Origin of the sequence: Luteipulveratus flavus (genome assembly GCF_029439465.1) — a bacterium.
Lineage (GTDB): Bacteria > Actinomycetota > Actinomycetes > Actinomycetales > Dermatophilaceae > Luteipulveratus > Luteipulveratus flavus.
Genome location: NZ_JAROAV010000001.1, coordinates 1 through 53,933, shown reverse-complemented (window position 1 = coordinate 53,933; position 53,933 = coordinate 1). Strand labels below are relative to the sequence as shown.

The 53,933-nt window shown below is 72.2% G+C and carries 57 protein-coding genes (1 of these 57 running past the window's edge); 34 read left to right on the top strand and 23 right to left on the bottom strand.

Annotation, left to right across the window (positions count from 1 at the left end):
• On the top strand, window positions 1-813 hold the 3' portion of the coding sequence (locus tag P4R38_RS00285; protein WP_277190433.1) for a sensor histidine kinase. The gene continues 315 nt to the left of window position 1, outside the view; 813 of the gene's 1,128 nt are visible here — the last part of the coding sequence; its start codon lies beyond the left edge, outside the window; it ends in the stop codon at window positions 811-813.
• Here P4R38_RS00285 and P4R38_RS00280 read toward each other — a convergent pair.
• Window positions 785-1,801, bottom strand: a complete 1,017-nt coding sequence (locus P4R38_RS00280) for an NAD-dependent epimerase/dehydratase family protein (protein ID WP_277190432.1) — start codon at window positions 1,799-1,801, stop codon at window positions 785-787. The genes P4R38_RS00285 and P4R38_RS00280 overlap by 29 nt on opposite strands.
• Before the next feature lie 132 nt (window positions 1,802-1,933).
• The gene (locus tag P4R38_RS00275) at window positions 1,934-3,112 is read right to left on the bottom strand and encodes a sterol desaturase family protein (RefSeq protein WP_277190430.1); all 1,179 of its coding nucleotides are present in this window, start codon (window positions 3,110-3,112) and stop codon (window positions 1,934-1,936) included.
• 160 nt (window positions 3,113-3,272) lie between these two features.
• On the opposite strand from P4R38_RS00275, the gene P4R38_RS00270 reads away from it, so the two are divergent.
• Window positions 3,273-3,854: a dihydrofolate reductase family protein gene (locus tag P4R38_RS00270; protein WP_277190429.1), complete on the top strand. Its 582-nt coding sequence runs from the start codon at window positions 3,273-3,275 to the stop codon at window positions 3,852-3,854.
• Window positions 3,855-3,997: 143 nt separating this feature from the next.
• Window positions 3,998-4,942, top strand: a complete 945-nt coding sequence (locus tag P4R38_RS00265) for a quinone oxidoreductase family protein (RefSeq protein WP_277190428.1) — start codon at window positions 3,998-4,000, stop codon at window positions 4,940-4,942.
• Window positions 4,943-5,063: 121 nt separating this feature from the next.
• Here P4R38_RS00265 and P4R38_RS00260 read toward each other — a convergent pair whose 3' ends face one another.
• Window positions 5,064-5,897 (bottom strand): SCO6745 family protein, encoded by an 834-nt coding sequence (locus P4R38_RS00260; protein ID WP_277190427.1) that lies wholly within the window; start codon window positions 5,895-5,897, stop codon window positions 5,064-5,066.
• 182 nt (window positions 5,898-6,079) lie between these two features.
• Between P4R38_RS00260 and P4R38_RS00255 the strand changes: the two genes are divergently transcribed.
• The gene (locus tag P4R38_RS00255) at window positions 6,080-7,558 is read left to right on the top strand and encodes an MFS transporter (protein ID WP_277190426.1); all 1,479 of its coding nucleotides are present in this window, start codon (window positions 6,080-6,082) and stop codon (window positions 7,556-7,558) included.
• Window positions 7,559-7,601: 43 nt separating this feature from the next.
• On the opposite strand, the gene P4R38_RS00250 is transcribed toward P4R38_RS00255, so the two are convergent.
• From P4R38_RS00250 to P4R38_RS00240, 3 genes are all read right to left on the bottom strand, one after another.
• Window positions 7,602-8,231, bottom strand: coding sequence for an RICIN domain-containing protein (locus P4R38_RS00250; protein ID WP_275237251.1), 630 nt, complete (start codon window positions 8,229-8,231; stop codon window positions 7,602-7,604).
• Between the two features lie 82 nt (window positions 8,232-8,313).
• Window positions 8,314-8,805 carry a DUF1203 domain-containing protein gene (locus P4R38_RS00245; RefSeq protein ID WP_277190425.1) on the bottom strand — a complete coding sequence of 164 codons (492 nt, stop codon included), beginning with the start codon at window positions 8,803-8,805 and terminating at the stop codon, window positions 8,314-8,316.
• Between the two features lie 72 nt (window positions 8,806-8,877).
• Window positions 8,878-9,795 (bottom strand): SDR family NAD(P)-dependent oxidoreductase, encoded by a 918-nt coding sequence (locus P4R38_RS00240; RefSeq protein WP_277190424.1) that lies wholly within the window; start codon window positions 9,793-9,795, stop codon window positions 8,878-8,880.
• 101 nt (window positions 9,796-9,896) lie between these two features.
• On the opposite strand from P4R38_RS00240, the gene P4R38_RS00235 reads away from it, so the two are divergent.
• The 4 genes from P4R38_RS00235 to P4R38_RS00220 all read left to right on the top strand — a co-directional run bounded on the left by P4R38_RS00235 (window position 9,897) and on the right by P4R38_RS00220 (window position 12,551).
• Window positions 9,897-10,742: a helix-turn-helix domain-containing protein gene (locus P4R38_RS00235; RefSeq protein WP_275237254.1), complete on the top strand. Its 846-nt coding sequence runs from the start codon at window positions 9,897-9,899 to the stop codon at window positions 10,740-10,742.
• Window positions 10,743-10,830: 88 nt separating this feature from the next.
• Window positions 10,831-11,568: a phosphotransferase family protein gene (locus P4R38_RS00230; RefSeq protein ID WP_275237255.1), complete on the top strand. Its 738-nt coding sequence runs from the start codon at window positions 10,831-10,833 to the stop codon at window positions 11,566-11,568.
• A gap of 85 nt (window positions 11,569-11,653) precedes the next feature.
• The gene (locus tag P4R38_RS00225; RefSeq protein WP_275237256.1) at window positions 11,654-12,235 is read left to right on the top strand and encodes a nitroreductase family protein; all 582 of its coding nucleotides are present in this window, start codon (window positions 11,654-11,656) and stop codon (window positions 12,233-12,235) included.
• Window positions 12,236-12,305: 70 nt separating this feature from the next.
• Window positions 12,306-12,551, top strand: a complete 246-nt coding sequence (locus P4R38_RS00220; protein ID WP_277190420.1) for a hypothetical protein — start codon at window positions 12,306-12,308, stop codon at window positions 12,549-12,551.
• Window positions 12,552-12,590: 39 nt separating this feature from the next.
• Here P4R38_RS00220 and P4R38_RS00215 read toward each other — a convergent pair whose 3' ends face one another.
• Window positions 12,591-12,836 carry a hypothetical protein gene (locus P4R38_RS00215; RefSeq protein ID WP_275237258.1) on the bottom strand — a complete coding sequence of 82 codons (246 nt, stop codon included), beginning with the start codon at window positions 12,834-12,836 and terminating at the stop codon, window positions 12,591-12,593.
• A gap of 110 nt (window positions 12,837-12,946) precedes the next feature.
• Between P4R38_RS00215 and kynU the strand changes: the two genes are divergently transcribed.
• From kynU to P4R38_RS00200, 3 genes are read left to right on the top strand one after another with little or no spacing between them, the layout of a single operon-like run.
• Window positions 12,947-14,191 (top strand): kynureninase, encoded by a 1,245-nt coding sequence (kynU, locus tag P4R38_RS00210; protein ID WP_277190418.1) that lies wholly within the window; start codon window positions 12,947-12,949, stop codon window positions 14,189-14,191.
• 55 nt (window positions 14,192-14,246) lie between these two features.
• Window positions 14,247-14,480, top strand: coding sequence for a type II toxin-antitoxin system Phd/YefM family antitoxin (locus P4R38_RS00205; RefSeq protein WP_277190416.1), 234 nt, complete (start codon window positions 14,247-14,249; stop codon window positions 14,478-14,480).
• Entirely contained in the window at window positions 14,477-14,638 is a 162-nt protein-coding gene (locus P4R38_RS00200; RefSeq protein WP_275237261.1) for a PIN domain-containing protein, read from the top strand. Before P4R38_RS00205 ends, P4R38_RS00200 begins: the two co-directional genes overlap by 4 nt.
• 28 nt (window positions 14,639-14,666) lie before the next feature.
• On the opposite strand, the gene P4R38_RS00195 is transcribed toward P4R38_RS00200, so the two are convergent.
• Window positions 14,667-15,398, bottom strand: coding sequence for a 3-keto-5-aminohexanoate cleavage protein (locus tag P4R38_RS00195; protein WP_277190413.1), 732 nt, complete (start codon window positions 15,396-15,398; stop codon window positions 14,667-14,669).
• A gap of 4 nt (window positions 15,399-15,402) precedes the next feature.
• Entirely contained in the window at window positions 15,403-16,128 is a 726-nt protein-coding gene (locus tag P4R38_RS00190) for a TetR/AcrR family transcriptional regulator (protein WP_275237263.1), read from the bottom strand.
• 61 nt (window positions 16,129-16,189) lie between these two features.
• Here P4R38_RS00190 and P4R38_RS00185 point away from each other — a divergent pair, with 61 nt between their 5' ends.
• Window positions 16,190-17,068 carry an NmrA family NAD(P)-binding protein gene (locus P4R38_RS00185; protein ID WP_275237264.1) on the top strand — a complete coding sequence of 293 codons (879 nt, stop codon included), beginning with the start codon at window positions 16,190-16,192 and terminating at the stop codon, window positions 17,066-17,068.
• Window positions 17,069-17,075: 7 nt separating this feature from the next.
• Here P4R38_RS00185 and P4R38_RS00180 read toward each other — a convergent pair whose 3' ends face one another.
• Complete coding sequence (locus tag P4R38_RS00180) at window positions 17,076-17,738, bottom strand: HAD family hydrolase (RefSeq protein ID WP_275237265.1); 663 nt, start codon at window positions 17,736-17,738, stop codon at window positions 17,076-17,078.
• Window positions 17,739-17,823: 85 nt separating this feature from the next.
• On the bottom strand, window positions 17,824-18,375 hold the full coding sequence (locus P4R38_RS00175; protein ID WP_275237266.1) for an RNA 2'-phosphotransferase: 552 nt from the start codon (window positions 18,373-18,375) through the stop codon (window positions 17,824-17,826).
• Between the two features lie 230 nt (window positions 18,376-18,605).
• Here P4R38_RS00175 and P4R38_RS00170 point away from each other — a divergent pair, with 230 nt between their 5' ends.
• The gene (locus P4R38_RS00170; protein ID WP_277190410.1) at window positions 18,606-19,712 is read left to right on the top strand and encodes an epoxide hydrolase family protein; all 1,107 of its coding nucleotides are present in this window, start codon (window positions 18,606-18,608) and stop codon (window positions 19,710-19,712) included.
• Between the two features lie 42 nt (window positions 19,713-19,754).
• Here the strand turns inward: P4R38_RS00170 and P4R38_RS00165 are convergent, their stop codons facing one another.
• On the bottom strand, window positions 19,755-21,326 hold the full coding sequence (locus P4R38_RS00165; RefSeq protein ID WP_275237268.1) for an MFS transporter: 1,572 nt from the start codon (window positions 21,324-21,326) through the stop codon (window positions 19,755-19,757).
• 124 nt (window positions 21,327-21,450) lie between these two features.
• Window positions 21,451-23,022: a Na+/H+ antiporter gene (locus P4R38_RS00160; RefSeq protein ID WP_277190408.1), complete on the bottom strand. Its 1,572-nt coding sequence runs from the start codon at window positions 23,020-23,022 to the stop codon at window positions 21,451-21,453.
• A 278-nt stretch (window positions 23,023-23,300) separates the two neighbouring features.
• On the opposite strand from P4R38_RS00160, the gene P4R38_RS00155 reads away from it, so the two are divergent.
• From P4R38_RS00155 to P4R38_RS00145, 3 genes are read left to right on the top strand one after another with little or no spacing between them, the layout of a single operon-like run.
• Window positions 23,301-24,692 (top strand): ABC transporter substrate-binding protein, encoded by a 1,392-nt coding sequence (locus P4R38_RS00155; protein WP_277190407.1) that lies wholly within the window; start codon window positions 23,301-23,303, stop codon window positions 24,690-24,692.
• Window positions 24,689-25,624 carry a carbohydrate ABC transporter permease gene (locus P4R38_RS00150; RefSeq protein WP_277190405.1) on the top strand — a complete coding sequence of 312 codons (936 nt, stop codon included), beginning with the start codon at window positions 24,689-24,691 and terminating at the stop codon, window positions 25,622-25,624. The genes P4R38_RS00155 and P4R38_RS00150 overlap by 4 nt, the downstream gene beginning before the upstream one ends.
• A complete protein-coding gene (locus tag P4R38_RS00145; RefSeq protein ID WP_277190404.1) occupies window positions 25,624-26,430 on the top strand; it encodes a carbohydrate ABC transporter permease in 807 nt (268 codons plus the stop codon). The genes P4R38_RS00150 and P4R38_RS00145 overlap by 1 nt, the downstream gene beginning before the upstream one ends.
• Before the next feature lie 96 nt (window positions 26,431-26,526).
• Here P4R38_RS00145 and P4R38_RS00140 read toward each other — a convergent pair whose 3' ends face one another.
• Complete coding sequence (locus tag P4R38_RS00140) at window positions 26,527-28,452, bottom strand: ABC transporter ATP-binding protein (protein ID WP_277190401.1); 1,926 nt, start codon at window positions 28,450-28,452, stop codon at window positions 26,527-26,529.
• Window positions 28,449-30,329, bottom strand: coding sequence for an ABC transporter transmembrane domain-containing protein (locus P4R38_RS00135; RefSeq protein WP_275237275.1), 1,881 nt, complete (start codon window positions 30,327-30,329; stop codon window positions 28,449-28,451). The genes P4R38_RS00140 and P4R38_RS00135 overlap by 4 nt, the downstream gene beginning before the upstream one ends.
• Window positions 30,330-30,734: 405 nt before the next feature.
• Between P4R38_RS00135 and P4R38_RS00130 the strand changes: the two genes are divergently transcribed.
• The 3 genes from P4R38_RS00130 to qcrB are packed head-to-tail and all read left to right on the top strand — an operon-like array spanning window position 30,735 to window position 33,851.
• A complete protein-coding gene (locus P4R38_RS00130) occupies window positions 30,735-31,193 on the top strand; it encodes a pyridoxamine 5'-phosphate oxidase family protein (protein WP_275237276.1) in 459 nt (152 codons plus the stop codon).
• A gap of 4 nt (window positions 31,194-31,197) precedes the next feature.
• Window positions 31,198-32,055 (top strand): alpha/beta fold hydrolase, encoded by an 858-nt coding sequence (locus P4R38_RS00125; RefSeq protein ID WP_277190399.1) that lies wholly within the window; start codon window positions 31,198-31,200, stop codon window positions 32,053-32,055.
• An 11-nt stretch (window positions 32,056-32,066) separates the two neighbouring features.
• A complete protein-coding gene (qcrB, locus tag P4R38_RS00120) occupies window positions 32,067-33,851 on the top strand; it encodes a cytochrome bc1 complex cytochrome b subunit (protein WP_277190398.1) in 1,785 nt (594 codons plus the stop codon).
• A 16-nt stretch (window positions 33,852-33,867) separates the two neighbouring features.
• Here qcrB and P4R38_RS00115 read toward each other — a convergent pair whose 3' ends face one another.
• Window positions 33,868-34,332: an ArsI/CadI family heavy metal resistance metalloenzyme gene (locus P4R38_RS00115; RefSeq protein ID WP_277190397.1), complete on the bottom strand. Its 465-nt coding sequence runs from the start codon at window positions 34,330-34,332 to the stop codon at window positions 33,868-33,870.
• Window positions 34,333-34,414: 82 nt separating this feature from the next.
• Here P4R38_RS00115 and P4R38_RS00110 point away from each other — a divergent pair, with 82 nt between their 5' ends.
• From P4R38_RS00110 to P4R38_RS00100, 3 genes are read left to right on the top strand one after another with little or no spacing between them, the layout of a single operon-like run.
• Window positions 34,415-34,774, top strand: coding sequence for an ArsR/SmtB family transcription factor (locus P4R38_RS00110; protein ID WP_277190396.1), 360 nt, complete (start codon window positions 34,415-34,417; stop codon window positions 34,772-34,774).
• Window positions 34,771-35,484 (top strand): aquaporin, encoded by a 714-nt coding sequence (locus tag P4R38_RS00105; RefSeq protein WP_277190394.1) that lies wholly within the window; start codon window positions 34,771-34,773, stop codon window positions 35,482-35,484. Before P4R38_RS00110 ends, P4R38_RS00105 begins: the two co-directional genes overlap by 4 nt.
• Window positions 35,481-35,897 (top strand): arsenate reductase ArsC, encoded by a 417-nt coding sequence (locus tag P4R38_RS00100; RefSeq protein WP_277190393.1) that lies wholly within the window; start codon window positions 35,481-35,483, stop codon window positions 35,895-35,897. Before P4R38_RS00105 ends, P4R38_RS00100 begins: the two co-directional genes overlap by 4 nt.
• Window positions 35,898-35,910: 13 nt before the next feature.
• Here the strand turns inward: P4R38_RS00100 and P4R38_RS00095 are convergent, their stop codons facing one another.
• Window positions 35,911-36,348, bottom strand: coding sequence for a VOC family protein (locus tag P4R38_RS00095; protein ID WP_277190391.1), 438 nt, complete (start codon window positions 36,346-36,348; stop codon window positions 35,911-35,913).
• A gap of 177 nt (window positions 36,349-36,525) precedes the next feature.
• On the opposite strand from P4R38_RS00095, the gene P4R38_RS00090 reads away from it, so the two are divergent.
• The 5 genes from P4R38_RS00090 to P4R38_RS00070 all read left to right on the top strand — a co-directional run bounded on the left by P4R38_RS00090 (window position 36,526) and on the right by P4R38_RS00070 (window position 39,977).
• Window positions 36,526-37,449 carry an aldo/keto reductase gene (locus tag P4R38_RS00090; protein ID WP_277190390.1) on the top strand — a complete coding sequence of 308 codons (924 nt, stop codon included), beginning with the start codon at window positions 36,526-36,528 and terminating at the stop codon, window positions 37,447-37,449.
• A 49-nt stretch (window positions 37,450-37,498) separates the two neighbouring features.
• Window positions 37,499-37,903, top strand: coding sequence for a hypothetical protein (locus P4R38_RS00085; protein ID WP_277190389.1), 405 nt, complete (start codon window positions 37,499-37,501; stop codon window positions 37,901-37,903).
• Window positions 37,904-37,932: 29 nt separating this feature from the next.
• Entirely contained in the window at window positions 37,933-38,727 is a 795-nt protein-coding gene (locus tag P4R38_RS00080; protein WP_277190388.1) for an LLM class flavin-dependent oxidoreductase, read from the top strand.
• A 44-nt stretch (window positions 38,728-38,771) separates the two neighbouring features.
• Window positions 38,772-39,344 carry a YciI family protein gene (locus P4R38_RS00075; protein WP_277190387.1) on the top strand — a complete coding sequence of 191 codons (573 nt, stop codon included), beginning with the start codon at window positions 38,772-38,774 and terminating at the stop codon, window positions 39,342-39,344.
• Window positions 39,345-39,497: 153 nt separating this feature from the next.
• Window positions 39,498-39,977 carry a hypothetical protein gene (locus P4R38_RS00070; protein ID WP_277190386.1) on the top strand — a complete coding sequence of 160 codons (480 nt, stop codon included), beginning with the start codon at window positions 39,498-39,500 and terminating at the stop codon, window positions 39,975-39,977.
• Window positions 39,978-40,034: 57 nt separating this feature from the next.
• Here the strand turns inward: P4R38_RS00070 and P4R38_RS00065 are convergent, their stop codons facing one another.
• The 4 genes from P4R38_RS00065 to P4R38_RS00050 all read right to left on the bottom strand — a co-directional run bounded on the left by P4R38_RS00065 (window position 40,035) and on the right by P4R38_RS00050 (window position 43,945).
• Window positions 40,035-40,823: a sulfite exporter TauE/SafE family protein gene (locus tag P4R38_RS00065; protein WP_277190385.1), complete on the bottom strand. Its 789-nt coding sequence runs from the start codon at window positions 40,821-40,823 to the stop codon at window positions 40,035-40,037.
• Window positions 40,824-40,832: 9 nt separating this feature from the next.
• Complete coding sequence (locus P4R38_RS00060) at window positions 40,833-41,006, bottom strand: hypothetical protein (RefSeq protein ID WP_275237289.1); 174 nt, start codon at window positions 41,004-41,006, stop codon at window positions 40,833-40,835.
• Between the two features lie 38 nt (window positions 41,007-41,044).
• Window positions 41,045-42,433, bottom strand: coding sequence for an MBL fold metallo-hydrolase (locus P4R38_RS00055; RefSeq protein ID WP_277190384.1), 1,389 nt, complete (start codon window positions 42,431-42,433; stop codon window positions 41,045-41,047).
• Between the two features lie 177 nt (window positions 42,434-42,610).
• Window positions 42,611-43,945 (bottom strand): hypothetical protein, encoded by a 1,335-nt coding sequence (locus P4R38_RS00050; RefSeq protein ID WP_277190383.1) that lies wholly within the window; start codon window positions 43,943-43,945, stop codon window positions 42,611-42,613.
• A 123-nt stretch (window positions 43,946-44,068) separates the two neighbouring features.
• On the opposite strand from P4R38_RS00050, the gene P4R38_RS00045 reads away from it, so the two are divergent.
• From P4R38_RS00045 to P4R38_RS00030, 4 genes are read left to right on the top strand one after another with little or no spacing between them, the layout of a single operon-like run.
• Entirely contained in the window at window positions 44,069-44,950 is an 882-nt protein-coding gene (locus tag P4R38_RS00045) for a helix-turn-helix domain-containing protein (protein WP_277190382.1), read from the top strand.
• Window positions 44,951-44,985: 35 nt separating this feature from the next.
• Window positions 44,986-45,579: a dihydrofolate reductase family protein gene (locus tag P4R38_RS00040; protein ID WP_277190381.1), complete on the top strand. Its 594-nt coding sequence runs from the start codon at window positions 44,986-44,988 to the stop codon at window positions 45,577-45,579.
• The gene (locus P4R38_RS00035; protein WP_277190379.1) at window positions 45,576-46,493 is read left to right on the top strand and encodes an NAD-dependent epimerase/dehydratase family protein; all 918 of its coding nucleotides are present in this window, start codon (window positions 45,576-45,578) and stop codon (window positions 46,491-46,493) included. Before P4R38_RS00040 ends, P4R38_RS00035 begins: the two co-directional genes overlap by 4 nt.
• Window positions 46,494-46,514: 21 nt before the next feature.
• The gene (locus P4R38_RS00030; RefSeq protein WP_277190378.1) at window positions 46,515-47,714 is read left to right on the top strand and encodes a thiolase family protein; all 1,200 of its coding nucleotides are present in this window, start codon (window positions 46,515-46,517) and stop codon (window positions 47,712-47,714) included.
• 93 nt (window positions 47,715-47,807) lie between these two features.
• Here the strand turns inward: P4R38_RS00030 and P4R38_RS00025 are convergent, their stop codons facing one another.
• Together P4R38_RS00025 and P4R38_RS00020 are read right to left on the bottom strand one after the other, a co-directional pair.
• Entirely contained in the window at window positions 47,808-48,014 is a 207-nt protein-coding gene (locus P4R38_RS00025) for a hypothetical protein (protein WP_277190377.1), read from the bottom strand.
• Between the two features lie 228 nt (window positions 48,015-48,242).
• Window positions 48,243-48,461: an NAD(P)-binding domain-containing protein gene (locus tag P4R38_RS00020; RefSeq protein WP_277190375.1), complete on the bottom strand. Its 219-nt coding sequence runs from the start codon at window positions 48,459-48,461 to the stop codon at window positions 48,243-48,245.
• A 228-nt stretch (window positions 48,462-48,689) separates the two neighbouring features.
• Here P4R38_RS00020 and P4R38_RS00015 point away from each other — a divergent pair, with 228 nt between their 5' ends.
• Genes P4R38_RS00015 through P4R38_RS00005 form a run of 3 tightly spaced genes read left to right on the top strand, consistent with a single transcriptional unit; the run spans window position 48,690 to window position 53,796 of the window.
• Entirely contained in the window at window positions 48,690-49,658 is a 969-nt protein-coding gene (locus P4R38_RS00015; protein WP_277190374.1) for an ABC transporter ATP-binding protein, read from the top strand.
• On the top strand, window positions 49,655-51,022 hold the full coding sequence (locus tag P4R38_RS00010) for an ABC transporter permease (RefSeq protein WP_277190373.1): 1,368 nt from the start codon (window positions 49,655-49,657) through the stop codon (window positions 51,020-51,022). Before P4R38_RS00015 ends, P4R38_RS00010 begins: the two co-directional genes overlap by 4 nt.
• Before the next feature lie 2 nt (window positions 51,023-51,024).
• Complete coding sequence (locus tag P4R38_RS00005) at window positions 51,025-53,796, top strand: alkaline phosphatase family protein (RefSeq protein WP_277190371.1); 2,772 nt, start codon at window positions 51,025-51,027, stop codon at window positions 53,794-53,796.
• Window positions 53,797-53,933 lie beyond the last annotated feature (137 nt).

Sequence of the window (53,933 nt, the reverse complement as noted above, 5' to 3'; positions counted from 1 at the left end):
ATCGGCGAGGGCCGGGTGCCCGAGCGCGACGCGCGGTCGGTGAGCGGTGAGCTGCGCGACCTGCGGGACGACCTGCACCGTACGGCGCGCACGCTGGCCGAGACCCGCGAGCGCGAGCAGGCCCTGGAACGCTCCCGACGGGACCTGGTCACCTGGATCTCCCACGACCTGCGGACGCCGCTCGCGGGTCTGCGGGCCATGGCCGAGTCCCTGGAGGACGGGGTGGCCGCCGACCCGGACCGCTACCACCGCCAGATGCGGGTCGAGGTCGACCGGCTGACCGAGATGGTCGACGACCTGTTCCACCTGAGCCGGCTGCACGCGGGCAGCGGGGTGGGCCGTCGCGAACGGGTGAACCTCGCCGACCTCGTCTCGGACGCACTGGCCGGGCTGGAGCCCGTGGCCGGTCTGCAGGGGGTACGGCTGGTCGGGTCCTCGCACGCGATGGCCGAGGTCGAGGGCGACAGCGCCCAGCTCAACCGCGCCCTGACCAACCTGGTCTACAACGCGATCCGGCACACCCGGACGGACGGCACCGTCTCCCTGATGGTGAGCGCCGGACCGCAGGCCGACCGGGTCCTCGTCACCGTCTCCGACGAGTGCGGCGGGATCCCCGAGGGCGAGGTCCCCCGCCTGTTCGAGGTGGGCTACCGCGGCCAGCAGGCCCGCTCGCCGCACCCGGGACTCGGGTCGGGCGCCGGGCTCGGACTGGCGATCACCCAGGAGATCGTCACCGCGCACGACGGGTCGGTGGACGTGGCGAACACCGGTCCGGGCTGCACGTTCAGCGTGCAGCTCCCGCTGGCGCGCTGAGGTCCGCGGCCAGCTCGGCCGTCCCTACGGCGAAGTCCTCGACCGGCGCCCAGCCGAGCTCGCGGCGCAGGCGGCCGGAGTCGGCGGTGATGTGCCGGACGTCGCCCAGGCGGTAGCGGCCCGTGACCACCGGCGACGGGCCTCCCATCGCGCGAGCGAGGCCCTCCGCCAGGTCTCCGACCGACCGCACCTCCCCCGAGCCGACGTTGAACGCCCGCACCCCTCGCTCCCGTCGCGCGGCCGCGACGACGACGGCCGAGGCGACGTCGCGTACGTGGACGAAGTCGCGCCGCTGACGACCGTCCTCGTACACCTGGGGCGGCTCGCCGTTCCTCAGCGAGGAGGCGAAGATCGCCGCGACGCCGGCGTACGGGGTGTCACGCGGCAGGCCCGGGCCGTACACGTTGTGGAAGCGCAGCGCCGCGACGCTGCCGTCGGTCTCTCGGGCCCAGCTCGCCGCGTAGAGCTCCTGGGCGACCTTGGAGGTGGCGTAGGCGTTGCGCGGGTCGAACGGGGTGTCCTCGTTGACCAGGGCCGGTGTCAGTGTTGTGCCGCAGTGCACGCAGCGGGGCTCGAAATCGCCTGCGGCCAAGTCGTTCTCGGCTCTCGGACGGCCGGCGACGATCCCGTGCTCGGTGCACCGACCGCGGCCCTCGCCGTACACGACCATCGAGCCGGCCAGCACCAGCCGGCGTACACCGCGGCGAGCCATGGCGGCCAGCACGGTGGCGGTGCCGACGTCGTTGTGAGAGGCGTACGCGGGCAGGTCGGCGACATCGACGCCGAGTCCCACCTTGGCGGCTAGGTGGATCACGACATCGACCCCGTCCAGCGCCTGCTCGACCGCCTCACCGTTGCGCACGTCCTGGCCGCGGCGCAGGTCGAGGACGCCGACCTCGTGGCCGGCCGCCTCGGCGGCGGCCACGACATGACGGCCGATGAACCCGTCGCCGCCGGTGATCAGCAGGGTCGGCTGGTGCTCACTCATGGCAGCACGCTAGGCGCCTCGCACCCGTTCTCCCAGAGCCGGAGCCCGTCGTTCCGCGACTCGTCACATCCGGGTCCCGAGCCGGCGCTTCGTCGGCCCACCCTGCGCTGTGGCGGTCGGCGAGCGTCCCGCCTACGCCGCTGCGGGGGCGCTGACCGGCCCGCGGGCGCGGGCCTGGCGCTGGTCGTCGGCCCAGCCGGGGCCGCGCAGCAGGTAGGACCACCGCTCTCGCCAGCTCTGGCCGTCGGCCACGTCCCGCAGCAGGTGGAGCCACGCGTGCCCGGCGATCTTCACCGGGTTGAACGTGTCGATGTTCGTGGTCAGTCCGTAGACGGGTCGGGCGTCCTCGGGCTCGAAGGTGCCGAAGAGCCGGTCCCAGACGATCAGGATGCTGCCGTGGTTGCGGTCGAGGTACTCGCTGTTGGTGCCGTGGTGGACGCGGTGATGGGACGGCGTGTTGAGCACACGTTCCAGCGGGCCGATCGACCGGACGGCCTCGGTGTGGATCCAGAACTGGTAGATCAGGTTGATCGCGCGGGCGTTCATGATGTGCGCCGGACGCACGCCGAGCAGGGCGAGCAGGCTGTACGGGACGTACAGGGTCATCGTGTCGCCCCATGGCTGCCGCAGCGCCGTCGAGAGGTTGTAGCGCTCGCTGGAGTGGTGCACCTCGTGCATCGCCCACATCCAGCGCACCTCGTGGTCGAGGCGATGGTTCCAGTAGTAGATGAAGTCCCAGCCGAGGACGGCCAAAGTGGCCGTGACGGCACTGTCCCCGAGGTCCAGCGCGGTGAGGTCGAAGAACTTCTCACCCGTCGTCCGCGCGCCCCACTCAGTCGCGACCACCAGCGCCGTGGACGCGACGGCGACGGCAGCCACGCCGCGGGTGATGCGCAGCAGGACCGGCTTGCCCTCGTACGCAACGGAACTCGCCACACCCTGCTGCGGCTCGCGGGTCTGCCGCAGCTCGCGCGGGTCCCAGTCGGTCACCACGCCGGCACGACCGAAGTCGTCGCTGCGCAGCTTGCGGACCACGTCGAGCGCCGTCGTTGCGGCCGTCGCGCCGATGGCGACCGTCATCGCGATCTTGGCCGCTTTGCCGCGCTTCGCGATCGGCCCGAGCAGAGCCTTCGACACGTACGGCGCCACCAGGCTCCCCACACCCATGGAGAGGCTGGCCATCGTGTCCTTGAGCTCGTAGTCGCCGGCGCGGGTCCCGGGAGCGACCGGATGCCTGCGCTGCCAGGCGTACTCGGCGGCCATCGCGGCGATGAACCCTGGGATGGCCAGCACGGTCAGGTCCGGCTTCATGCAGTCCTCGATCGACGACGTGGCGGAGACGACCACCACCGAGATGTGGGCGCTCCGGAGACTAGCGTGCACGGTGTCGCAGAGGGGGCGGGTCGTTCGTGGTCAGGATGAGGAGCGGCCGCCCGGTCGCCCCGACGGGACCACGGACGAGGAGCACGCCATGACCGCCATGTACACCTTCGACATCTTCTCCAGCCTCGACGGCTACGGGTCCTACCGCGAGCCGGGTGACTGGGGCGGCTACTGGGGCAAGCAGGGTCCCGAGCTGCTCGCCCACCGTCTCGCCTCGTTCGAGCCACAGCAGCGGATGGTGTTCGGCGCGAACACGTACCGCGAGTTCGTCCAGCTGCTCGCCACCAGCGAGGAGCAGCCCGAGGTACTCGACCCGTGGGTGACCCGGATGCGCCACATGCCCGCGACCGTCGTCTCCTCCAGCCTGCAGGAACCCCTCGACTGGCCCGACGCGACCGTCGCGAGCGGCGACGCCGTCGACATCGTCGGTCGGCTCAAGGAGGAGTCCGACGTGCCGCTGCGCTCGCACGGCAGCCTGTCGCTCAACCGGGCGCTGATGGCCGCCGGGCTGGTCGACCGCGTCCGGGTGACGATCTTCCCCGTCCTCACCGGGCAGACCGGTACCGAGCCGGTCTTCGGGGACATGCCCGACCTCGACCTGGAGCTGCTCGAGCAGCACACACTCGACGGCAGCACCCAGGAGCTCGTCTACCGGCCGACCCTGCACTGAGCCCCAGCGCAACCGGCCGACTCGACCGGGGCGCTGACCCTCGTGGTCGGCGCGCCGGGGATGCTGCCGGAGTGGGACACGGCGGACCCGGCGCCCGTGGACCGGTCGTCGGCTGATGCCGGTCGCTTCGTACCCTGCTCGGCATGCGCGCGGTGGGGATCGAGCGGTACGGGTCGGCGGACGAGCTGCGGATGTTGACAGTTCCCGAGCCGATTCCGCGTGGCGAGCAGGAGCTCATCGACGTCACGATGGCGGGCATCAACTTCGCCGACGTGTCGCGTCGCCGCGGCACCTACGACGTGACGACGGATCTTCCTGTCGTGCTCGGCGCCGAGGTCGTCGGGACATCCCGCACTGACGGAAGACGCGTCGCAGCGCTGACCGGTGGGTTCGGCGGATACGCCCAGGTGGCAGCAGCCGACACCGCGCTGACGTTCGATGTGCCGGACGGCGTGAGCGACGAGGCCGCCGCTGCCACGCTCCTCCAGGGCCTCACGGCGCTGTTCGTCACCCGCGTGGTCGGCGAGCTGCGTGCGGGGCAGACGGTGGCGATCCATGCAGCGGCGGGCGGTGTCGGCTCGCTCGCGGTCCAGCTCGCCGTGGGTTCGGACGCTCGGCGCGTCGTGGGGGTGGCCTCGACCTCGGCGAAACGCGAGCTGGCACGTCAGCTGGGTGCGCACGCCACCGTTGACGCGGATCCGCACGAGCTCTCCGATCGGCTGATCGACGCGAACGACGGCGCGGGGTACGACCTGATCGTGGAGATGGTCGGTGGCCGCACGTTCGAGGAGTCGGTGCGAGCGTTGGCGCCCGCGGGGCGGCTCGTCTCGTTCGGGCGGGCGAGCGGCGAGGCTCCGGCGCTCGAGGAAGCCGACGGGCGGGTGGTCGACTTCTCCCTGCTCGACATGCTGCGCTCCGACCCCCGCCGGTTGCAGGCTCCGGCGGCCGAGCTCTTCGCGGCGGTGGCCGAGGGGGAGCTGACACCGACGATCGGCGGCATCTACGACGCGTCCGCCGCCGCCGACGCCCATCGCGCGATCGAGGAGCGACGGACGACCGGGAAGCTGCTGCTGCGCATTCCGCGCTGAGTCCCGTTGCGCCACAACGACCGTGCACCAGGAGGCGACTGCTTTCTCGGTGATGACGTGTCGGTCCGAACAGCTCCGGGCGAGGCAGACCGGACGCGAGTCGCGCCCGTTCGTTTCTTCCTCATGCTGCGGCGTTCAGCACGGCCGCGAGAGGTTCGAGGTCGGCAATCAGCTGCTCGACCTCGTCCGCCGACAGGACGTCGTACGCGGGCGCGGCGAGCTCGTCGGTCAGCGCCTCGACCCGCGCCTTGGTCTCACGGCCGGCGTCGCTCAGCCAACCGGTCTCGTCGATCAGGCCGCGAGCGCGCATCCCGTCGATCACCGCGCCGAGCTGAGCCTGCGGCAGGTGGCTCACCCGGCCGAACTTCTCCGCGGGCATCCCTTCCGACAGGGCGAGCAGCACATGGCACTCCGTCCCGCCGATGCCGCACGCCATCAGCGCGGCCACGTGCCCGTCCCCGCGGTGCTCGCGCAGCAGGGTGGCAGCGTGCCAGAGCCGGTTGAGCGGCTCGGTGGGGACGGGGAGAGGCAGGAGGGCGGCGTACATCGGGCGTCCCTCGGAGCGGGCGCCGCGCCCGGCCCGGAGCGCGAGCTCGGCGGCCCGGGCGATCTCCGGGGTGGACGCGCGGTCGCCGAGGACCCGTCGTAGGGCGGCGACGCTGCCGCGCTCGCGGGCGGTGATCGCCTGCTCGGGCGTGACTCTCTCCCAGACGCTCGGGATGTGGCGGGCGACCTCGCCGGGCGCGAAGTTGTAGAACATCGCGTGCACCGCCTCAGCCGGAATGGTGGTGCCCAGCGGCGCGGCGCGGCCGGCGAAGTAGGCGTCCCAGACGCCCCGCAGCCCGAGAGCCCGGACGGCGTCGTTCGGCTCCTGCGCCATGTAGGTGATCACCCCGACCGGCTCCACCACCTCGAACAGGCGGCGGGCGGTCGTCGCGGAGGTCGTGTGCGACATCACCGATCAGCTCCCGTGGTCCGGGGCGCCCGGGACGGGCGTCCTCTCACTTGTACGACGAACGGCAGGCCCGCGAGACGACATGTCGTACGCCGTCGTGTGGGCGAGATGAAACCGCCGTGAAACCGAGCCTCCCTATGTTCGCCGAAGACATCACCGCCGCACCCGACAGGAGGCCCGTCATGACGGACACCACGACCGCCACCCAGACCCCGACGACGACATCGTCGCCGTCGTCCCACACCTACACGTCGCTGCGTGCGGCGTGGATCCCGCTGGCTGCCCTGTGCCTGGCGTTCTTCGTCGAGATGGTCGACAACACGCTGCTGTCCATCGCGCTCCCGACCATCGGCCGCGACCTCGGCAGCGGCACGACCTCGCTGCAGTGGGTGACCGGTGCGTACTCGCTCACCTTCGGCGGGCTGCTGCTGACCGCGGGTTCGGTGGCCGACCGGTGGGGACGGCGACGCGTCCTGCTCATCGGGCTCGCCGCGTTCGGGCTGCTCAGCCTCGGCGTCCTCGCGGTGCACACAACCGGCGCGCTCATCGCCCTGCGCGCCGCCCTCGGCGTCGCGGCCGCCGCGATGGCGCCGATCACGAACTCGCTGGTCTTCCGGCTGTTCGACGACAAGGCCCTGCGGATGCGCGCGGTGACGGTGATGATCGTCGTCGGCATGTCCGGGTTCGTCCTCGGCCCGCTGCTCGGCGGCACCGCCCTCGCCCACGTGGGGTGGGAGTGGCTGCTGCTGGTCAACGCGCCGGTCGCGCTGATCGCCTGCATCGGCGTCCGCCTCGGCGTGCCCGCCGACCGTCCCGAGGACCTCACCCGCGACGCCCTCGACCTGCCGGGCGCGCTGCTGAGCGTCACGATGATCGGGCTCGCCTGCTGGTCGCTGACCAGCGGCGTGCAGCACGGCTGGCTGTCGGCGGTCACGCTCACCTCGATCGGCGGCGCGCTCGCCGCCGCGACGGCCTGGGTGTGGCACGAGCGGCGCACGGCCTCACCGATGCTCGACCTCGGCGTCCTGGCCAACGGCACGGTGCGCGGCGCGATCCTCGCCCAGATCGGGACCGCCATCGCGATGGCCGCGGTGATGTTCGGGCTGATCCTGCACTTCCAGTACGCGTACGGGTGGACGCCCGTCCGCGCCGGCCTGGCGAACCTGCCGATCATCGTCACGATGATCCTGGCGACGCCGCTGTCGGAGTGGCTCGGCAAGCGGTACGGCCACCGCGTCGCCTCCCTGATCGGCGCGATCTTCCTCGCCGCCTCACTCGCGGTGCTGGCCTGGGGCGTCTCGCACGGCTACCTCGCGATCGCGGTCGCCATGGTGCTGATGACGATCGGGCTGCGCACCGTCATGACCATCTGCGCGGTGGCCCTCGTCGACGCGATGCCAGCCAACCGGACGTCGATGGGCGCCGCGCTCAACGACACCGCGCAGGAGGTCGGGACCAGCGTCGGCACCGCACTGGTCGGGACGCTGATCGCCGCCCTCGTGACCGCGACGCTTCCTGCCGGGACGTGGAGCCACGCGCTGGTGACCTCGTTCTTCCACGGCGAGCGCATCACGTACGCCGTGCTGTCGGTGGTCGTCGGCGTGATCGCGGTGGCCGGTGCCCTCACGCTGACCGACTCCCACGCGGTGGAGGAGCACTGACCCCCACCGCGTGGGAGGGCTGCGGGCACCGGTCTCGCGGCAGCTAGTCGATCCGAACCTGTCCGGGCCGCAGGATGTCCCAGGCCTGGTTGCCGATGTTCCAGTCGGTGGTCGAGCCGACGCAGTCCCACTCCTGCAGCATCGCCTGCACGGGTGGGCGGCCACCCGCACTGTTCGCGGCGTCCAGGCACCGGCCGGTCCGGCGGTTGACGATCAGCATCTGGTTCACCCCGGTGGTGCAGATGCCGTTCGAGCACCGGGTGCCCGACAGCCACCGGGTGGTCCACTCGGCGGGCGCGTACCCCGCACTGCAGTAGGGATACTGGATGATCGGCGTCCCGTTGCCGTACGAGCCGGAGCGCCAGTCCAGCATCAGGCACTGCCCGGAGTGGCGCGCGCGGATGCGGAAGTACCCGCCGCCGCTGTCGAGCAGGTCGAACTCCTGTGAGGCGCTGGTGTTGTTCGGCCAGAGGAAGACCCGCTGGTACGCCGCCGTGGACGCCCAGATCACGTCGGCCTTCAGGCCACTGAAGGAGTTGGTGATCTCGTACTGGTAGCGGTCGTCCGCCTGCGCGGGCGCGGGCGACAGAGCCGGTGCGGCGACGGCGAGTGCGGCGGCGGACGCCAGCATCGCGGCTGTACGACGGGACGGTGTACGACGTGTCCGGAACATGATTCCCCCTGTGGTCGGTCGTGCTTCCAGGAGGTCGCTGCCGGCCCGCGCGATACGACCCTCGCGGCACGGCGCAGGAGGCTCAGCGGTCAGAGTCCTCCGGGGTCGTGGCGGCGAAGCTGAAGCACTGCGAGGTCACGTTGTGCGCGTGGACCTCGCGGACGCGTGGGTCGGCCAGGACCGTCTCGATGGCCGTGGCGAGTCCGGCACCGGCGCGCACGAGGCGGTTCCGGTCGTACACCTGGGTGTTCACCCGACCGCCGTCGTCGCCGAAGGCGCGGATCACCTGGTCGCGCTCCTCGAACTGGACGGGGAAGCCGCCGTCGTGGCCCGGGCAGCCCTCGACGTGGACGACAACAGGTCCGGTCTCGCGGTACGGGCCGGACCATGCGAACGGCGAGTAACCGATGACGGCGAGTCGGTCACCCGGCCGTGAGTCCTGCAGGCAGCAGCGCAGTCGCCACCCGCCCTCCTCGTCCTCGAACGGCTCGATCGCGGCGCCGGTGTCGTCCCGGCCCGTCGCGAGCATCGTCAGGAGGTCGGCGCCGGGCATCCCGGTGATGAGAAGTGTCATGCTCCGAAGACGCCCGCGGCCGCCGAAACGTGAGGTCGGCTCGCCGAGCCGACCGGCCACCGCCGCCCAGACCTACCGGCGGGCGGCCTCGAGCAGCTGAGCGGTCGCGTCCCAGAGCCGCGCCTCCCGGTCCCGGTCGTGGGCGAAGGGCTTCACCTCGGTGACCTTCCCGCGAACGACGAAGGCGCCGTCCCGCACGTCTGCCCACCGGTCGTCGAGGGCCATGGACGCCAGCACGGGGCCGGACCGCTCCGGCGTTGCCACGCCGGGCAGGCGAGCCAGCCCGCGTCCGATCCGCTGGACCGGCTCGGGGGCGTCGCGGCCCAGGGCGGTGCCGGGCATCCAGCCGGGCTCGAACACCGCAACGCCGGCCTTCTCGCCGATGCGGCGCTGGAGCTCGTGGGCGTAGTAGAGGATGGCCAGCTTGGCGTCGGAGTACGCGACGCCGGCGGCCTCGGTGCCCGGGTTGTCCTCTCCCCCAGCGGGTCTCGCCAGCTCGACCGGGTCGCGCCAGTCGGCAGCCGGGACGTGCAGGAGCCGCCGCCAGACGTTGGCGTGGTAGGTGTTCGAACCGATCAGCAGGATGCGGGCGTGGTCGGCGAGGGCGTCGACCAGGTCGCCGATCAGCTGGGCGTGCGCGAGGTAGTTGACGGCGAACGTCATCTCGTAGCCGTCCGCCGACGCGAGACGGGTGTCCGTCGTCATGGCCCCGGCGTTCGCCACCAGCGCGTCCACCGGGCCCACCCGGCCCTCGTCCACCAGGGATCGCACGACGCCTGCTGCTGCGCGCACGTCGGCGAGGCGCGACAGGTCGCAGCCGATCTCGTGGACGTCGACGCCGTAGCGCCGTGCCTCCTCGCCGACCCCGCGCAAGGCCGGACCCTCCCGTCCGACGAGGAGGAGGTGGTGCAGCTTCGGGTTGTGCGCGAGCGCCAGAGTGGTGGCTCGTCCGAGGCCGCGCGTCGGACCGGTGATCAGGACTGTCGTCATGCCTCGAGCGTGCGCGCGGCCCCGGCCCCACACCAGGTCCCTCCTTGTCGTAGGAACGACAGGGCCACCTTCGTCCGGGCCTCCGGGGGCAGACTGGCGGGATGGAGTCACTGGACCTCGGCAGCGCCCTGCGCCGGTGGCGCGACCAGGTCACGCCGCAGTCGGTGGGCCTGCCGGTCGGGCAGCGTCGGCGCGCTGCGGGCCTGCGCCGCGAGGAGCTCGCCCTGCTCGCGGGCATCTCCCCCGACTACCTCACCCGGCTGGAGCAGGGCCGCGCGACGGCGCCCTCGACGCAGGTCGTCGCGTCGCTGGCCCGGGCGCTGCGCCTCTCGGACGGCGACCGCACTCTGCTGTACGAGCTCGCCGGCGTGGCCGTGCCCGGCGCCGAGGTCGTCCCCTCACACGTACCCCCGAGCGTCCAGCGCATGCTCGACCGCCTGGCCCACACGCCTGTCGTCGTGTACGACGCCACCTGGACGCTGGTGACCGCCAACGCGCACTACGACGCCCTGATGGGCGACACGACGGGCTGGCGCGGCCTGGAGCGCAACGCCGTGTGGCGCCACCTCAACGGCCTTCCGAGCCGGGTGGTCCACACCCCCGAGGAGCACGCCCGGCACGTGGCGCTCCTCGTCGCCGACCTCCGGCTGACCACGGCCCGCTACCCCACCGACCGGAGGCTGCGGCGCCTCGTCCACGAGCTCGGTGAATCCGCACCGGGGTTCGTCGCGCTGTGGGAGGCGCCCACGCCCGCACCGCCCGCCGACCGGTCGCGGCGCAAGGTCGTCGACCATCCGGACGTCGGGCGGATCACCCTCGACTGCGACACCCTGCTCGTCTCTCTCGACGACCTACGAATCTCGGTCTACACCGCCGAGCCCGGCACCGAGGATGCCGACCGGCTGGCGCTCGCCCTCGTCCTGGGCACGCAGTCCCTCGTCACGTAGACCGCAACGACCCGGCGTGCGGTCGCCCGCTGCCGGCTGCACCGCAAACGGGTGGCGACCGTGGATCATGCCGACGCAGGATGGAGGTATGACCGAGGTCGATGTCGTCGTTGCCCACAGCGAGCGCGCGACGCTGCGGGTCGGTGACACGTTCCTCAAGATCGACAGCGACCAGGAACGCCTGGACGTCGAGGCCGAGGCGATGGCCACGGCGCCGGTCCCGACGCCGCAGATCCTCTGGCGCAAGCCGCACGTGCTCGCCCTCGCCGCCCTACCGGGCACGGCGCTCGGCAGGCTCGGTACGCCGTCGCCCGCCTCCCCGGCGGCATGGGCGGCCGCGGGTGCCGTCGTACGGACGCTGCACGACGCGCCTCTGCCAGCGCGGCCCGGTCAGGACGTCGACGCGATCAGGTCCCACCTCGACGCCGAGTGCGAGTGGCTCGTCGGCACCGGCGTCCTGCCCGCCGACCTGGTCGCTCGGAACCGCCGCGTCGCCGAGACCGCCCTGCGCCCGTCGACGCCGGTGTTCGTCCACGGCGACCTGCAGATCACGCACGTCTTCGTCGCGGAGGACGAGGTCACCGGCGTCCTGGACTGGTCCGAGGCCGCGCAGGGCGACGCGCACTACGACCTCGCGACCCTGACGCTCGGCCACGCAGAGCAGCTCGAGCACCTCCTCGCCGGGTACGGCGACGGCATCGACGTCGACGTGGTGCGGGCGTGGTGGTCGGTACGCAGCCTGCGCGCGGCCCGCTGGCTGATCGAGCACGGCTTCGACCCGAACACGCCCGGCGCCGAGTTCGACGTGCTGCGCGCCGCGAGGTGAGGCGGGCGCGATGCCCTCGTAGGCGACCCGTCGGATTCGGGACGAACGGTCGATCGCGCGGCGGTCGTCGTCCACGATGAGGGGGATGAGCTCCACCGACGAATTGTGCGTACCACCGGACCGGCCGATCCACCCGCTGCTCGCGGCGCGGTTCAGCCCGCTGGTGTTCGACCCGGACCACGTGCTGGCCGACGCCGACGAGGACGGTCTGCTCGAGGCAGCGCGATGGGCACCGTCGGCGGGCAACTCCCAGCCCTGGATGTTCCACCTGCGGCGCCGAGGCGACCCCGGCCATGACCTGCTCACCTCCCGGCTGGCTTCGTCGTCGGCGCGCTGGGCTCCGACCGCGAGCGCCCTGGTGGTCAACCTGGCGCACCGGTTCGTGGAGGGTACGGACTGGCCGTACTCCGAGTTCGCCGACTACGACCTCGGCCAGGCGGTGGCCCACATGACGATCCAGGCCACCGCGATGGGCTTGTCGTGCCGGCAGTTCCGGGCCTTCGACCTCGCCGGACTCAGCGGCGATCTGCACGTCCCGGACGGCTGGGTGGTGGTCAGCATGACCGCGATCGGGCGGTCCCTGGAGGAGGACGCCTCCCGACAACGCCGCACACCGGCCGAGCTGCGACTCGACGGGTCCGACCGGCGCGACCCCCTTGGCCGCTGATGGCCGCCGCGTGGAGGAGCTGCCCTGCACGACGTCACCCCCGCGGCGTGCGAGACGACATGATGGGCGGATGCGGCTGCTCCGGAGGTGGTACCGGCGTCACCCCCGCTGGGGTGGCTTCGTCCTCTATCCCGTCGTCGGCGTTGTGGTCTGGCCGTTGATGGACGCGACCGGCATCTTCGGCCGGGACGGCCTCGCGGAGAGTGCCGAGACAGGCGGGATATGGGGACTCGCGATGGCCGTCGGCATGGCGACAGTGCGCGTCGTCATTCTTCCCTCGGTCGACGGCACCGACCGCACGGACGACCGTGAGTGAGCCGTACCGAGCGACCAGCCGACCGTAGCGTCGCTGAGCTCAGAGGACCGTCCGGTCCGGGTTGCGGTTGCCCTCGTCGTCGAACGGCTCCTGCCACCCGTGCTTGCGGTACGTCTTGTTGGCCCGGCCGCGCATCGACCGAGGGATCCAGTTCATCTGCGGGCCGGGCCCGCCGCGCCGAAGACGCCACAGCGTCAACGGGATTCCGATCAGCACGATGAGCCCGGTGGCCCACCAGGAGAAGTGACCGCCGGAGCTGCTCCCCACTGCTGCGAACGTCCTCATCGTCGACCACTCCCCGTCCCCGTTGGTCGCCCTGACCTGCCGGGCGCTGTGGGAGCCGAGCCTAGTGCGATCCGGTGGACAGGCCGGGCGACGCACACCACCCTTGGGGCGTGACTTCGATCGACATCTCCCACTGCCGTGAGCTCGACCACCGTGATGACCTTGCCCACCTGCGCGACGAGTTCGTGCTCCCCGAGGGTGTGACGTACCTGGTGGGCAACTCGCTCGGCCCGATGCCGCGCGCGGTCCCGGAGCGGATGCAGGAGGTCGTCACCCGGGAGTGGGCGCAGGGTCTGGTCGGCAGCTGGAACGATGCCGGCTGGTTCGACCAGCCGCTCACCCTCGGGGACCGGCTCGCCCCGCTCGTCGGCGCCGGCCCCGGCCAGGTCGTCGTCTGCGACACGACCTCGCTGAACCTGTTCAAGGTGGTCGGTGCGGCGCTGCAGCTGCGGCCGGAGCGTCGCACGATCGTGGCCGAGGCGTACGGCTTCCCGACCGACGTCTACATGCTGGAGAGCATGGCGACCTGGACCGGCCAGCACCGCCTCGCCCTGATCGAGCAGGGCGGCGCGCAGCTGGACGACCTGCTCGATCAGGGCGACGTCGCGGCCGTCGTGCTGAACCACGTGGACTACCGCACCGGCGACCTGCTGGACATGGCCGCCGTCACCGAGAAGGTCCACGCCGCAGGCGCACTCGCGATCTGGGACCTGTGCCACAGCGCCGGCGCGCTCGAGATCGACCTGCCCGGGTGCGACGTCGACTTCGCCATCGGCTGCACGTACAAGTACCTCAACGCCGGCCCCGGCTCGCCCGCCTACCTCTACGTCGCGCCGCGCCTGCAGGCCGACGCCGTCCAGCCGCTGTCCGGGTGGCACGGCCACGCCGCGCCGTTCGCGTTCACGACGTCGTACGAGCCGGCCGCGGGCATCTCGCGGTTCCGCACGAGCAGTCCGTCGATCCTGTCTTTCCCCCCGCTGGCCGCGAGCCTGGACCTGTTCGCGTCGGTCGACATGGCCGCCGTACGCCGCAAGAGCCAGGCGATGACCGACCTGTTCATCGCCCTGGTCGACCAGGAGCTCGGCGACGCGGTCGAGGTCGCCTCCCCGCGCGACGCCGACCGGCGCGGCAGCCAGGTCGCGCTGCGGCACCCGCACGGTTACCAGGTGATGCGCGCCCTGATCGAGCGCGGCGTCCAGGGCGACTTCCGCGCACCGGACCTGATGCGGTTCGGCTTCACCCCGCTGTACCTGCGGTACGAGGACGTGTGGACCTGCGTGGCGACCGTGCGCGAGGTGCTGGAGACCGAGACGTGGCGTAGCCAGCCCGAGCCCTCGGTCACCGCCGCCACCTGAGCCGCCGACCCTCTGGTTCTGGTCAGATCTGGCCAGATGTTCGTACGCTCGTGTCATGCCGACGGTGAACATCTACGACGCCAAGGCGACGTTCAGCCGGCTCATTGCCGCAGCCGAGGCGGGCGAGACCGTCGTCATCGCGCGCAACGGGAGGCCAGTGGCACAGCTCGGTCCCATCGCGCCGGTCGACCGGCCCGTCACGTTCGGCGACCTGAAGGGCCAGGTCGCGATCGGCGACGACTTCGGCGAGTGGACCGACCAGGACGAGCGCGACTGGTTCGGCGCGTGAGGGTCCTGCTCGACACCCAAGTCCTGCTCTTGGACACCCTGCCGCTGCTCCATCGCGATCCGTTCGACCGGATGCTCGTCGCTCAGGCGATGTGCGAGGACATCCCCTTCCTCACCGTCGACCCCCGCTGCCTGGAGTACGACGTTCCGACGCTCTGAGCCCGCGGCGCGGCCCGCGCGGCTCCGGTCAACCGCCTGGGCGACGTGCCAACCGCACGGCATCTCGGACGAGCTGGGCGTTGCCCTGCGCGGGCTCGCCGTCGGGTCCGACCAGGCAGTCCTCGAGTCCGATGCGGGTGTCCAGTCCCCACGCGACGGCACGTTCGACGGCGGGCCAGGTCGAGCGTCCTTCGCCGTGCAGCAATACGGGTAGCGCCGGCTCGCTCAACCTGACCGCCGCCACGAGCTCCCTCGCCATCGCGTCCACCTCGTTCGCGTCGGCGACGTCCGGCAGCTCGATGAGTGCGCGCAGACACCGACCCCGGTACGGCGACCGTCGCCACGCGGCGAGGCCGTCCCGGTGCCAGATGCCGGCTTCGACACCGACACCGCGTCCGAGGAGAGCAGCGGCGACGTCGTCCGCTCCCTCCTCGTGCCAGTTCAGCGAGGCGAAGTCGGGGAGCGTCGTCCACGCATCGATGGCCGCGACGCGCTCTGCGGCGTCCGGCATGGCCCAGGCTCCCGTGGTCGCACCGACCGGCACACCCGGGCAGGCCGCCCGGATCGCTGCGACGAAGCGCTCGACGTCATCGGCACGGAGGCTGTCGGCGCCGGACTCGTCCTTGGGATGGACGTGGACCGCTCCGGCGCCGGCGCGCACCGCCGCTGCTGCCTCCTGCGCGATCAGCGCCGGATCGGCGGAGAGGCGCGGATGGTCCTCGAGCGGACGGGGACCGTTCGGGCAGACCTTGATGAGCACGCCATCACGGTACTGACGGGGAGGCGGACGCAGATCGGTCGAGCCACTCCTCCAGCAGGGCGTGCTCAGCGGCGGACAGGCCGGGGAGGTCCGGCGCGATCGCCCTGAACGCCAGTGCGATCGAGACGGCGTCCCTGGCCGAGGCCGCGGGCGCGTCCGTCAGGATCTCCCGGCAGAGCGCGTCGAGCATGGCGTCGGCGAGCCCGAGGTCGCGTCGGTCCGTCGGGGCGGCGAGCACGGTGAGGACGGCGCCGACACCGGCGGCGTGGACCATCTCGACGGCGCGCTGCTCGGGTACGCGGAGCCGGCCGGCCGCCGTCACACGATGGATACGCTCCGCCAGCACGCGCATCCCCTCGGCGGCGGCCGCGGACGTCCGTCCGGGGGTGACGAGCAGGACGAAGAGGTCGGGGTTGGCCAGGCCGAACTCCACGTACGTCCGCCACCCCTCGCGCAGCACGTCGACCGGGTCCGCGGCCTCGTCCGAGCGGGCGGTCTCGCGCTTGGCCGTGACGTAGGTGGCCATCACGTGCTCGGCCACCGCGTCGAGCAGCCCGTCCTTATCGCCGAACAGCCGGTAGATCGTCGGCGCCTGGATCCCGGCCGCCGCGGCGACCGCCCGGGTGGTGACGCCGTCGGCGCCCTGCTCCCGCAGCAGTCGTGCGGTCACGTCCAGGACGGTGGTCCGTAGGTCCGCCCGGGGCGGGGTGTCGGTGGAGCGCAGGTTCACCCGACCATGATATCAGTGTTAACGTCGGTATCGTTCCATTGATAACACCTGAGGAGTAGCGATGATCGTCATCACCGGCGCCACTGGACGACTCGGCGGCCAGGTCGTGGAGCGAGTGCTGCAGCGCGTGCCCGCCGAGCGGGTGGGCGTGAGCGTCCGCGACGCCGCCAAGGCGTCCGGCCTCGCCGACCGCGGGGTCCGCGTCCGCACGGCCGACTTCACCCGCCCGGCCGGCCTGGAGCAGGCGTTCGAGGGCGCCGAGCGCGTGCTCGTCGTCTCAGCATCGATGGTGGGGTCGCAGGCCGTCGAGGCGAACAGCGCGGCGATCGACGCCGCGAAGGCCGCCGGCGCCCAGCGCATCCTCTACACCAGCCACCAGGCTGCTTCGGACCACTCGCTGTTCGGGCCGCAGCCGGTGCACGCCGCGACCGAGCGCCACCTGGCCGCCGAGGGTGTGCCGTACACCGCGCTGCGCGACGGGTTCTACGCGAGCACCCTCGAGTACTACGTGCCGGACGCGCTGGAGACCGGGTCGTTCCGGCTGCCGGCGGACGGGCCGACCGCGTGGACCGACCACGCCGACCTCGCCGACGTCGCCGCGGCCGCCCTCACCGCCGAGCCGGACGTGGACGACGCGCTCGACGGCGTCAGCCCGCCGCTGGTCGCACCGACGACCTGGGACTTCGCCGGCGTCGCCGAGGTGCTGAGCGAGCTGACCGGGCGCACCATCACCCGTGAGGTGGTCGACGACGACGAGTGGGTCAGGTCGATGGCCGCGAGCGGGATGCCGCAGGAGCGGGCCGAGTTCACGCTCGGCATGTTCCGGGCGGCCCGGGCCGGCGAGTTCGACGTCACCGACCCGACTCTCGAGCGCCTCATCGGCCGACCCGCCACCCCCGTCCGCGCGACTCTCGACCGGCTGGTCCGGCAGCACGCCTGACGGAGAGTCAGCGCAGACTGCGCAGGTGGTCCCAGTCGGCGTCGATCAGGTCGGCGACGGTGTCCACCACGAGCTCGGCGCCCGCGGCGGTCAGCTCGGCCGCGTCGAAGCCGCCCGTGCGGACGGTGAGGGTCGGGGCGTCGATGGCCTTCGCCGCCTCGACGTCCCAGGTGCTGTCGCCGACCACGATCGCCGAGGTGCCGCCGGCGGCGTCGAGTGCGACCTTCAGAATGCCGGGGTCGGGCTTGGACGCGTCGGCGTCGGCCGACGTCGTGACCGCGTCCACGTCGTCGCGGGTGACGCCGATGGCCTCGATCGCCGTGGCGGTGAACCGCTCCTTCCCCGACGACGCGAGCGCGACCTTCAAACCGCGCTCGCGCAGGGCGCGCACGAGCTCGCCGGCGCCGTCGAAGGGGTGCACGTCGTCGACCAGCTGCGCGTACGCACGCTCCCAGCCCTCGCGGACGCGGTCGCCACAGCGCCACTCGGTCTCCTCGTCGGTGACGTGCGGTACCAGCCGGTCGCCGCCCATGCCGATCGCCCGGTGGACCGTCCACAGCGGCGGGTAGAGCCCCTCGTCGGCGAAGGCCTTCGCCCACGCAATGGTGTGGTGGTACGAGGAGTCGATGAGCGTGCCGTCGACGTCCAGCAGCACGGTGTCAGCGGTCACGGCGGGAACCTCCATGTTCGTCGGGGCAGTGCTCCCCACCCTTCCCGATGCCGTGTCACGCAAACCCGGACGGCGGTGCCGGACCTCAGGGCAACGGCGTGATGAAGCGGGCCGGTACGCCGTCGGCCAGCCAGACGCGCGCGTTGCCGAGGTAGAACGGCACGCCCGCGGCGGCAGCGTCACCGGCTGCCACGCGCAGCAGCACCGGCGCGGCGTCTTTTCGCGCTCCCACTGCCTGGGCCATCTCGATGTCGACCGACAGGTGCACGTACTGCCGAGCCATCGGTCGCAGTCCGTCGCGGCGGATCGCTTCCACCGTAACCGGAGCCGTCCCGTGGAACAGCACCTGCGGCGGCTCCTGCCGGACGAGCTCGATGCGACCGGGCAGCGAGTGGCCGTACAGCGCGCGGATGCGACCGTCGCGGATCTCGTGCCGTTGCTTGGGAGCGGTGGCCACCATCGCCTCGACGTCCGCCGCCGTCACCGACCTCCAGTCCGGCTCGTGGCGCAACGCGTCGACCAGCGATCCCACCGGCGTCCAGCCCTGCTTGTCCAGCTCCAGCTCGTACAGCCACGGTTCGTGCCGCAGCGCGTGCGACACCGCCCGGCTGAGCGCCGTCGCGCTGATCGTCGTCATGCCGCCAGTCTTCAGGTGCTCGACGGCCACGCTCAACCGGATAGTCGGGCCGGATCGCTGGCTGCGACTACGGGCAGGAGGTGGGCCTTTGACCGCACTGACGATTCGGCAGGTCGATGACGCTACGCGGCGGCGGAGGCGACCGGACGTCGGCGGCGCGGCCGATCCCGCCCGGCTGTCGGAGGTGCGGCCTAGGTTCTTGCTCGTCAGCCAGGAGCCAGGGAGGCAGCATGGCGCAGGACTTCACCATCGACGTACCGCAGCAGGTCATCGACGACCTGCGCACCCGCCTGCGGGCGACCCGGTGGCCGGACGCGATCGGCGACGACTGGGAGCGCGGCACCCCACCGGACGCGCTGCGGCGGCTGGTCGACCACTGGGCCGGCTCGTTCGACTGGGCGGCGAGGCAGGAGGAGCTGAACCAGCTGGACCACCAGCGAGTCGAGGTCGACGGCATCGGGCTGCACGTCGTCCGCGCGGGCCGGACGGGCGCGACACCACTGCTGCTGGTGCACGGCTGGCCGGACTCGTTCCTGCGGTTCGAGCGGCTGATCCCGCTGCTGGCCGACGACTTCGAGCTCGTCGTGCCCAGCCTCCCGGGGTACGGGTTCTCCGACCGGCCGACCGAGCCCGGCACGGACGGCCCGCGGATCGCCGAGCTGTTCGCCGGCCTGATGACCGAGCTCGGCCACGAGCGGTTCGGCTATCACGGTGGCGACCTCGGCAGCGGTGTCGGCGAGGCCCTCGCAGCCGCGCACGGCGACCGGATGATCGGGCTGCACCTGACCGACGTCCCGTACTGGCACCTGTTCGCGGCCGACCCGTCGACGCTGAGCGAGGAGGAGCAGGACTACCTCCAGCGCGGGATGCAGTGGTCGCAGAGCGAGGGCTCGTACGCCCTGCAGCAGAGCACGAAGCCGCAGACGATCGCGTACGCGCTCAACGACTCCCCCGCCGGCCTGGCGGCCTGGTTCTTGGAGAAGTACCAGACGTGGAGCGACTGCGACGGAGACGTCTTCAGTCGCTTCGACCCCGACTGGCTGGCGACCAACCTGACCGTCTACTGGGCCACCCAGACCGCCGGCTCGGCGGCCCGTCTCTACTTCGAGAACATGCGCGGGATGGGCAACCGGAGCCAGGACAAGGTCACGGTGCCCACCGCGTTCGCGATCTTCCCGAAGGACATCGTCCCGGCGCCACGCACGTTCGGCGAGCGGTGGTTCGACGTCCGTCGCTGGACCGAGATGCCGCGCGGCGGCCACTTCGCCGCGTACGAGGAGCCGCAGCTGCTCGCCGACGACATCCGGGCGTTCTTCGGCGAGGTCGCCGAGCGCTGAGCGGCGGTCGGGCCGGCGCGGCAGCGCCTGACTCGGTGCCGCTCAGCGCTGGACGAAGTCCTTCTGCCGGATCAGGAAGAGCGTCAGCACGCCGGTGACGAACGCGATGACGACCGAGATGGCGATGATGTGGTTCAGCGCGTCGACGACCGAGCTGGTACCGACCTGGTGGACGAGGTCGTAGCCGCGCTGACCGGCGCGGGCGCGGGCGGCCTGCGCGGCGGCGCTCACCTGCCCGCCGGACAGCGCCGAGGTCAGCCCGTCCAGCGCGCCCGGCGGCACCTTGCCCTGCAGGCCGGACCGGGCGGAGTCCGCGACCTGCTGGCTGAAGATCGAGCCGAGCGCCGCGATCCCGGTCGCGATGCCGACCTGCCGCAGCGTGGAGTTCACCCCGCTGGCCATGCCCGACCGGTCGACGCTGACCACCCCGACGGCGGTGGAGGCCAGCGGCGGGTTGATCATGCCGATGCCGATGCCGCTGACCAGCAGGCCGGGGATCAGGTGCGTCCACGACGAGGTCGTCTCGATGCCCCGCAGCAGCAGGAGGCCGACACCCAGGACGAGGAAGCCCGGCCCGATCAGCCACTTGACCGGGACGCGCTCGGACAGCCGGCCGGCCACCGCGGCGGCGACGAACGACGCCCCGGACAGGAACAGGAACCGGATGCCGGTGCCGATCGGTGAGTAGCCGAGGACGTTCTGCACGTAGATGACCAGGAACGTCAGCAGCGAGAAGATCGACGCCGAGACGCCGAACGCCGCGATCAACCCGCCGGTGAAGGTGGGTTTGCGCAGCAGCCCGAGGTCGAACATCGGGTGCTGCTGGACCATCTGGCTGACCACGAACAGCGCGAGCAGCACCGCGGCGGCGACGAGGCACACGACCACGGTGGGCTGGGTCCAGCCGTCCTGCCCGGCCTCGATCAGCCCGTACACCAGGCACGCGAGCGCGGCGGTGAAGACGACGAAGCCGACCCAGTCCGGCCGCCCGGCCCGCGGGTCGTGCGACTCGCGGACCTTCGTCAGCGACACGGCGATCGCGACCAGGCACAGCGGCACGTTGACGAAGAAGATCCAGCGCCAGGACAGCCCGCTGGTGAGGACGCCGCCCAGCACCGGGCCGACCGCGACCGCGACCCCGGTCGTGGCGCCGAAGACGCCGAACGCCGTACCCCGGTCCTTGCCGTGGAAGGCGCTGGCCAGCAGGGCGAGCGCGGTCGCGAACATGGCGGCCCCGCCGATGCCCTGGAACGCCCGCGAGACCGTCAGCACCGTGATGCTCTGCGCCAGACCGCACGCGACCGAGCCGATGGTGAAGAGCACGGTGCCGATGACGAAGATGCGGCGGCGGCCGTACAGGTCGGACAGCGAGCCCGCGGTCAGCAGCAGGGCGGCCAGGCTCAGCGCGTACGCGTCGATGACCCACTGCAGGTCCGACAGGGACGCCGACAGCTCGGACTGGATGTCGGGGAGGGCGACGTTCACGATGGTGATGTCCAGCAGCAGCATGAACACGCCCAGGCACACCGCGGCCAGGGTCCACCACTTGGGGTCGGTCGTCCGCTCGGCGGACGGCGCCTCGGTGCTCGTGGCACCGACGGGCTGATCGGGCATCTCGCAGGCCTCTCAGGGGACGTGACCGTGGTCGGGGGGTCGGACGCGGTGCGCGTCGAGGGCCGGGCGCCGGCGGCGGCGACCGGGACGAATCCATAGGAACGCTACTCGCTCGGGGTGACAGTCAGCTGTCCAGCCGTTCCTCCTCCAGGTCCAGCTCGCGCTCGACGGCGTGCAGGGCGTCGTTGCCGATCTCGCCCTCGTCGCGCAGCCGGACGAGCTCGCGGCGCTGGGCATCGAGGATGGAGCGCACCGTCCGCTGGTACGCCAGGGAGCGAGCCTCGGCGTCCTCCTCGCCGTCGTCGGAGACACCGGCCCGCTGACGCAGCCGGCGACGGCGGAACTCGTACAGCCCGCGCATGCGTTCCAGCGTGTCCTCCCGGGTCCAGTCCTCCTCCTCCAGCCGGTCGATCTCCTCGACGGCGGCGGCCGCGGCGGCCTTGCGCGCGTGCAGCTCCTCGCGGGCGGTCACGCCGTCGTCCTGGACCCCGAGCAGCCGGATGACCCACGGCAGGGTGAGGCCCTGCCCCACGAGCGTCGCCCAGATGACGCAGAGCGCCAGGAAGATCAGCAGGTCGCGCTCGGGGAAGTCGGCCGGCAGCGCCAGCGCGGCCGCCAGCGACACCGCGCCGCGCAACCCGCACCACGACGTCACGGTCCTGGCCTGCCAGGTCGCCCGGCGCGCGCGCTGCACCTCGCGGCGGTCGAGCGTCCGGATGACCGCGGTGATGAACGGCGTCCACAGCAGGCGGACGGCGATCGTTGTCAGCGCCACGATCACTCCGAGCCGAGCCAGCTCGCCGACGTCCCGGTCCTGGCTCTCCAGCACCCTCGGCAGCTGCAGGCCCACCGACACGAACAGCACAGCGTTGAGCAGGAAGACCAGCGTCTCCCAGAAGGCACCGTTGCGCAGCCGGCTCGTCGCGGTGCTGACCGTCGGCGACCGGTGGCCCATGAGCAGGCCGCAGGTGACGGCCGCCAGCACGCCCGACAGGTGCAGCCGCTCGGCCGGCAGGTAGGCGAGGTAGCCGGCGGTCAGCGTCAGCACGACCCGCAGCAGCTGGTCCTCGCCGGCGTGCGCGAGCATCCAGTTCATGACGACGGCCACCGCCAGGCCGATCGCCACGCCGCCCAGGACCTCGCCGACGAACAGCCCGCCCGTACGCCACCACACGAACGAGGCGCCGCCGACGATGGCGACCGCCGACTGGTAGACGACCAGCGAAGACCCGTCGTTGACCAGCGACTCCCCCTCGATGACGGTCAGCGTGCGGCGGGGCAGCCCGAGCCGGCGGGCGATCTGCGTCGCCGCCAGCGGGTCGGTCGGCGAGACGATCGCGCCCAGGGCGAACGCCGCCGCCCACGGCAGGCCGTCGACCAGGGCGTGCGCGACCGCCGCCACGACCGCGGTCGTCGCCAGCACCAGGCCGACCGCGCTCAGCGTGATGACCCGCGCGCTGGCCCGCAGGTCCCGCACGGTCGTGGAGAACGCCGCGTCGTACAGCAGCGGCGGCAGGAACACCGACAGCACGAGCTCGGGCTCCAGCCGCAGCTCGGGCACACCGGGCACGAACCCCACCAGGCTCCCGCCGATGACCAGCAGGATCGGGTACGGCACCCCGAGCACCCTGGCCAGCGCACTCGCCGCCGCGACGAGCACGAGCAGCAGCACCACGATCGTCTCCACGTCGCCCATCCCTGTGCTCTACCCGCGGGTCAGGCAGGCGGTCAAGGCGATCCCCGGCGTCGCGCGTCCGCGCGCCGGCGTCTGATGCAGAAGGTTCGTGCGTCCGGGCGCACGATCCTTCTGCGCGTGGACCCCGCCCGCCGCCGCGACCGGCGCGAGCGAGCGTGGTGTCATTCGCGCGCAGCCGGGTAGAAGAACATCACCCAGCCCCGCTCCGCCCGCGGCCCCAGACGTACGACGGAGCACGCCACCTCGGTGGTCTCCGCACGTACGGGTGAGGACAGACGATGTCCGTCGACCCCTTCCGACCGCACTCCCGGCCCGGTGCCGCGAGTGCATCTCCCCCGACGCTCAGCCCGACGCGCCGTACGGTGCTCGCCGGTGCACTCGGCGCGCTCGCCACGCCGACCCTGACCGGCTGCGCCGGCCTCACCGAACGGGTGTCGGCGAACGCCGGCAGACGACGGGACCGCCTCAGCGTGCAGGTGTACGGCACCGACGTCGAGGTGGCGTTCTACGACCGGCTGGCGCGCCGGTTCGAGCAGAGCCGCCGCGGCGTCACCGTCGACCTGGTGTCCGTGCCGTTCAGCGAGGCGTCCGTCGGCATCGACGCCGCCCTCGCGTCCGGCACCGCCCCGGACGTGTTCCGCGTCGACTACCCGACCATGGGCGTGTACGCGAGCGCCGACCAGCTGCTCGACGTCGGGGACGCCCTGAGCGACCTGCGTACGGACATCTCGCCGGCGTTCCTGGAGGCGGTCAGCCACGGCGGCCGCATCTACGGCATGCCGCAGCACATCGACACCAGCGGCGTGGTCTACCGCCCGGATGTGCTGCGCGACGCCGGCATCACCAGCGTGCCGGACCGCCCGCAGGACGCGTGGTCGTGGGAGGAGTTCGCCCAGGTCGCGCAGCGGCTCACGGATAAGGCACCGGACGGACGGTCGGCGTTCGCGGTCAACTGGCAGGCGCTCGGCGCGTTCCGCTGGCTGAACTGGCTGTTCCAGGCGGGCGGCCACCTCTACGACGCCGACCAGAGCGCGGCCACCCTGGACACCCCTGCGGCGCGACGGGCGCTGGACTTCACCTCCTCCTTCTTCCGGAGGGGCTGGGTCCCCGACTCCACGTCCACCAAGGGCGCCACCTTGCCGGACGCGCAGTTCACCTCGGGCACGCTCGCGATGGTGCTCGCCGGCAACTTCCTGCTGCCGGCGTTCAGCGAGACGATCGGCAAGCGGTTCGGGTACGCCGTCACCTACCTCCCGCAGGACCACCGTGCCGCGGGCGAGCTGGGCGGCAACGCGCTGGTCGCGACGCGCGGCGCTGCCAACCCCGAGCTGGCGGCCGACTTCCTGGCCTTCCTCGGGGCACCGGCGCAGATGCGGGACTTCTGCCAGGCGTCGGTCCTGCTGCCGACCCGGTCATCGCTGCTGGCGCAGCGGCTGGACTTCGCCGTGGCCGACGACCTGATGCCGGTCTACGCCCAGCAGGTCCGCACCATCGGCGAGCGCGACGTCGCCGACGTGACGACCGCGACGTTCGCCGAGGTCAACCTGGCGCTGGCCAACGAGCTCGAGCAGTGCTTCCTCGGCGGCCGCTCGACCGGGGCGACGCTGTCCGCGCTCGCCGACGCGGTCGACCAGCCCGCCGGACTCAACGACGAAGGAGGTCGCGCATGACCACCGACGACGTACGACTCGTAGCGCCCGCACCCACCGAGACCACTGAGCCGCCACCGCCGCAGCGCCGCCGCATCCGCGTCCCGGTCGGGTGGCTGATGGTGGCTCCGAACCTGGTGCTGATCGGGCTGTTCCTGCTCGTGCCGCTGGTGTGGGCGCTGATCATGTCCTTCCAGGCCAAACGCTCGTTCGGTCCCGGCCACTGGTCCGGCCTGGAGAACCTCGGCCGGCTGCTCGGCGACGGCGTCTTCTGGCGGGCGATGCTCAACACGGGCATCTTCACCCTCGCCACCGTGCCGCTGAGCGTCGGGATCGGGCTGGGCCTGGCCCTGCTCATGAACGACGCACTGCCCGGCCGGGGCTTCTTCCGCACGATCGTGTACCTGCCGATCGCCGTCAGCACCTTGGTGACCTCGCTGGTCGGGCTGCTGCTCTTCGACGAGACGGTCGGGATCGTCAACGGCGTGCTGCGCGACCTCGGCCTGGGCACCGTCCGCTGGCAGAGCGAGGGGGGCTGGGCGATGGTCACGGTCGTCGTCATGACGCTGTGGTCGCGGATCGGGTTCGGGATGCTGGTCTACCTCGCGGCGCTGCAGGACGTCGACAAGCAGGTGCTGGAGGCGGCGGAGGTCGACGGCGCGGGGCCGTTCGCCCGGGTGCGGCACGTCGTCGTCCCGTGGCTGCGTCCGACCACGTTCTTCCTGGTCGTGATCAACCTGATCTGGTCGTTCCAGGTCTTCGACATCGTCTACGTCATGACCAACGGCGGACCGGGCTACTCCACCACGATGCTCGTGACGTACGCCTACGACGAGGGCTTCGGGGCCGCGCGCAACTTCGGGTACGGCGCGACGGTGGGGCTGGTGCTGTTCGTGCTGACGCTGGTGGTCACCGCCGTCCAGCTGGCCGTCAACCGCAGGAGGGAGGTCTGATGCCTCGCTGGCTGCGTTTCCTGGTGTGCGTGCTGGTGTGCGTCGTGTTCGTGCTGCCGCTGGTCGCGATGGTGGTCGTCGCCTTCACCCCGCGCGACCTGATCCTCGACGGCGGCGCCGGGCTGTGGCCCAGCCGGTGGACGACCGACAACGTCACCGGCCTGTTCGACCGCTTCCCGGTGTGGCAGTGGTTCCGCAACACGCTGCTCGTCGCGAGCCTGACGACCGTCCTGTCCGTCAGCGTCAACCTGGCGGCGGGGTTCGCGCTGGCCAAGCTGCGCTTCCGCGGCCGCGGACTCGTCTTCCTGATCGTGCTCAGCACGCTGATGGTGCCGGTGCAGGCGATCATGGTGCCGCAGTTCGAGCTGGTCGCCCGGATGGGACTGATCGGGTTGTTCTGGGCGGTGGTGCTGCCGTCGGCCTCGACCGCGCTCGGGGTGTTCCTGGCCCGGCAGTTCTTCCTCTCCGTACCGGACGAGCTGCTCGATGCCGCCCGCATGGACGGCTGCACGTACTGGTCGGCGTTCCGCCGGGTCGTGCTGCCGCTGTCGCGTCCGCTGATCGCGGTGATGGCGCTACTGGCCTTCATGACGCAGTGGAACGACTTCCTCTGGCCGCTCATCACGTTGCGCGACCCCGACCTGTACACGCTGCCGGTGGCCCTGAGCTTCCTGCAGGGTCAGTACGACGCGGACTACGGCGGGCTGATGGCGATGGCGCTGTTATCCTGCGTGCCGCTGCTCATCGTCTTCGTGGTGCTGCAGCGCTTCTTCGTCGCCGGCTTCTCCCGGTCCGGCATCCGCTGAGGGGAGGCGGAGCCACCGGCGTGTTGGGGGTCGTAAAGGGAGGTATGGCTCCCGCTACGACCACCAGAACGAGCCGCAGGCTCTCACCGGGGCGGCTCAGCTGGTCCAAGCCCGCCAGAGCGCGGCGTACTCGCCGTCCTCGCGGTCGACCAGCTCGTGGTGGCTGCCGAGCTCGACGATCCGACCGTCGATCACCACGGCGATGCGGTCGGCGTCGTGGGCCGTGTGCAGCCGGTGCGCGATGGCGACCACGGTGCGACCCTCCAGCAGCGCGTTCATCGAGCCCTCCAGGCTGCGGGCCGTACGCGGGTCGATCAGGGACGTCGCCTCGTCCAGGACCAGGGTGTGCGGGTCGGCGATGATCAGCCGGGCGAGCGCGATCTGCTGCGCCTGCGCCGGGGTCAGGACGTGCTGGCCCGAGCCGATGCGAGTGTCGAGCCCCTGCGGCAGCCGCTCCACCCAGTCCAGCGAGCCGACCGCGGCGAGCGCTGCGCGGACCGCCTCGTCCGGGGAGTCCTCGCGGGCGAGCACGATGTTGTCGCGCACCGAGCCGATGAAGACGTGGTGCTCCTGGGTGACGAGCGCGACTTCCGTACGCAGCAGCTCCAGTGGCAGGTCGACCAGCTCGACGCCGCCCACCGTGGCGGACCCGGTGCGCGGGCGGTTGATCCCGGACAGCAGGCGACCCAGGGTGGACTTCCCCGAGCCGGACGGGCCGACGACGGCCAGCCGCTCCCCCGTCCGCAGGTCGACGTCGATGCCGTGGAGCACGTCGTGGCCCTCGCGGTAGGCGAACCTCAGGTCGCGCCCGACCAGCGCCGGCCCGTCCGGGCGCGCGTCGGTCGGCTCGCGGTCCGGTGGGACCTCCGCGATGCCGAGCAGGCGAGCGGTCGAGGTCGCACCGACCTGCAGGCGGTCCAGCTCGCCGACCAACCGGTCCAGCGGACCGCTCAGCGCCTCCACGTAGAGGACGGCGCTGGTGATCTGGCCCAGCGTCAGCCAGCCCTGCGCGTACCCCCACGCACCGAACGCCAGCGTCGCGACGCGTGGCGTGTTGAACGCGACGTCGATGACGGTGAAGAGCAGGTTGCGCAGCGACATCGTGTAGCGCTCGGCCTGCGCCGACACCTCGATGTCGTCGTCGCCCTGTCGGACCCGGCGGCCGGACAGGCCGAGCGCCTCGACCGTCCGGGCGCCCTCCACGGTCTCGGTGAGCGTCGTGTTGATGCGCGAGTACGTCGAGCCCTCGGTGATGTAGCCGCGCGGCGCCCGGCGCAGGTAGCCGCGCACGGCGTACGCGCTGGTGGCGATGATCATCAGCGACGGCACGGCCAGCAGCACGGAGTTCGCCAGCATCGCGACCACCGACAGTGACACGGTGAGGATCGAGATGATCGCCATCGGGACGCCGAACTGCACCGAACGGCTCATCGTGCCGACGTCGCGGGTCACGCGGGTGACCAGGTCGCCGGTGCTGGCGCTCTCGACCTGCCCGACCGGCAGCCGCAGGATGACCCGGACGATGTACTCGCGCGCCGAGGCGAGCAGGTCCTGGCCGAACAGGGTCGAGGTGCGCTGGGCGAAGAACGTCAGCACCGCTTGCGCCGCGACAACCGCGACGACCAGCCAGGCGAGCGAGTCCAGGCCCGCGCCGTCGCCCTGCACGGTCCGGTCGACGAGGGTGCCGAGCAGGCGCGGGACGACGAGGCCGGCGCCCGCCGCGAGCGCGTTGAGGGCGATCAGCACGACGAACATCCGCCGCCGGCGCCCGATCAGGTCTCGGAAGAAGTCCAGGACGGCGCGGTCACCGGCGACCGGCCAGCCGCGCTCGGGATTCCGGGACGCGGCGTAGACGCGGTCCGCCTCCTCGCGCCGGAGGTGGTGCCGCATCCGCCAGGAGGCGACGCGCTCGCCGACGGACGCCTCGTCCGGCGGCCGCAGGCGCGGGTCGACCACCGGCGGGTCGGCGGAGTGGTCGGACCAGGTGTCCGCCGAGGTCGCGAGCGGGTCGGTGATGGTCATGCCTGCAGCTCCCCCTCGATCGTGCGGGCGACCACGGCCCGGTATGCCGGGTCGCCGCCCAGCAGGTCGTGGTGCCGGCCCTCGGTGACCACCTCGTCGTCCGCGAGCAGGACGACGTGGTCGGCGTGGTGCAGCCACAGCGGCGAGACGGTGCAGACGATCGTCGTCCGCCCGCGCCGCAGCTCGGCGACGCGCTCGGCGATCCGCGCCTCCGTGTGGGCGTCCACCGCGGACGTCGGCTCGACGAGGACGAGGACGGGCGCGTCGGCGGCGAGCGCGCGAGCGAGGACCACCCGCTGCCGCTGTCCGCCGGACAGACCACGGCCACGCTCGTCGAGCACGCCCTGCCAGCCGCCGGGCATGGCGTCGTACACGTCCTCGGCGTTCGCCGTCCGTAGCGCCTCCTCCGCCTGAGCCCGGGTGAGCCGGCGGTGCGGGTCGATCGCGTCCTGCAGGGTGCCGGCGAACAGCTGGCTGCCGGTGTCGCTGACCAGGACGGTACGGCGGACGTCGGCGAGCGCGGCGTCCGCGAGGTCGACGGTGCCGAGGCTCGCACCCCACGGGCCGCGGGTGCGCTCGGCGTCGCGGGCGGCGATCTCGGCACGTCGCCGGGCGCGCTCGGACTGCGCCCGGCGTGCGGCGCGTCCCTTGAGCCCGTGCTCCGGCTCCTCGCTCACGGGTTCGGTGTCGGCGGGCAGGTACCGGCCGAGGCGGTCGGCCAGCCGCGCCGACTCCTCCGGCGCGGCGCTGACGACGACGGTCAGCTGGCCCGGCCGGGCCGTGAACCCGGTGAGCCCGTCGGACAGGGCGGCCGACGGATCGAGGCGGAGCGGCTCCTCGCGGTCGCTCCACGGCGGGGCGGACTCGAAGATGGCGATCGCCTTGCGCGCGCTGACCATCGCGCGGGTGATCTTCTGCGCGAACTCGAAGAAGGTCCGGATGGGACCGATGAGGTACAGGCCGTACCCGAGGAAGCTGACGAGCTCGCCGATGGTGAGCCGGCCGGCGAGGACCTCGTGGGTGCCGAGCCACAGCAGGAGCACCAGGAAGACGCCGGAGAACAGCACGCCGAGGGCCTCGATGACCGCCTGCCAGATGCCCGCGGACACACCGGCTTCCCGGGCGCTGCGGGACTGCGTCGCGTAGTTGCGGCCGAAGGTGCGCTCGCCGCCGATGCCGCGCAGGATCCGCAGGCCGGCGACGATGTCGGTCGCCATCGACGTCAGTTCGGAGTTGCGGTTGCGCTCCAGCTCCTGGCGCCGGTGCAGCGGCCGCAGGAACGGCAGCGCCACACCGACCAGCACGGGCGCGGCGAGCAGGACGGTCGCGCCCATCACCGGCGAGGTCCACATCACGATGGCCGCGACCGCGAGGAAGGAGACGACCTGGGAGCCTGCGCGGGCGATGATCTCTGTCATCGCGCCGAACTCGTCGGAGTCGCTGGAGGCGACGCTGAGGATCTCACCGGTGGGCGAGCGTCGCGGCAGGACGTGACCCATCTGCGCGGCCTTGCGGGTCACCATCTTGGTCGTGCCGTACAGGCTGATCAGCCAGGTGCGGACGACGAGGGTGTGCAGTGCGATGCCGAACGCCGCGCCGACGAGGGTGAGCAGCAGCAGGACGACAGCGCCGACCGCGACGGCGGACGGGTCGTCGCCGACGATGCCGGCGTCGATCGACCGGCCGAAGACCCAGGGCCCGGCGATCAGCGGCAGCTGCCACAGGACGCCGAACGCCGTGCCGACGGCGACCAGTCCACCCTGGAACCGCAGCATCCAGAGCAGGAACCGGAACGGGCTGCGGGTGTCGGGAGGGCTACCGGCGCGCTCGCCCTCGGGGGACCAGAACGTCGTCACGGAGGGCGGGAAGTCACGCATGGCTCGACGAGCCTACGAGTCGCAGGCCGACCTCCGCGACCACGTTTCCGCCCCTCCGCTCGTTGAGCCACCCCTCGGGGTTGAGCCACCCCTCCGCGGGTTGACCCACCCCTCCGCTGGTTGAGCCGGCCCGGAGCGCAGCGGAGGGCCGAGTCGAAACCTGGTGACGCACGGGGAGAGCCGGCGCACGACAGACCGGGTTTCGACGCGGGTCTCGGCCGGCGCCTCGCCCCGGCTCGACCAGCGAAGGGTGTGTCCGGTGACGTGTCGCGCCGCATGAACGGCAGGGCATCCCGGACGACGTCGTCCAGGCAGCATCACCGGGCGCGCCCCTGGCCGACCCGGGTGGGCACCTGGGAGAGTCGGCGGTACGTCGTTGTCCCGCCTCCCGGGAAGGGTGCGCCCATGACCGACAACAACGCGCACGCCCGCCAGATCCTGGCCAGCACCTCCTACGTCGTGCTGGCCACGGCCGATGCCGACGGCAGCCCGTGGGCCACGCCGGTGTGGTTCGCGGCCGAGGGGCTGGACCGACTCTTCTGGGTGTCGTGGCCCGGTTCCCGGCACTCGCTGCTGGTCGAGCAGCGGCCGCAGATCGCGCTCACGGTGTTCGACAGCACTGTCGTCCCGAACAACGGGGCGGCGTTCTACGCGACGGCGCGAGCGCAGCAGTGCCCGGACGACCAGCTCGACCACGGACTGGAGGTCCTCAACCGGCGCTCGCTGGCGCAGAACCTCGGTGGGTTCACCCGCGAGCGCCTCACCGCCGCCGCCCGCCTGCGGCTGTACGTCGCCGAGATCTCCGACGCGTGGGTGCTCGACCAGGACGCCGAGGTCGACCAGCGCGCGCCGGTCCCGCGGTGAGTGCATGAAGCAGAGTCAGGTCGGGCAGGTGCCCGTGCACTACGTCGAGCACGGCGACGGCATGCCGCTGCTGGTGCTGCACGGGGCGGGCGTCGACCACCGCGAGGTGGAGGCGTGCTTCGAGCCGGCGCTGGCGACGGTCGGGGGCTTCCGGCGCCTGTACCCCGATCTGCCCAGCATGGGTCGTACGCCCGCGCCGGCCTCGGTCGCGAGCGCCGACGACGTCCTGGACACGCTGGTCGGGTTCGCCGCCGACGTCGCCGGATCCGAGCCGGTGCTGCTGGCCGGCCACTCTGCGGGTGCGTACTACGCCCGGGGCTTCGCCGCCCGGCGGCCGGACGCCGTCGCCGGGCTCGCCCTCGTCTGTCCCCTGCTGCCCGAGGCGCGCGACATCCCGGAGCATCGTCCCGTGGTGGCGGCGGACCTGGGTGACGAGGAGTTCCGCGGCTACTTCGTGCAGCAGACCCCGCAGATGCTGGACCGGTACGAGCGGTTCGTCGCGCCCGCGGCGGCGCTGGTCGATCCGGACGCCATGGAGCGGATCGGTGCGCGCTGGGACCTGACCATGCCGGACGCCGCCGGGTTCGACCGCCCGGTCCTGGTCGTGGCGGGCCGGCAGGACTCGACCGTCGGATACGCCGCCGCCGCCGACCTGGTCGAGGAGTACCCGCAGGCCTCGGTCGCCGTCGTGGACGGCGCCGCCCACGCACTGCCCCACGAACGCCCCGACCTGCTGGGGGCCCTGCTCGTCGACTGGCTCGCCCGCTGCCCCCTTCCCTTACGGGCTCGGCGGAGGCACGATGAAGGTCCCCCCGCTGCATCCGCTCGCGTCCCCAGCGTGAGCGGCCTCTACCTCGCGTAGTAGGAGCAGCAATGAGCAGTCAGAGCGGTACGCGCAGCGCCGACGCATTGCGTGGAGACGACGACACGAGCCCACCCCGCCGAGGAGGTGGGGCGGTTTCGGCGGTCGCGAGCTGGGCGGACGAACGCACGGGCACCGCCAAGGGCTTCCGCTACCTGATGCGCAAGGTCTTCCCCGACCACTGGTCCTTCATGCTCGGCGAGATCGCCATGTACTCCCTGGTCATCCTGCTGCTGACGGGCACCTTCCTGACCTTCTGGTACGTCCCGAGCGCCGGCGAGACGGTCTACAACGGCAGCTACGAGCCGCTGAAGGGGATCTCGATGTCGCAGGCGTACGCCTCGACCGTCGACATCTCCTACGAGGTACGCGGCGGGCTGATCGTGCGACAGATCCATCACTGGGCCGCCCTGTTCTTCCTGGCCGCGATCCTCGTGCACATGTGCCGGGTGTTCTTCACCGGCGCATTCCGCAAGCCGCGCGAGATCAACTGGATCATCGGTCTGACGCTGCTGATGCTGTCGATGATCGAGGGGTTCGCCGGCTACTCGCTGCCGGACGACCTGCTGTCGGGCACCGGGCTGCGGGCGGCGCAGGGGTTCATGCTCTCGATCCCGGTGCTGGGGTCCTACATCTCGTACGCGGTGTTCGGCGGCGGGTTCCCCGGAGAGGCGCTCATCCCCCGCCTGTTCACCGTCCACGTGCTCCTGCTGCCGGCGATCATCGTCGCCCTGTTCACCGCGCACATCATCCTGGTCATCGTCCACAAGCACACCCAGTACCCGGGGCCGGGGCGCAGCGAGAAGAACGTCGTCGGCTTTCCGATGATGCCGGTCTACATCGCCAAGGCCGGTGGGTTCTTCTCCGTGGTCTTCGGCATCACCGCGCTGGTGGCCGGCCTGGTCACGATCAACCCGATCTGGGCGTACGGGCCGTACGAGCCGACGCAGGTCACGGCCGGCTCGCAGCCCGACTGGTACATGGGCTTCGCCGACGGAGCGCTACGACTGCTGCCGGGCTTCCTGGAGTTCGACCTGCTCGGACGCACCTGGAGCTTCAACATCTTCCTCGGCGCCATCGCGCTGATCCCGGTGCTGTTCACCATCGCCGGCGCCTACCCGTTCCTGGAGGCGTGGATCACCGGTGACAAGCGCGAGCACCACATCCTGGACCGTCCGCGCAACGCGCCGACCCGGACCGCGCTCGGGATGGCCGCGCTGAGCTTCTACGTCGTGCTCTTCTTCGCCTCGGCCAACGACATCATGGCGATCAAGCTGCACCTGTCGATCAACGACGTGGCCAACCTGATGCGGCTGAGCTGCCTGGTGCTGCCGCCGCTGGTGTTCTGGGTGACCAAGCGCCTCTGCCTGAGCCTGCAGCGGCGCGACCGCGAGCTGGTGCTGCACGGCCGCGAGACCGGTCGCATCGTCCGGACGGCGGACGGCCGGTTCTTCGAGGCGCACGAGCCCCTGGACGAGTACACCCGGTGGCGCCTGGTGGCGTTCGAGTCGAACCGGCCGCTGGAGCTGTCCGCGGGCAGCGACGGCAACGGCGTCCGTCGCATGGGTGCGGCCAAGCAGCGACTGCGCGCGGCGCTGTCCGGCTTCTGGTTCACCGACCGCATCGAGGCGGTGACCCCGGCCGAGCTGGCCGCGGCGCACCACCGCGGCGAGTACGAGGCCCTGGAGGCGGCGGCCGTCGAGGACAGCCACCCGCAGGAGTTCGGCGGCCAGCTGCACGGCGGCGCCGAGGAGGTCGGCACGAGCCACGCGTATGGCGACCACGAGCCGCGCTGACCTGGCCGGCGGCTCGCTAGCAGCAGGACGCAGGGGCGCTCGCCGTGACCTCGACGCTCTCCTGGGTGCCGCAGCACCCCGCCGTCTGCTCGGTGTCCTGCGCGCGGAAGGTGGGGCTGTCGGCCAGCACGGTGTAGATCTCCCAGGCCTCGCCGTCGGGGGCGCCCTGGACCCAGAACTTGTCCTGCTGGGCGTAGCAGCAGGTGGTGCCACGCTCGTCGACGGTGGCCATGCCGCGCGAGGCCAGGCGGATCTGCTCCGCATCGACGGTGCCGGCGTCGGCGACCTCGACGCCGAGGTGGTTGATCGAGCCGCCCTGACCGGGGTTCTCCATCAGCACCAGCTTCAGGGCGGGGTCCTCGACCACGAAGTTGGCGTAGCCGGGGCGGGTCTTGGCCGGCTCGACGCCGAAGAGGCGGGAGTAGAAGGCGATCGAGGCCTGCAGGTCGTCGACGTTGAGGGCGAGCTGGACACGGGACATGGGATGGGACCTCCGACTAGACATTGATGTGTGTCGATGCCTGACGTTGCCACCGTCGATCGACATCTGTCAATATTTACGTATGCCGAAGTCTTCACTGGAGCTGACACCCGTGCAGGCGGTCGCCTGCTGCTCACCGGTCACCCGGGAGCCGTTGTCGGCGGAGCAGGCGGAGACGGTGATGCCGCTGCTGAAGGCGATCGCCGACCCGGTCCGGCTGCGGCTGCTGTCCCTGGTGGCCTCGCACACCGACGGGGAGGCGTGCGTGTGCGACCTGAACGACGCGTTCGAGCTGTCCCAGCCCACCATCAGCCACCACCTCAAGCAGCTGCACGAAGCCGGCCTGCTGGACCGCGAGAAGCGCGGGGTGTGGGTGTACTACCGCATCAACGCCGGCGCGCTCGGTGACCTGGTCCGCGTCCTCGGCGGCGTCGCACCGTGACCGCGCTGCACCGCCGCCTGGTCGCCGAGGCCGTCGGCACCGGCGTCCTCGTCGCCGCCGTGATCGGGTCGGGGATCGCGGCCACCCGGCTCTCCCCGGGCGACGTCGGCCTGCAGCTGCTGCAGAACAGCCTGGCGACCGGCGCCGTCCTCGTCGCGCTGATCCTGGCGCTCCAGCCGGTCTCGGCCGCGTTCAACCCGGTCGTGACACTGCTCGACCGGGTCACCGGCGCGATCGACACCCCCGCCGCGATCGGCCTGATCGGCGCCCAGGTGCTCGGCGGCGCGGCCGGTGCCCTCGTCGCCAACCTCATGTTCGACCTGCCCGCCGTCAGCATCGCCGCTCATCACCGGGCCACCGGCGGACACCTGCTCGGCGAGGTCGTCGCCACCGCCGGGCTGGTCCTGGTCATCGGCGGAGCGACCCGCGGAGGACGCGGCGACAAGGTCGCGTACGCGGTGGCCGGCTACATCGTCGGCGCGTACTGGTTCACCAGCTCGACCAGCTTCGCCAACCCCGCCGTGACCATCGCCCGCACCCTGACCGACACCTTCGCCGGGATCTCTCCCGCCTCGGTGGTCCCGTACGTCCTGGCCCAGCTGGTCGGCGGTGCGGCCGCCCTGGGCCTGCTGTCCGTGCTGTACCCGACCCGCACCCCCGCCGGGGAGTCCGCCGCCGCCCAGACCGTCGCCGAGGAGACCGTCGCATGACCCGCCCGACCGTGCTGTTCGTCTGCGTCCACAACGCCGGCCGCTCCCAGATGGCCGCGGGGTACCTCACCCACCTGGCCGGCGACCGCGTCCAGGTGCTGTCGGCCGGTTCCGCGCCCGCTGACGGGCTCAACCCCGTCGCCGTGCAGGCCATGGCCGAGGACGGTATCGACATCACCGGCGAGACGCCGACCCGACTGGTCGACGACACCGTGCGGCAGGCCGACGTCGTCATCACCATGGGCTGCGGCGACACCTGCCCCGTCTACCCCGGCAAGCGGTACGAGGACTGGGTCCTGGACGATCCGGCCGGCCAGGACCTGTCCGTCGTCCGCGGCATCCGCGACCAGATCAAGGCCCGCGTCCAGGCCCTGGTCGACCAGCTCACCACCGACACCGCACCGGCGCCCTGACTGGCAGCCGGCGTCAGCCCTTCCTCAGCTCCTCGGCGAGCATCACGATGATGCCGCTCGGGCCGCGCACGTAGGTGAGCTTGTAGACGTCCTCGTACGTCGCCACGCCCCGCAGCGGGTGGCAGCCGTGCTTCGCCGCGATCGCCAGGGCCTCGTCGATGTCGTCCACCGAGAACGCCACCCGGTGCATCCCGATCTCGTTGGGCCGCGTCGGGTCCGTCTCGATCGCGTCGGGGTGGAGGTACTCAAAGAGCTCGAGACGACCGTGGCCGTCCGGGGTCTGGAGCATGGCGATCTTGGCGTGGTTGCCGTCGAGGCCGACCGCGGTGTCGGTCCACTCGCCGCTGACCTCGTCTCGGCCGAGCACGGTCAGCCCGAGGTCGGTGAAGAAGGCGATCGTCTCCTCCAGGTCGCGGACGGCGATGGCGACGTTCTCGAGCTTGATGGGCATGGGTGCAGCTCCCTGTCGTGGCGTTCGTGGACGCGGGCCCGGCGGCCCGCTCGTACTCGTGGGACGGAGCCGCCGCGCCGATCTCGACATACTGACCCGCCCTGGTCGGCGCGGACGGCTCACCGACCATGATGGTGAGTCGTCCGCACGATGAGTCGCAGACCTCAGGAGCAGACGATGACGGACCACTCCCAGACGCCGCCGCCCGGCGGCACCTTCACCCTCGCCGGTCGGCCGGTCCCGCGGATCGGGTACGGCATGGGCCAGCTGACCCGGCGTGCGGCGGCCGGTGGCGCCTCCGGCGTCGAGGACGCCGTCGCGCTGCTGCGCCGGGCGTACGACCTGGGCGTACGCCACTTCGACACGGCCCAGTTCTACGGCGGCGGACTGGCGAACTCCCTTCTGCGTCAGGCGTTCTCGGCGCAGCGCGACGAAATCGTCCTGGCGACCAAGGCGGGCGCGGCCCCGAGCGACGGTCCCATGCCGCTGACCGCCGCGCAACGACCGCACGAGCTGCGCGCCGCCGTCGAGGACAACCTCGCCGCGCTGGGCACCGACCGCCTCGACGTGGTCAACCTGCGCCGCATGGACTTCCTGCCGGGCCTGATCGCGGAGGGCGACCAGGTGGTGCCGCTGCAGGACCAGCTGGCCGAGCTGGTCGCGCTGCGGGAGGAGGGCAAGGTCGTCGAGATCGGCATCAGCCACATCACGCTGGAGCAGCTGGAGGCGGCCGTGCCGGTCGGCCTCGCGTGCGTGCAGAACATCTACCACCTGCTCGGTCGCGCCGACGAGCCGCTGCTGGACCTGTGCCGTACTCACGACATCGCCTGGATCCCGTACTTCCCGCTCGGCGGCGGGGGCGCGTACGCGGACATCCCGAAGGTCACCGACGACCCCGTGGTGCAGGAGGTCGCCCAGGCACTCGGCGCCACCCCCACCCAAGTGGGGCTCGCCTGGCAGCTGCAGCACGCCCCGATCACCATGCTGATCCCCGGCACCGGCAGCATCGACCACCTCCTGGAGAACACCGCCGCCGGTGAGCTGGTCATCCCGGCCGACGCCATGGCTCGCCTGGACGCCCTCGCCCCGCCGGCCGGCTGACCGGTCGTCCGACGGTGCGCTGTCGGCCCGCGCTGACAGGCTGCGCGGCGTGCGCATCTACCTCGCGGCCCCGCTGGCCGCTGCGGACCTCGTCCGGAGCACGCGCGACCGGCTCGTGAGCGCCGGTCACGAGCTGCCGCTGGACTGGACCGAGGACCGGTCCGTGGTCGAGCGGTTCGCGTCGTACCCGGAGAAGTCGGCCGCGATGGCGAGCGCGATGATCGACGCCGTCCTCGCGGCGGACGCTGTCCTCGTCCTGGCCACCGGGCACGAGGGCCGCGGCATGTTCGTCGAGCTCGGCGCGGCCCTCGCCCGGGCACAGGCCGGATCGCCGGCGAGCATCGCCGTCATCGGCGAGATCACGCGCGAGAGTGTCTTCTTCCTGCATCCGCGGGTCGCTCGCTTCGCCACGCTCGACGACTGGCTCGCGACCGGTCGTACGACGCAGACGTGATGTCGCCGCTCGGGCCTACGGTCAGGCGCATGAGGTTCGGACTGGAGCTGCCGTGCGGCGGCGAACAGCTGTCCGCCACCGACATCGTCGACATGGCGGTCGCCGCCGAGCGCGCAGGCTGGGACGGCGTGTTCCTCGAGGACTACCTCGTCTACTACCGCGGCGAGGACCCACCGACGTACGACCCGTGGGTGCTGCTCACCGCGGTCGCCGCGCGCACCGAACGACTGTGGCTCGGCACCACGGTCTCGGGTCTGCTCGCGCGCGATTCGGTCAAGCTCGCCCGGGAAGCGGCGACGCTCGACGCCCTCGCGCCCGGCCGGGTCGTGCTCGGCGTCGGACTGGGCGACCCCCAGGACCGCGGCGTTCACGTCGGCGACGACCTCGGGGTGAGCGGACCCAAGGGCAGGGCGATGGACCGGCGGCTCGACCTGCTGCTGGACCTGCTGGCGGGTACGCCCGTGCCGGCTCGCGACGGCGAACCCCCGGTGACCTTCCGGCCGGCGTCCGGGCGCGTCCGGGTCTGGGTCGGCGGGAGCACCCAGGCCCGGGCCGTCCATCGCCGGGCGGCGAAGGCGCACGGCGTCGTCCCGTACAAGCTGACGGACGTCGAGCAGTGGAGCGACTTCACCCGCGAGGACGTCGAGCGGCTCGCGGCGGCCGTTGCGGCCGGGACTCGGGCACCTCCGGGTACGACATCGCCGTCGGCGGTCGCGTCCGCCTCGCCGACCTCGACCAGGAGCGGGCCGCCGTCTCGGAGGCGAGGGACGGTGGCGCGACCTGGTGGCTGGAGTTCGTCCATCCCGCGTCGCCCGCTGAGATGATCGACCACATCGCGACCGGACCGCTCGAGGGGTGACGCACACGCATGACCGACTTTCTCGTCCTCAGCCGGGCCACCGCACAGGCGGCGACCTCCGACGACGACGCCGGGCTGACCGAACGCCACTGGTCCTACATGGACGGCTACGCCGACCGCCTGACCGCCCGCGGCCCGCTGCTCGGACCGGACCGGGAGACCTGGGCCGGGAGCGTCCACGTCGTCGGGCTGCCGGACGCGGCGGCCGCGCGGGCGTTCGTCGAGCAGGAGCCGTACCAGGGCGCCGGCGCGTACGCCGACCACTCGATCTGGCGGTTCACGAACCTGCTCGGCCGCACGATGTGGGACTTCCCAGGAGCCGCCGACGAGCCGCGGTTCTTCCTCGTCGGCCTCGCGGGTCCGACCGCGCCGCAGCCGGCCGCGCCGACGCCGTCCGATGCGCTCCAGGAGCGGCTGATCGTGCACGGGCAGCTGCACGACGCCGACCTCGACACCCCGGTCGGCGTGGCCCTCGCGGTGCAGGCCGCAGGGCGGCGCGAGCTGGACGCGCTGCTGGCAGATCAGCTGGCCGGGTACGACGAGATCGAGGTCCACGACTGGGAGTTCGGCGGCCGTCGCTGACGCCCGTCCGGCTGCGAGCACCCGCGCCCAGGACCGTCCTCCTTCGGGTGCCGCGCTCGGCGAGGTCACCCCTGTGCGGGAGGGCACCCCCGTACCAGAGGGAGGTGTGCGTCGCCGCCGCGCGCGACGGTGGTGTCGAACAGGGAGGCACACATGCAACCGAGCACGACCACGACCGCCGTCACCGGCACCGACTCCACCCGCACCCGCGCCGACCGGTCAGCGCCCACTCAGCCCGTGGCCACCCGCGTCCGGCGGATCGCGATGTTCCTGGGGGTGTGGAGCGGGGGCTTCGCGGTGGTCCACCTGGCCTGGGCGGCGGGCTGGCGGTGGGGCGTGCCGTCGGACGCCGCGCCGATCGCCGACCGCCCGTTCTTCCTGGCGTACGACATGGTCGCCGGGCTGCTGATGCTCGCCTCGGCGGCGGTGTGCATCGCGTTCTGGCGTGGTCACGCCAGAACGCTGTGGCGTCGCGCGACTCTCGTGGGAGCGGTGCTCGCGCTCCTACGCGGCGTCCCGGCCCTGGTCTTCGACGTCACCTCGGGCACGTACGGCATGGTCAGCTTCGGCGCCGACGTGTGGTTCACCGTGGCGGGTGTCGCCGGGCTCGCCCTGCTGCGCTGGTCCCGCTGAGCATCGGGCGCCGTCGAGGACGGATCTCGGCGATACGGCGGGCGCCGGCGCCTGCGGTCAGCCGAGGCTGACGGCGCTGCGGACGGCGACGTACGTCGCGACGAGGATCAGCAGCGCCGCGAAGGCGCGGCTCAACGCCGCCGGCGAGACCCGGTCGGCCGCCCGGGTGGCGAGCAACGACCCGGCGACCGCCGCCAGGGTGAAGGGCAGGATGAGTGACCAGTCGAAGGTCGCGTGCCCGGCGCGAGCCGCGAGCGCCGCGGCCGAGTTGATCGAGATGACCAGCAGGGACGTCCCCACCGCGACCGGCATCGAGAGGCCGAGGGCCATCACGAGGGCTGGCACGATGATGAATCCGCCTCCGACGCCGAGGAATCCGGTCAGGAACCCGACCAGCAACCCGGCTCCGACGAACCTCGCCAGGCCCGCGGCGGTGAGCGTGCTCGGCGCGTCGGAGCGCTCCCGGCCCGCCAACGGCGCCCGGCGAGCGCGGCGCAGCATGCCGACGGCCGCCAGCAGCATCAGAGCCGCGAACGCGAGCAGCAGCACGTTGGGCTCGACGTGCCGGTTGAGCGCGGACCCGGCCCAGGAGGCGACGATGCCGGTCACGCCGAAGACGGCCCCGGTCGCCCAACGGACGTTGCCGGAGCGGGCGTGCCCGACGGCGCCGATCAGCGACGTGACCCCGACGATCACCAGGCTGCCGGTCGTGGCCGCCTGAGGCGACTCCCCCAGCACGTAGACCAGCGCGGGCACGGTGAGGATGGAGCCGCCGCCACCGAGCGCGCCGAGACTCGCTCCGATGAGCAGGCCCAGGCCCGCGGCGGCGAGAAGCGTGGTCAGCACGGCGGCCCGTCAGCCGCGGGCGCGCAGCCGGCGCAGGAACGAACCCTTCGGTGCGCTCTCGTCGGCCGAGTGGCCGGGGCAGCGGTCGGCACGCGGGACGCCGGCCATGACCTGGTCGACGTGCTGGCCGCAGCCGGCCCAGGTGGTCTTGCCGCAGGTCTTGCAGGTGGCGGGACGGCACATGGTGATGCTCCTTCTGGGGGTCGTACGGGGGTGAGCGGTCAGACGATCGGCAGGCCGCCGGCGGCGGCGTGCTCGTCGAAGCTGTCGTCGATCGCGACGACCGGGCGGCCGTGGGCGGCGAGGACCGACGCGGCGATCGAGGCCCGGTAGCCGCCGGCGCAGTGCACCCACACCTCTCCGGCCGGGACCTCGTCCAGGCGTCCGATCAGCTCGTGCAGCGGGATGTTGACGGCGCCGTCGACGTGACCGGCGGCGTACTCCGAGGCACGGCGGACGTCCAGGACGGGCACCGCGCGGTGGTGGCGCACCTGCGCGAGGTCGGCGAACTCCGCGCGCGGAAAGCTGCTCAACGGCTCGTCGGACCAGTCGGCCGGGTCACCGGTCGCGGCGCCCTCGAGACGGTCGATGCCGATGCGGACGAGCTCGCGCTGCGCCTCCGCGACCTGCTCGGGGCTGTCCCCGAGCAGGGTCAGCGGGGTGTCCCACGGGATGAGCCAGCCCAGGTACGTGGCGAACTGGCCGTCGATGCCGAAGTTCAGGGTGCCGGTCACGTGGCCGGCGGCGAACGCCGTACGGGAGCGCAGGTCGACGACCCACTCACGGTCGGCGATGCGCGCGGCGACCGTCGCCGCGTCGGCCGGCCGAGGGGCCCGCAGGTCCGGGGTCGTCGGACCGGCGGCATTGCCCGGGGCCATGTGCACGTAGTAGGCCGGGTAGTCCTCCAGCCCGGCGAGAACGCTGTCCGCCCACCGCTGCTCGTCCTGCGTCAGGACGGGGTTGATGCGCTTCTCGGTGCCGATGGTCGAGGACGTGGCGCCGCCGGTGGAGCCGGCCGAGCAGAACGACCCGAACCCGTGCGTGGGCAGCACCTGTGCGTCGTCGGGGAGCTCGCCGGCCAGCCGCTGCGCGGAGCCGAACTGGTGGTGCAGCAGGTCGTGGGTGTGCTCGGTGCCGAGCAGGTCGGGGCGGCCGGTCGCGCCGTACAGCAGCGAACCGCCGGTGAACACCCCGATCGACTCGGTGCCGTCCGCGCCGACCTCCTCCAGCGCGTACGACAGGTGGGTGAAGGTGTGCCCGGGGGTGGCGATGGCGCGCACTCGCATCCGCGGCGACACCTCGACGACCTCCCCGTCGCTGATCGGCGTCCGGTCGTACGAGACCTCGTCGGCGGCGTTGACGTGGTACGCCGCACCGGTCGCCCGCGCCAGGGCGAGGCCGCCGGTCAGGTAGTCGTTGTGCACGTGCGTCTCGAAGACGTGGGTGACACGGACACCGGCCTCGTCAGCCAGAGCCAGCACGCGATCGATGTCCCGCTGCGGGTCGACCACCAGCGCGACCTCGCCGTCGTGGGCCAGGTACGAACGGTCGCCCAGCGTGGGGGTGTCCAGGGTGAGCACGGTCAGCGCCGTACGGGTGTCGACGGACATCAGCGGACCTCGTCTCCTCGTCTCGATTGATACCCATGGGGGTATGTGTTCGAGTACAGAGATATACCACTGGGGGTATCGATGTCCAATCGGCGTCGCCCATCGGCGTCGCACCAGAGCGCCCGTCCGGCGACGGCTCGTCGGTGGGGAGGACCGCCTGTCAGCGAGGACCGCGCGTCAGTGGGCGCCGCCCGCGCCGTCGGTCACGGCGATCCCGTCCAGGGACGGCACGGTCCCGTCCAGCCGGACGGCCCGCGACCCCGCGCCCTGCGCCGCGATCCCGCCGCCGACCGTGAGCTCCTCGATCGACCCTCCGTCGGCGACCTCGAAGGTCACGACGTCGTCGCCGCGGGTCCGCATGGCCCCGCCGATGGTGACCGACCCGACGGCGCCGCCCTCCTTGACCGAGAAGGCGATCGCCTTCAGCGTCATCTGCACGCCCTTGACCAGGCTCATCCCCTCCCCGCCTGTGGTCTCCACGTCGTGATGCACCGTCAGCGCCCCGAGCGGCTTGCTGACCTGGACGCCGATCGAGCCGTCCCCGGTCGTTCGGATGGAGTGGAACGCCGCGTCCTTCAGGGTTCCGTCGTAGAGGTTGAACCCGCGTGCCCCGGCGCCCGTCGTCACGATCGGCGCCTGCACGTCCAGCGTCGTGATGTCGCCGAAGTTGACGAAGCCGATCCCGGACGGACCGGTGGAGGTGACCTGGGCGGTCGCGACCCACTGGTCCACCTCGCCCCAGTTGTCGAGCACCATGTCGTTCTGACCGTGGGTGGTGACCGCGCCGGCGTTGAGGACCTTCTCGACCTTCGCGCCGGAGACGACGAAGACGCCGCCGGTGATCTTGTCGGGTGTGCCGGGCGCGATACCGCCGTCGGTCACCACGGCGCCGGTCTCGATGAGGTCCGCCTCGAAGAATCCACCGGCCGCCTTGCCCTCGCGGTCGCCGTACCCCGCGACGAACACGCCCGACCCGCGTACGGGCGTCTGCTCGGTGCCGACGGACACGTCCCGCAGCGTGGCGGTGAACCTGGCCGAGGCGTCCGGCTGCCGGTTCCACAGGGTGAGGCCGCCCTGCAGCACGTCGACGCCGTACCCGTGCGGCTGCTCGACGCGGCCGCGCACGTCGGCCTCCTTCACGTGCAGGCCCATCGTCTCCACCCGGACGCTCGTGGTGCGCGCCTCGGCGACGAGGTAGACCTGCCCGACCGTGCTGACGTTCTCGAACCGGAAGGTGCCCGCGTCGGGCACGGAGGTGTCGTTGTAGACAGCGACCTCGTGCGGCATGGTCGTGATCGTGATGTCGCGCAACGTGTTGTCGCGGGTCAGGCGCACGCCCTTCCCCAGGAAGGCGAGCTCACCGCCGCGCAGGGTGGCGCCCTCGGGCAGCGTGATCGACGGTGAGCCGCTGATCGTGCCCTGCACGACGATGTCCGAGGCGTCGGCCTCGAGCGCGTCGGCGAGCTCGGCGGCAGTGGTGACCGTGACAGAGGACCCCGATGTCTGCGTCATACCGCCGTTGTACGCGCGATCCACCGGGCCGTCCAGGGTGGCGGCGGCCGGCCGCGGCGAGACGGACCGACCCGCAGACCAGCGGGCGAGGGCAGTCGCGGCAGCCCCGGTCGAGGCCTGCCGATGACGCCGTCGTACGTCGAACGACCGCCGGCCCCGGGGCTGTCGGGCATCGCGCGAACGGTCTGGGTGCACTCCACCGGTGAGGCGGCGTACGTGCAGCGTCACCTGCCGACCGGCGGGGTCGAGATCCACTGGCCGATCGGCGGGCGGCCCCGGGTGCTCGGTCCGCTGACGGGGCCGGTCGTCGAGGTGATCCCGGCGCGGACCACGGTCGTCGGCGTCCGGTTCCGTCCCGGGGCCGTCCCGCTGCTGGCGACGGCGCTGGAGGACCTGCTCGGTCAGGACGTTCCGCTGGCCGACCTGGGCCACCGGTGGGTCGATCGAGCGGGTGAGGCGATCGCGAGCGCGGCCACGCCGGGGGCCGCTCTGGCCGTGCTGCAGGCGCAGCTGGTACGCGAGGCCGGGCGAGCGGAGCCGGCGGACGCGCTGATCGGCGAGGCCGTCCGGCTGCTGATGCCGTGGCGCGGGATCGGGGTCGCCGCCCTGGCCGCGCACCTGGGCCTCTCGACGAGCCAGCTGCGGCGTCGCTGCCTGCACGCGGTGGGTCTCGGCCCGAAGGAGCTGCAGCGGACGCTGCGGTTCCAGGGCTTCCTGGCTCTCGCCCAGGCGGGTGCCGGACCGTCGGGACGGCGAGGCGCGGACGGCCTGGCGCGGCTCGCCGTCGAGGCGGGGTACGCCGACCAGGCCCACCTGGGTCGGGAGTGCCTGCGTCTTGCCGGTGTGACCCCGCGCGCGCTGCTGGGCGGCGACGTGGACCGCTGCCGGTGCCGGCACGACCACGCGGCGTCGTACCAGCCGTTCCTCTCCGGTCGCGCGCCGCTGGACCGGACGGCCGGAGACGTGCGCGATTCGTTCAAGAACGCCCGCGACCGCGCGCTCTAGCGTCGAGGCCGTACCCGGTCGACGAGAGGGCATCCATGGGCACGGTCATCAGCGCGCTGTCGGTCTCGGTCGACGGCTACATCACCGGCCGGAACCCCCGTACCGGGCACGGTCTCGGCGACGGCGACATGCTGTTCGACTGGTACGGCAACGGCGACACACCGAGCCGGGTGTTCGAGGGGTTCAGGCTCAGCGAGGCGAGCGCCCGCGTCTTCGACCGCGCCGCGGGCCGGGTCGGCGCCAGCCTCGCCGGACGCCACACCTACGACGACTCCGGGTGGGCCGAGGGCGGCGCTCCGCACCCCACCGCGCCGCTGGTCGTCCTCAGCCACCGGCCGCCGCCGCGGGAGCACGAGCGACAGACCTTCGTCAGCACCGGCATCGAGGATGCGGTCGCCACGGCCCTCGAGCTGGCGGACGGGAAGGACGTCGCCCTGATGGGTGGCGGCGTCGTGACCGAGGCGCTGCGAGCCGGGCTGGTCGACGAGCTGATCCTGCATCAGGTGCCGATCCTCCTCGGCGCGGGCCGGCCGTTCTTCCAGACGCTGCCGCAGCACGTACGACTCCGGCTGCTCGAGGCCGTTGCCGCGCCCGGCGTGACCCACCTGCACTACGAGGTGGTCCGGTGATCCTGGTCACCGGCGGGCTGGGGATGATCGGCGCCCACACCGCCCGGGCCCTGGTCGATCTCGGTCAGGACGTCGTCATCACGTCGCACGGCCGGACCGACGTCCCGGCGTTCCTCGCCGGACGGGTGGCCGTCGAGCCGCTGGACGTCACCGACCGGTCCGCGTTCCTGCGGCTCGGCTCCCGACACGAGATCAGCGACATCGTTCACCTCGCCGGGAGCGTGCCCGGCCAGGACCCGGTCGCGTTCTTCCGGACCGACAGCGCCGGCCTGCTCAACGCGCTGGACGCGGCCCGCGAGTGGGAGGTGCACCGGTTCGCCGTCGCGAGCAGCCTGGGCTCCTACCTCGGCCGACCCGAGGTCCCGTGGCACGAGGAGCTGGCCCTGCCGGCCGCGCCGGCGCCGCACCCGATCATCGCGTTCAAGAAGGCGGTCGAGCCGCTCACCGCGAACGCGTTGCAGGACACGGGCGTCCAGCCGGTCGTGCTGCGGATCGGCAGCACCTGGGGGCCGCTGATGGACCCCGAGTCGCCGTTCAACCCGGTACCGCCGTACATCAGCGCCGTGCTGCGCGGCGAGCAGCCGGCGCCGCTGGACCCCGACGCCGGCGGCGACCTGTGCTACGCCCCGGACGCCGGACGAGCGGTTGCGCTGCTGGTCACCGCACCGGCCCTCGGGCACGACCTCTACAACGTGTCCAGCGGCCGGTCCTACACCAACCGACAGCTGGTCGAGGCGGTCCGGGCGGCCGTCCCCGGTGCTCGGGTGGAGCTGCGACCGGCATCGGGCGAACCCGCCCCCAACCCCTACCTGGACATCACCCGCCTGACCGCCGACACCGGCTTCGCGCCTGCGTACGACCTGCCCGCGGCGGTTGCCGACTACGTGGCCTGGCGGGCCGAGCACCCTCGCTGATCCGGCGGCTAACCTCGGCCCGTGCCTTCCTTCATCTACGCCGCTTCTCGTACGCCGTTCGGTCGTTTCAACGGTGGGTTGGCGGGTGTGCGCCCCGATGACCTGGCGGCGGCCGCGATCACCTCGACGTTGGCGCGGGTGCCGGGTCTGGACCCGGGCGCGATCGGCGATGTGGTGTGGGGCAACGCGAACGGGGCGGGTGAGGAGAACCGCAACGTGGGCCGGATGGCCGCGCTGCTGGCGGGGCTGCCGGTCTCGGTTCCCGGCGCGACGGTGAACCGGTTGTGCGGGTCGTCCTTGGATGCGGCGATGATCGCCTCCCGGGCGATCGAGACCGGCGACGCGGACGTCGTGCTGACCGGTGGGGTGGAGTCGATGACCCGGGCGCCGTGGGTGCTGCCCAAGCCGGCCAAGGGTTTCCCGGCCGGTGATGTGACGGCGGTGTCGACGACGTTGGGGTGGCGGCTGGTCAACCCGGCGATGCCGAAGGAGTGGACGGTCAGCCTGGGCGAGGCGAACGAGCAGCTGCAGGAGCGGTTCGGCATCAGCCGGGAGCGGCAGGACGGTTTCGCGGCCCGCTCCCACCGCCTGGCGCATGAGGCGTGGGAGGCCGGGTTCTACGACGACCTGGTCACCCCCATCGACGGGGTGGATGTGGTCCGGGATGAGAGCATCCGGCCCGGTTCGACGCCGGAGGTGCTGGCCGGGCTGAAGCCGGTGTTCCGCCCCGACGGGACGATCACTGCGGGGAACGCGAGCCCGTTGAACGACGGCGCGTCCGCGGTCCTGCTGGGTAGTGAGCGCGCTGCCGATCTGATCGGCGCGGACCCGATCGCCCGCATCGCCGGACGTGGGGTGATGGCCCTGGAGCCGCAGGAGTTCGGGTACGCGCCGGTCGAGGCGGCCAACCGCGCGCTGAAGCAGGCGGGGATCGGTTGGGACCAGGTCGGCGTGGTCGAGCTGAACGAGGCGTTCGCGGTGCAGTCGCTCGCGTGCGTCGACGCCTGGCTCCCGCTCGGCCTGCGTGACGCCGAGCTGGTCAACCAGCGGGGCGGTGCGATCGCGATCGGCCACCCGCTCGGCGCGTCCGGCGGCCGCGTCCTCGGCACCCTCGCGAAGGTGCTGCGCGAGACCGGTGAGCGGTGGGGTGTCGCGGCGATCTGCATCGGGGTCGGTCAGGGCCTCGCCGTCGTCCTGGAGAACGTCGACGCGACCGCCTGAGGCCGCTGGATCGGTGGTCAAGGGGTGAGCCATGGCTCACCCCCTGACCACCGGAAACCCGCCACGGCGACCGGTGCGGCCGTCCGCCGCGGGCTACGCCGGGCGCGTACGCACCTTCTCCTCGGCCTCGCGCTTGGACAGCACCTTGCCTTCCAGGCCGCCGAACTGGTGCAGGTCGCCGAACACCTCGATCCGCGAGGTGTCGTCGACGCCGCCGACGCGGACCGGCTCCCAGCCGCCCTGGGCGGTCAGGTCCGCGACCGCGGACGCGGCTGCGTCGTCGTCCGCGGCGTAGAACATCACGACCTTGTCGCCGTCGCTGGTCTGGGTGGTGTCGAGGCTGTCCGCTCCCAGCGCGCCGAACGCCTTGACGAACCGCGCACCGGACGGGACCTGCTGGGCGAGCTGCTGACCGGCGGAGACGCCCTCGGGGTTCAGGTTCTTGAAGCCGTCGCCGTCGGGGGCGATGTTGTTCGAGGTGTCGACGACGACCTTCCCGGCGAGTGCTGAGGCGTTGTCCGCGAGCAGCTACTTGGTCGTGTCGAACCAGGTCGAGAAGACGACGACGTCCGCGTCGTTGATGGCATCGCCGACCTCGGCGGCCCGCACGTCTCCGCCGATCGCGTCCGCCTTCTGCTGGGCGTTGTCGAGACTGCTGGACGCGAGGACGACGTCGGCCCCGCCCTCGGCGAGGCGGCGGGCGACGCGAGAACCGATGTTGCCTGGACCGATGACGGCGACAGCCATGGTGAACCTCCTGTGAGACGTGTCCAGCGTTGTTCGGGACGAACCGATCGCACCACCAGGTGGACCCTTCGAGACTGATTCATTCGGAGGGGCTGGTCAACAACGAGATGCGCCGCACCCTCGTTCGCGCGGTCCACCACTGTTTGCCGGAAGTTCGTACGGACGCCGCGCCCTGATCGCCCCTGATCCCTAGGTTCCCTTTGTATCCGTCAGACAGAGGAGCCCGCCATGGAGACGACACCCGCTGCCCGGGCTCGCGGCATCACCAAGTCCTTCGGCGACGTGGTGGCGCTGGACGGCGTCGACCTCGACATCCCGGCCGGTCAGGTGCACGGGCTGGTGGGCCCGAACGGCGCGGGCAAGACCACGCTGCTCGGACTGCTGCTCGGGCTGTCCGTGGCCGACGGCGGCACGCTGGAGATCCTCGGTGCGCCGGTCAGCCGGGTATTCGGCGTCCCGGACGGCGTCGCCGGGTTCGTCGACGGCCCGGGCCTCTACCCCTCCCTCACCGCCCGCCAGAACCTCGCCGCCCTCGCGGCGCTGCGCGGGTACGGCGGCTCCCGGACGAACGTGGTCGACGACGCGCTGGAGCAGGTCGGGCTCACCGATGTCGCCGACGACCGGCTGCGCGGGTTCTCCCTCGGGATGCGCCAGCGGCTCGGCCTGGCCGCGGCGCTGCTGACGCAGCCGCGGCTGCTGGTGCTCGACGAGCCGTCCAACGGCCTCGACCCCGCGAGCAAGCGGCACGTGCACCGGGTGCTGAGCCGGCTCGCCGCCGACGGCACCGCCGTGGTGATCTCCAGCCACCGCATGGACGACCTCGCCGCGCTGTGCTCGGAGGTCACCATCCTCGCGACCGGCCGGGTGGTCTTCACCGGCCCGGTCGCCAAGCTCGCGGCCGAGAGCGGTGAGCTCGACTACCGGCTCGTCACCTCCGACGCCGACGCGGCCGTTCGAATCGCCTCGGGGACACCGGGACTCGAGGTGCTCGCCGACGACGACCCGCTGCGCGCCCGGCAGGACGACGCCCTGATCGTCCGCGCGCCCGTCCCGGTACTGGACGAGCTGGTGGCGCGGCTGGTCCGCGCCGACGTCGCCGTCCGCGAGCTCGGACCGGTCGTGCCGCCGCTCGAGGCGGCCTTCCTCGCGCTCACCGGCGCCGACGACCCCTCGCCCACCGAGAAGGAGGCCCGATGACCGCCACCACCGCCCCGACGACGACCGACCGGCGACCCGACGCGCGACCGGCCGGTCTGCCGTCGGCGTACCGGTTCGAGCTGGTCAAGCTGCTCAGCCAGTGGCGCGCCCGGATCGTCCTCCTCGCCTGCTGGCTCGCCCCGGGCGTGTTCATCGCGGCGGCCGGTCAGCAGAGCACGCTGCCGACCGACACGGTGTTCGGCCGCTGGATGCTCGCCACCGGCTGGGCCGGCTCGCTGGTCGTGCTGAGCTTCTGCTGCACCTGGGCCCTGCCGCTGCTCACCGCGCTCGTCGCCGGCGACGTCTTCGCCGCCGAGGACCGGCTCGGCACCTGGCGGCACCTGGTGGTCGCGGTGCGGTCGCCGCGCCGGATCTTCGCGGGCAAGGCGCTGGCCAGCACGACCGTCATCGCGCTGATGGTCCTCGGCCTGGCCGCGTCGAGCGTCGTCGGCGGCCTGCTCGCCGTCGGCAACCACCCGCTCGTGGGCCTCGACGGCGCATCCCTCTCCCCCGGGCACACTGCCCGGCTGGTCCTGCTGGCGTGGGCGTACGTCGTCGTCGCCACCCTTGCGTACGCGGCGGTCGGGCTGCTCGGCTCGGTCGCCCTCGGCCGCTCGCCGATGGGGCTGCTGGTCCCGGCGCTGCTCGCCCTGCTGCTCCAGCTCGTCCAACTGCTGCCGCTGCCCGCGCCCGTCCGGCTCGCCCTGCCGAGCCAGGCGTTCCTCGCGTGGCGCGGCCTGCTGACCTCGCCCACGCAGACCGGTCCGCTCGTGATCGGGCTCGTCGTCAGCCTCGTCTGGGCGGCGGTCGCCACCGTGCTCGCGTACCTGCTCTTCGTCCGGCGCGACTTCACCGACCTGACGTACGACGGCTCCGGGCGACGCGCTCTGCTCCTCGGGGCCCTGCCCCTGGCGGCGGTCACCGCCGTCAGCGTCGGGGCGGTCGCGCTGGCGACCCCCGCGCAGGGCTCGGGCATCGAGAAGGCGAAGGTCGAGCGGACGCTGGCCACGGCGTACGCGCACCTGTACCGCCTGCAGGCTCGCGAGCTGCACCGCCCGGACGTGACCGAGGCGCAGCTGCGGACCACCGCGTCCTGCGACAAGGGCGGCTCGCTCGTGGAGGACCACGGCCCCGGCAACGACTGGCGCTGCGTCGTCTCCTGGCGCATCCCCGGCGCGGTCGCCGTCGGCTCGGCGATCTACCAGCTCGACGTGGCCTCCGACGGCCGGTTCGTCGCGGACGGCGACGGGCCCAAGGAGGTCAACGGCTACTTCCAGGTGCGCACCCCGACCGGCGACGCACCGAACCCGCTGTGGCAGGTCGACGGCCTCGTCGACCTGTCGTCCGCCCCCTCGAAAGGATGACCATGCACGTCACTCGACAACGGCGTAACGGCGGGGAGGCTCGCCGCCTCGCCACTCCGCGCCGGCTGCGCGTCCTCGGCGCCACGACCGCCGTCCTCACCCTCGCCGGTGGTGGCCTCGCGTACGCGTCCACCGACGTCTTCGGCAACCAGCAGGTCGGCACCGAGTACGCCGACGGCATCCAGGTGTCCGGCGACCAGGTCGTCAAGCCCCTCGGCGAGCGCCTGCTGACCACGGAGGGCAAGTACATGCGCTCCGGCCTCAGCCCCGACGGCCGCTTCCTCGCCGCGACCAGCACCGACCGCAACGTCGCGCTGCAGATCGTGGACCTGTCGACGTACAAGGTCGTGTGGCGGGTCGGCAAGGCCGCCGGCGTCGACCAGAAGCTGAGCGACGTCAGCGTCGGCCAGGAGGCGCCGACGTACTCCCCCGACGGCAAGACGCTCTGGCTGCCGCAGAAGGACGGGTTCACCCGGTTCGTGGTCAACGGCGACGGCACCCTCGGCGCGGCGACCCCCGTCCCGCTCGTGAAGGCGGGCAGCACCTCGGCCCTGCCGGCGGGCTCGGTGTTCTCCGCCGACGGCGGCACGCTCTACGTCGCGGTCAACGGTCAGAACAAAGTCGTCGCGCTCGATGCAGCGACCGGCACCGTGAAGCAGACGTGGTCCGTCGGCACCGCGCCGCGCCAGATCGCGGTCGTCGGCGGCCGGCTGTACGTGAGCAACGAGGGCGGTCGCCCGGCGAAGCCCGGTGAGACCACCATCAACTCCTACGGCACCCAGGTGCCCGCGAACCCGGTGCTCGGCACGTCCACCACCGGCACGCTGAGCGTGATCGACACCGCCAACCCGAGCGCCGCCGTACGGTCGATCGACGTGGGTCTGCACCCGACCGCTCTGCTGGCCAAGGGAAACGCGCTGTTCGTCGCCAACACCAACAGCGACACCGTCTCGGTCGTCGACACCGCCAAGGACCGCGTCGTCCAGACGATCACCACCCAGCCGGGGCCGTCGTCCAGGGTCGGGTACGCGCCGAACGGGCTCGCGCTCACCGCCGACGGCCACCTGCTCGTCACCCTCGGCCGCGCGAACGCCGTCGCCGTCTTCCGGTACGCGGGGCGCCCGCAGGAGCCGGTCAGCGCGATCGGTCTGCTGCCGACCGACTACTACCCGGCCACGGTCGCGACGACCGGCGGCAAGGTCGTCGTCACCAACACCCGCGGCATCGACGCACGCGGCCCGGACGTCACGATCAACGCCGGTCCGGGCACGACGCCGGCGACCGGTCACGGCACGCACAGCACGACCGGCTCCTTCACCCGGTTCGCGCTGCCGAGCGACAAGGACATCCGGAGGTCGACCCGGACCGTCTTCGCCCAGAACGGCTGGAACAAGCACGACGTCGAGCAGGCCCGCGGGCACGGCGCCCGGCCGGTCCCGGTGCCGCGGCGCGTCGGCGACCCCTCGACGATCAAGCACGTGTTCCTGCTGGTCAAGGAGAACCGTACGTACGACCAGGTGTACGGGGACGACGCGCGCGGCAACGGCGACGCCTCGCTCGCGCAGTTCGGCGCGACGGTCACCCCGAACCAGCACGCCCTCGCCAAGCAGTTCGGTCTCTACGACAACCTGTACGACATCGGCACCAACTCCGCCGAGGGCCACAACTGGCTGATGCAGGGCGACAACCCGGAGTACACCGAGTCCAGCGCGGGCGAGTACACCCGCAGCTACGACACCGAGGACGACGTGCTCGGCCACCAGCGCTCGGGCTTCCTGTGGACGTCGGTACAGGCGGCGCACAAGACCGCGCGCAACTTCGGTGAGTTCATGCAGTTCGAGACCAAGCCCGCGGGCGCGACCTGGCAGAAGTACTACTGCGCGGCGAAGTCGGTCTCGCAGGGCGGTGACCCGGCCCAGCTGACCGATCCGTCGATCAAGCAGGACACCCAGTCGCCGATCCCGTCGCTGAACGCGATCTCCAACCACGACTACCCGAAGTTCGACACCGACATTCCGGACACCTACCGGGCCGAGATCTGGAAGCAGGACTTCGCCAAGAACGGCCCGGCGAACCTCAACATGTTCTGGCTGTCCAGCGATCACACCGGTGGTACGCCGGACCCACGCGCGCAGGTCGCCGACGGTGACGTCGCGGTCGGCACGATCGTCGACACGATCTCGCACAGCCGGTACTGGAAGGACTCGGTGATCTTCGTCGTCGAGGACGACAGCCAGAACGGCACCGACCACGTCGACGGCCACCGCGCCCCCGTCCAGATCATCAGCCCGTGGGCCAAGCACGGCACGGTCGACCACACCTACTACTCGCAGCTCACGGTGGGCCGCACCATCCAGCAGATCCTGGGCGCGCAGCCGCTGAACCAGAAGCTCGCGGCGGCCGCGCCGATGGAGGGCGCGTTCACGACGCGGCCCGACTTCCGGCCGTTCACCGCGGTGCCCCACCAGGTGCCGCTGACCGAGGGCGTGACACCGCCGCCGGCCTGCGGCGCGGACACGACGGGTACGCCGAGTGCGGCAGCGCCGGAGGTACCGGCCGCTGCCAAGGGCGTCGCGGCCCAGTGGCAGGCGTGGAGCACCCGGCAACGTTTCACGGGGAACACTGCGGTCCCCGACTACGCCAACCCCGAGCAGATGAACCGCTACACCTGGTACCGGACGCACGGCTGGACGACGCCGTACCCGGGTGACGCCAAGGTCTACGCCCCCACCCAGGTCCCCGGCGCCTACATCCCCAGCACCGACACCGAGTAGCCCCCGGCGAACGTCGACTGCCCGGTACGCCATGGCGTACCGGGCAGTCACATTTCGCCGGGCGGGTCCCCTCCCGCTGGTTGAGCCGGGCGGAGCGAAGCGGAGCCCGAGTCGAAACCCGGTGCCGCCCGGGGAGA

Excerpts from the sequence above, each read along its gene's own strand:
- P4R38_RS00145 (WP_277190404.1), top strand. The coding sequence starts at position 25,624 with ATGCCTCGCTGGCTGCGTTTCCTGGTGTGCGTGCTGGTGTGCGTCGTG.
- P4R38_RS00125 (WP_277190399.1), top strand. The coding sequence starts at position 31,198 with ATGAAGCAGAGTCAGGTCGGGCAGGTGCCCGTGCACTACGTCGAGCAC.
- P4R38_RS00185 (WP_275237264.1), top strand. The coding sequence starts at position 16,190 with ATGATCGTCATCACCGGCGCCACTGGACGACTCGGCGGCCAGGTCGTG.
- P4R38_RS00225 (WP_275237256.1), top strand. The coding sequence starts at position 11,654 with ATGAGCTCCACCGACGAATTGTGCGTACCACCGGACCGGCCGATCCAC.
- P4R38_RS00110 (WP_277190396.1), top strand. The coding sequence starts at position 34,415 with ATGCCGAAGTCTTCACTGGAGCTGACACCCGTGCAGGCGGTCGCCTGC.
- P4R38_RS00240 (WP_277190424.1), bottom strand. The coding sequence starts at position 9,795 with ATGACGACAGTCCTGATCACCGGTCCGACGCGCGGCCTCGGACGAGCC.
- P4R38_RS00235 (WP_275237254.1), top strand. The coding sequence starts at position 9,897 with ATGGAGTCACTGGACCTCGGCAGCGCCCTGCGCCGGTGGCGCGACCAG.
- P4R38_RS00020 (WP_277190375.1), bottom strand. The coding sequence starts at position 48,461 with ATGGCTGTCGCCGTCATCGGTCCAGGCAACATCGGTTCTCGCGTCGCC.
- P4R38_RS00040 (WP_277190381.1), top strand. The coding sequence starts at position 44,986 with ATGGGCACGGTCATCAGCGCGCTGTCGGTCTCGGTCGACGGCTACATC.
- P4R38_RS00245 (WP_277190425.1), bottom strand. The coding sequence starts at position 8,805 with ATGACACTTCTCATCACCGGGATGCCCGGCGCCGACCTCCTGACGATG.
- P4R38_RS00215 (WP_275237258.1), bottom strand. The coding sequence starts at position 12,836 with ATGAGGACGTTCGCAGCAGTGGGGAGCAGCTCCGGCGGTCACTTCTCC.
- P4R38_RS00230 (WP_275237255.1), top strand. The coding sequence starts at position 10,831 with ATGACCGAGGTCGATGTCGTCGTTGCCCACAGCGAGCGCGCGACGCTG.
- qcrB (WP_277190398.1), top strand. The coding sequence starts at position 32,067 with ATGAGCAGTCAGAGCGGTACGCGCAGCGCCGACGCATTGCGTGGAGAC.
- P4R38_RS00070 (WP_277190386.1), top strand. The coding sequence starts at position 39,498 with ATGCAACCGAGCACGACCACGACCGCCGTCACCGGCACCGACTCCACC.
- P4R38_RS00010 (WP_277190373.1), top strand. The coding sequence starts at position 49,655 with ATGACCGCCACCACCGCCCCGACGACGACCGACCGGCGACCCGACGCG.
- P4R38_RS00275 (WP_277190430.1), bottom strand. The coding sequence starts at position 3,112 with ATGAAGCCGGACCTGACCGTGCTGGCCATCCCAGGGTTCATCGCCGCG.
- P4R38_RS00205 (WP_277190416.1), top strand. The coding sequence starts at position 14,247 with ATGCCGACGGTGAACATCTACGACGCCAAGGCGACGTTCAGCCGGCTC.
- P4R38_RS00060 (WP_275237289.1), bottom strand. The coding sequence starts at position 41,006 with ATGTGCCGTCCCGCCACCTGCAAGACCTGCGGCAAGACCACCTGGGCC.
- P4R38_RS00005 (WP_277190371.1), top strand. The coding sequence starts at position 51,025 with ATGCACGTCACTCGACAACGGCGTAACGGCGGGGAGGCTCGCCGCCTC.
- P4R38_RS00130 (WP_275237276.1), top strand. The coding sequence starts at position 30,735 with ATGACCGACAACAACGCGCACGCCCGCCAGATCCTGGCCAGCACCTCC.
- P4R38_RS00165 (WP_275237268.1), bottom strand. The coding sequence starts at position 21,326 with ATGCCCGATCAGCCCGTCGGTGCCACGAGCACCGAGGCGCCGTCCGCC.
- P4R38_RS00075 (WP_277190387.1), top strand. The coding sequence starts at position 38,772 with ATGACCGACTTTCTCGTCCTCAGCCGGGCCACCGCACAGGCGGCGACC.
- P4R38_RS00150 (WP_277190405.1), top strand. The coding sequence starts at position 24,689 with ATGACCACCGACGACGTACGACTCGTAGCGCCCGCACCCACCGAGACC.
- P4R38_RS00220 (WP_277190420.1), top strand. The coding sequence starts at position 12,306 with ATGCGGCTGCTCCGGAGGTGGTACCGGCGTCACCCCCGCTGGGGTGGC.
- P4R38_RS00095 (WP_277190391.1), bottom strand. The coding sequence starts at position 36,348 with ATGCCCATCAAGCTCGAGAACGTCGCCATCGCCGTCCGCGACCTGGAG.
- P4R38_RS00050 (WP_277190383.1), bottom strand. The coding sequence starts at position 43,945 with ATGACGCAGACATCGGGGTCCTCTGTCACGGTCACCACTGCCGCCGAG.
- P4R38_RS00255 (WP_277190426.1), top strand. The coding sequence starts at position 6,080 with ATGACGGACACCACGACCGCCACCCAGACCCCGACGACGACATCGTCG.
- P4R38_RS00025 (WP_277190377.1), bottom strand. The coding sequence starts at position 48,014 with ATGTTCTACGCCGCGGACGACGACGCAGCCGCGTCCGCGGTCGCGGAC.
- P4R38_RS00280 (WP_277190432.1), bottom strand. The coding sequence starts at position 1,801 with ATGAGTGAGCACCAGCCGACCCTGCTGATCACCGGCGGCGACGGGTTC.
- P4R38_RS00160 (WP_277190408.1), bottom strand. The coding sequence starts at position 23,022 with ATGGGCGACGTGGAGACGATCGTGGTGCTGCTGCTCGTGCTCGTCGCG.
- P4R38_RS00265 (WP_277190428.1), top strand. The coding sequence starts at position 3,998 with ATGCGCGCGGTGGGGATCGAGCGGTACGGGTCGGCGGACGAGCTGCGG.
- P4R38_RS00090 (WP_277190390.1), top strand. The coding sequence starts at position 36,526 with ATGACGGACCACTCCCAGACGCCGCCGCCCGGCGGCACCTTCACCCTC.
- P4R38_RS00140 (WP_277190401.1), bottom strand. The coding sequence starts at position 28,452 with ATGACCATCACCGACCCGCTCGCGACCTCGGCGGACACCTGGTCCGAC.
- P4R38_RS00155 (WP_277190407.1), top strand. The coding sequence starts at position 23,301 with ATGTCCGTCGACCCCTTCCGACCGCACTCCCGGCCCGGTGCCGCGAGT.
- P4R38_RS00170 (WP_277190410.1), top strand. The coding sequence starts at position 18,606 with ATGGCGCAGGACTTCACCATCGACGTACCGCAGCAGGTCATCGACGAC.
- P4R38_RS00045 (WP_277190382.1), top strand. The coding sequence starts at position 44,069 with ATGACGCCGTCGTACGTCGAACGACCGCCGGCCCCGGGGCTGTCGGGC.
- P4R38_RS00115 (WP_277190397.1), bottom strand. The coding sequence starts at position 34,332 with ATGTCCCGTGTCCAGCTCGCCCTCAACGTCGACGACCTGCAGGCCTCG.
- P4R38_RS00175 (WP_275237266.1), bottom strand. The coding sequence starts at position 18,375 with ATGACGACGATCAGCGCGACGGCGCTCAGCCGGGCGGTGTCGCACGCG.
- P4R38_RS00055 (WP_277190384.1), bottom strand. The coding sequence starts at position 42,433 with ATGTCCGTCGACACCCGTACGGCGCTGACCGTGCTCACCCTGGACACC.
- P4R38_RS00270 (WP_277190429.1), top strand. The coding sequence starts at position 3,273 with ATGACCGCCATGTACACCTTCGACATCTTCTCCAGCCTCGACGGCTAC.
- P4R38_RS00135 (WP_275237275.1), bottom strand. The coding sequence starts at position 30,329 with ATGCGTGACTTCCCGCCCTCCGTGACGACGTTCTGGTCCCCCGAGGGC.
- P4R38_RS00260 (WP_277190427.1), bottom strand. The coding sequence starts at position 5,897 with ATGTCGCACACGACCTCCGCGACGACCGCCCGCCGCCTGTTCGAGGTG.
- P4R38_RS00015 (WP_277190374.1), top strand. The coding sequence starts at position 48,690 with ATGGAGACGACACCCGCTGCCCGGGCTCGCGGCATCACCAAGTCCTTC.
- P4R38_RS00080 (WP_277190388.1), top strand. The coding sequence starts at position 37,933 with ATGAGGTTCGGACTGGAGCTGCCGTGCGGCGGCGAACAGCTGTCCGCC.
- P4R38_RS00100 (WP_277190393.1), top strand. The coding sequence starts at position 35,481 with ATGACCCGCCCGACCGTGCTGTTCGTCTGCGTCCACAACGCCGGCCGC.
- P4R38_RS00250 (WP_275237251.1), bottom strand. The coding sequence starts at position 8,231 with ATGTTCCGGACACGTCGTACACCGTCCCGTCGTACAGCCGCGATGCTG.